The sequence below is a fragment of the Flectobacillus major DSM 103 genome (assembly GCF_000427405.1).
Taxonomy (GTDB): Bacteria; Bacteroidota; Bacteroidia; order Cytophagales; family Spirosomataceae; genus Flectobacillus; species Flectobacillus major.
Genome location: NZ_KE386491.1, coordinates 3587803 through 3645473 on the forward strand (window position 1 = coordinate 3587803; position 57671 = coordinate 3645473).

Consider the following 57671-nt stretch of genomic DNA (forward strand, 5'->3'; position numbering starts at 1 on the left):
AAGACTCGCTCCAATAAAGGGGCAAATCAGGTATATGTACTGCCAAATCCAGAAGCCAATGACTCAAGACACATAAGCCTAATGTCAGAGCTATTTTAAGATTTTTGTTAAAAACAAAGGCGATGCCCCCTACCAATACCGCCCAAAATACGGCCATCTGTAAACTATGCGAAATAGGATACTCCACAAAGTATAAAGGGTTGACAGCGGTGATACCTGAACGAATTTCTACTTTTTCTAAACCTAACTGTAATAGTGTAGGCCAGAGCAAATCTAAAAACTGTACCGATACAAAAAGCATTCCTAAGGATATACGAGGCCGAATGGCTTTTGTACCAAAGCCTACAGCAAAATGACCAAGAAACATAATTTTGAATAATTACTGAGTGATTGTGTGTGTTAACCTATCATTGATAGATTTAAGATAAGGGAGGTATTTTAGAAACGATAACCAAAATGTACTGTCGGAAAAAACAACCAATTACTATTGTCATAAGCAAGATTGGAAAACACCACCTCTTTGGTATTGATTACGTAGCCATAACTAAACCATGGTACAATATAAAGCCCTTTCTGAATACCGTCTTTGGGCTTGCTCAAGAAAAAGCGATAGCCCAACTGAGCCCCTACCGTTATATTATTACCATTGGCAGTAGCCAGACTTGCCTTGTGGGTTGCGTCGGTGGTTGCATAGCCAATATTAAAGCCCGTGTACAAACCTCGTGTTGTACCTTCTTGGAAATGATAATTGGCTTTTATTCCAAATCCTCTTTGTTGAATAGTAAACCCCTCGTTGCCCGAAAACCCTTCTGGTTCTTCGATACCAAAAATACCTACGTCGAAGCTAATCCGTGGCGAAGGCTGAAGAATACCATGAAAAGAATACCCCTTGAGCATATACGCAATAGGGTCTAATTCTAGGCTGTAATTGGTTTTAAAAACGGATATTTGTGCCGAAAGTTGATAGGCCACTAAACAGAACATAAAGCAAAGCTTTTTCATCTTACATTACTTTTTTGTGTGAATTGATACCCCAAAATTATGGCACTCAGTTCCCCCAATCGTTCGACTTAGGGCGTATTACGTATTACTTTCTAAAATCGAACTTCATTTTCTTATATTCTGACGGAGTCATTCCTGTAAATTTTTTAAAAGCAGTATTAAAAGATGATTTTGAATTGAAACCACAGTCCATAGCAATACCCAAAATAGACAAGTGATTATACACTTCGTTATTTAAACGACGTTTTATTTCCTCAATTCTATGCCTGTTGATCAAGTCAAAAAAAGTTTCTTGATATTGTCGGCTAATTACCTCTGAAACCTGATAGGCGGGTACACCCAATTCTAAGCTTAATTGGCTCAGTGAAAGCTCGCTTTGTAAATAGATTTGCTTTATTTCTAAAAGCTCTTTGAGCCTCCTTGCCAAGCCTTCATTGATTTCTACTTGTAGATTATAATTGCTTCTGCCTTTTTTGGCTAAACGTTCCAATTCTTGACTTGCATCGTGTGGGCGAATCACCAATTCCTCCATCAAAATTGGGCGATTCCAAGATGTATAAGCCAAGGCATAAATCAAAATGGCAAAAGCCAAGCCAATCAGGTTATTGACCACCACAAAGTTGAGAGGCCAAAAGTACATAGACACAAAAACAATGATGGCTAACATTAATACAAGCACAAAAAGCTTGAGAATAAAACTGGCTTTATCCAGATTAAGCTGGCTCAAGTCGGAATAGTTGTCCAATAGCTCCTGTTGAAAACATTTGGTTAAATTTAAGCTTACGAGGATATAAACAAAAATATGAACAGTTCTAACCGACAAAATAAAAATTACCAAAGCCGAAGGAGTACTATTGAGCAGTACTTTTTCGCCAAAAGCTATTTTCTCGTCGGCACTTTGTAAATAAAAAGGAATCAATGAACCAAGGTATAAAATAAAGGGAATATAATGCCACCAAACAGGCTCAGAACGACGTGTCAGTAAACAAATATAGCGATACAAAAATGGGCCGTACAACAATACCAACGGATCGCCAATACGAATCAGGTGAGGATACTCGCGGTAGTATCCCGACAACCCAAGTACTGGCCCCAAAAGACTAATAGCTATTACTGCTATTAACAAAGCCAAAGCTATGTTTTCAGACGAAAATTTCTTTTTATTAAATAATAAAATACTCAGGAATATTCCTTGAAAAGCGGCAGTAAAATTAATGATTGATAACAGCTTCATAAAAAAATATTAGCTTTATAGATAAAGTTTTCATCTATAAAGCTAATATTTTTTATGACTAAATTTGATATATCAAAATACAGAATCCTGCTTAGTAGGTATATCTCTACTGCTTTTCAGCTTGTTTTCGTATCAAACTGTTTTTGCGTCCATAAGTGTAATATATCACCATACCTATAGCCATCCAAACAATCAGACGAATCCATGTGTCGGCTGGTAAAAAAGCCATCATACCAAAGCAAGTCAGAATACCCATGATAGGCACAAAAGGAACCCACGGCGTTTTGAAGGCACGAGGAATATCAGGGTTGGTTTTTCTTAGTACCAGTACCCCTCCGCATACTACCACAAAAGCCAATAATGTACCAATACTCGTCATTTCGCCCACTACGTCGATAGGTACAAATGCAGCAAACAAGCTTACAAATACACAAAATAAAATATTAGATTTCCAGGGTGTACGAAATTTTGGGTGAATCTCTGAAAATATTTTAGGCAAAAGTCCATCTTTCGACATACTGAAAAACACCCTAGATTGCCCCATCAAGTCGACCAGAATAACCGAGGTATAACCTACTAAAATCGCCAAAATCACCAATTGAGCCAACCACGCATAAGGGGTTTGTTGAATAGCAATGGCTACTGGGGCAGCGTTGTTTTTGAAAGTAGTATAGTGCGAAAGCCCCGTCATAACATGAGCAAAAAGCACAAACAAAATCGTACAGACTACCAACGAGCCAATAATACCAATAGGCATATTGCGTTGTGGGTTTTTGGTTTCTTGGGCAGCCGTCGAAATAATATCAAAGCCCAAAAATACAAAGAATACAACCCCAGCCCCACGCAGAATACCCGACCAGCCAAATTCACCAAAAGTACCTGTATTTTCGGGAATATAAGGTTGGTAGTTTTGGGGCTGTACATAATTCCAGCCCAAGGCAATAAATACCAATACTACAGCTACTTTCAACGAAACTACAATCGCATTCCAGATGGCTGAGCCTTTTGTACCACGCATCAATATAAACGACATAAGCACAACCACCAAGGCCGCAGGTAAATTGAACAAGCCATGTACTTGTTGGCCATTGGCCAACGTAACAGTTTCAAAAGGAGAATGTACTAACTGAGTAGGAATATAAAGCTGATAATATGACAGGAATTTTACCAGATAATTAGACCAACTAATAGCAACAGTGGCAGCACCTACCGAAAACTCAAGCACCAAGTCCCAACCAATAATCCATGCTACTAATTCGCCAAGGGTGGCATACGAATAAGTATAAGCACTACCCGCCACAGGAATCATCGCTGCAAATTCGGCATAACATAAGCCTGCAAAAGCACAACCTACAGCCGCCACCACAAACGAAAGCGTTACGGCAGGGCCTGCATTATTGGCAGCAGCCAAGCCTGTTAAAGAAAATAAGCCCGCACCAATAATTACACCTAAGCCAAGCATAATTAATTGAAAAGCATTTAATGAGCGTTTTAATGTTTTTTCGCCAGACTCTTCAGACTCGCTAATGAGCTGTTCAATGGGTTTGATATATTTCACTATTTTTCAGTTTGTTAAATCGTATTGTACAAAGGTACAAGTGGAATATTTTATTTACTATACCTAAGTTATAGATTTTATATTTTTTATAACAAACACCTCTAGTTTTTACATATTTACCATATAATAAAAAAACACTAAACCTATTTGCAAAAGATTGGGAGATATTTGTTATCGCCTTTATATTTGGCCAATATAGTAAACAAAAAATGCCCACCACCTAACTCCCCTTAAATCAAACTATAGTTTTTATAGTAATCATTCGGCTCAATTCCCAAGTAGTCTAGTATTCAAACCTACCTATCTCTCATTTGCTGAGGGTGTTAAGGTCTATCAATTGCAATTAAAGTTTTAATTAATCTTTAAACGTAACACAACATGAAAAAAAAAACCTTCCTCATATTGCTAGGGCTTTTGGCTGGTCAATATGTAGTAGTAGCACAATCTACCAATCTTAAAAAGTTTGGTATTGGACTCAATCTTGGAACAACCCCCGGGCTAAGTGTAGCTTATCAAGCTCTCGACAAACTGGCCGTCAGAGCCTCCTATAGTTATTTGAAGTATGACTTGAACCAGAAGGAAAAAATATCTGACGAAAATATTCTGTTAGCAGGCAACATGGATATGAGTTCTATTGCATTATCGGTAGAGTATTACCCTTTTAGCAAAAGTACCTTTAAACTGATTGCTGGAGGTAGTCTAGTGCAGAAAGGTCAAGTAAAAGTATCGGCATCTCCTACAGAAAGCTATACTTTTGGCGAATCCGTTTTTACTCCTGAAGAAGTCGGTACTTTTCTATTCGATTTAAGCTATAACAATGGTTTTGCTCCTTTTGTAGGATTGGGCTTTGGTAGAGCTATTCCCACAAAACGAGTAGGTTTTGGTTTTGAATTAGGCACATACTATTTACCAAAACCCAAAGTAACTCTTACAGGTACAGAAAGATTAAGTAGTATGTCGGAACAAGAACCCAAAATACAAGCCAATATGGACGACTGGCGTTACTGGCCTATGCTTAATTTAAGGCTAGCCATTAGGCTTAATTAAAATACCTACCACTATTTTATCAAGATAGTTTCCAAGCTAAAATTCAACGTACAATGAACCATATTTACAACCTCAAACATACCTTCCGATTTCTGGCAATGCTCTTCTTGAGCATTGGGGTATTTCTCTCATGTCAAAAAATCAATCCATTTGAAGACCTTGAGCTTACTGTAAACACAGATATATATAAAGCTCCTCTTCTTATCAAGTTTGTTGATGCCAACTCAGAGGCTGTATCTAGCCCTCAGGATTTAAAAGTAACGATTTCTGGTTCAGGCAAAGACTATGTATTGACCGATGCCGGCAAAAAAGACTATATTGTTACCAATAATGCCTTGTCGTTGGTACTTAACAAAAACATATCTCCAAGCCCGACTTCACCTATCGAGTTTACGGTAAGTGTTTCGGGAAAAGGGTATGTTTCAACTAGCAAGACATTTGTCATTACCGATGCCGAAACACCCGCCTCTTTTGAAATTCCTGTAACTAATGTAGCAGCACCACCCGAAGGAGTAGCATCAACTATTGAGTCTGTAAATTTAGCAGTAGGCGAAAAAGTAGTTGTTTCTGCCACTGTTGATAAACCCGAAGTAGCAGAAGTAACCCTTCAGCCAGGAACACAAGTAAAAGATGCCTCGGGTACGGTTATCAATGCCAATAATGTTTCGGTACAAATTGTTCAGTATACCACCAAAACAGAGGCTTCGGTACAAAGCTTCCCTGGTGGTTTTGCTGCCGAAAATGTTCAGATGAGCAATGGAATACCTACCGATGGTGATTTTATAACAGGAGGTTTTGTAGCGATTGATATGGAAGCAGGAGGACAACAAGTAAAAAGTTTCTCAAAACCTATCGAAGTATCTGTTGGGCTTAGCCAAGACCTTACTAACCCAGACACAGGCAAGCCTATTAAGGAAGGAGATACCATTCCTACTTGGAGTTATGATAGCAACACTGGCCAGTGGAAAGAAGAGGGTATTGCTACCGTTAAAAAAGACAGCGATGGCAAGCTTGTAGCTACCTTTCAAGCCACCCACCTCTCTTACTGGAATTTAGACTGGTATTATTATGGTTCTTCATGTGCTAACAGTGGCGGTAATATTAGCTTTAATGTTAGCTCTAATGTAACAACATCCGTTAATAGCTATGAGTATTATGCCACCTTATACCTTGTAGACAGATATAATAGGAAGTACTATTATACCCAACTTTACAATTTTGATGTTACCAATGGAAACCTCAATAACGGATTATATCGTGCCGCTAGAGGTGATGGAAATCGCCTGCAATTATATGTTTACGAAAAAACATCTAATAAACTATTAGGAAACACAGCTGTATTTGATGTTTGTACAACTAATCGTGTACCGATTAGTTTAAACATTCCAAACCCTCCTGTATTTTTGGGTGTCGATATCGACTTTACTGCAAAATGTACCAATAAAAAACTAAACATTAAACCTTCTACATGGATAGACCTCTGGAATTCTAGCAATTATACGTATGATTATGCAACAAGTGGACGGGCTAGCTTAACCGTAAGAGAAGGACAAACCTATAATTTCTGGACTTACTACGACAGCAAAGTATACACAGGAATTGTAACTATCAATAAAACATCATCAGTAATTACATCTTCTACGGGTAAAGCTATTACGGGTACTACCTCTTATAACCCCGTAACGAATAGGGTAAAAATCATCGCTACTTACGAAACCAACGATTGTAAGTAATTGAGCATTTTATCTAAGAACTGGATAATAGAACAGCTACACCAAAGCCTTTGTATCGAGAAGCACAAAGGCTTTGGTGTGTATAACACTTACCTCAACTAACTTTTGATAATACGGCCATCTTCCATTTCGATAATCCTGTTGGTGTGGCTAGCAAAACTGGGGTCGTGGGTTACGATTAGTAGTGCTTGCTGATATTCTTGAGCCAATTGTTGGAAAATTTCAAATACAATCTCGGTATTCTTTTTATCAAGATTCCCCGTGGGTTCGTCGCCCATAATAATAAGAGGGTCGTTGATTAAGGCTCTTGCTATGGCAACCCGTTGTTTTTCTCCGCCCGAAAGTTGCGAAGCACTTTTTAGGGCTTGTTTTTCAATACCTAATTTTCGTAAATGTTCCATAGCTCGATGTTCTATTTCTGGTTTGCTATATTTTCCTAATTTCATACCGGGTAGCATAACATTTTGCAACACCGTAAATTCGTTGAGCAAATAATGAAACTGGAACACAAACCCAATTTTCTCATTTCTAACACGTGCCAAATCTTGTTCGGGCTTGCCTTTCATACTACTACCATCAATGAGGAGATCACCATCATAATCGGTATCCATAGTCGACAAAATATATAACAGCGTAGATTTGCCACAGCCCGATTTGCCCACGACAGACGTAAATTCACCTTTTTGAATAGAAAAGTTAATATCTCTCAAAATGGGAATTGTAATAGGGTCGTGAAAACTTTTGTTGATATTTCTGGCTTCTAAAATGATAGCGTTTTGCATGTTATTTTCCTCTAATAATATCTACAGGGTCTATTTTGCTGGCTTTACGAGCAGGAAAAAGCCCTGCGAAATAGGTAGTAATCAATGAAAAAGATATTCCTATTATATAAAATTTCAGGTCGTAATTAACAGGATAAGTCGTTACAGTAGGCAATGCCGCTGTATTGAATGGTATTTGGTCGATAATTGACGACAACAAAAAACCTGTTATCAAACCTGCGATTCCGCCAAAAAGACCAATACTGAGGGCAATCGAAATAAAGATTCTATTTACGTCTTTCCCTGAAAAACCCGTTGCTTTTAGAATAGCAATGGTATCCATTTTTTCATAAATCATCATATTAAGAATATTATAAATACCAAAGCCTGCTACAATCAAAAGGGTTATTCCTACGGCATACGAAATCAATGAGCGAATAGAGCTTCCTGTGTCGAATTGGGCATTGGCGGTTTGAATATCTTCGGCATCGGTGCCAAAAATATGGCCATATTCTTTGCTTAACGTAGGGGCAGTACTCATGTCTTTGAGCTTTATCTGAATATCGGTAATATAGTCGTTGGTTTGTCCCAACAGTTTTTGAGCCGTTTTTATCGAAGCATAGCTTTGTACCTTGTCTACTTCACCCATTCCCGACTGAAAAAAGCCTACTACCTTCAGGGGGAATCGGTCGCCTCGGGCAGTTGTTATTTGTACAACATCGCCGATATTGGCCAACATTTTATCGGCAGCTCCTTTTCCCAAAATAATACTATTAGGAATATTCTTCAGGTCGAGGTACGACCCTTGTATTACATAATCCTGAAAGAAAAACAATTTACTTTCTGCTTCTACATCTATACCATTGACAACTCCTGTAATATCGGTAGAACCTACATTATAAAATACCTGAGCCGTCATTTTGGGCGAAATCCCCAATACCCGATTATCTTTTTGGAGAGCCTTTATAACCAAAGCACTATTTCTAATTTGGGTGGTATTGCTCGATGGTTTGATAGAACGGATAAAATTATGATAAGCTTTATAAGCCTCGGCCAGATTGATAGGCTGATTGGCATTGGCTTTGATTTCGTTGAAAAGCCGTACATGAGGCGTTCGGTTTAGCACAAGGCTGTCGAGTAGGTCGTTGAGGCCATTCATAAAACCCAGTAGCGTAATAAACATCGTAATACTGAACATTACGCCAACAGCCGCTACGAGGGTTTGTCGCCAACGAGCCAACAACAACGATTTGGCGATACTTATAATGAGTTTTGCGTTCATTTGGTAGGTTTAATAATAATGTCTTGTACTTTTAGGCCTGCTGTTATTTCTACTTTTTGGTAGTCTTTCAGCCCTACCTGAACTTTTATTTTTTCATTTTTTTCATTCAAAATATAGGAGTCTTCTACCAAATAATTACGAGGAATTGTAAGGACATTCGTTTTGGTTCTGAGAATAATATTCGATTCTACTGTTAGGTTGGGATACAAAATAGCAGGTTTTTTTACAAAAGAAGCATTCACAGTAAAGGTTCGGGTTTTCTCGTTCATCAAAGGGTTGATTTCATCGACAACCGCCTCAAATACTTCAGTTTTGTAGCTGTCGAGCGTAACTAGCACTTTTTGTCCAGCTTTTACCTGAATAATATCATCTTCGTCGACTTGTAGTTCTAGGCCAAACTGGTCGGCATTGCCAATCAGAGCTATGGCTGTTTGTGGGTTTACCATTTCGCCTTTTTCTTTCTGTAGGCTATACAATCGTCCTGTGTATTCACTTCTGATAATATACTCAGCCTCTTGCGTTTGATTGATAGCAAGGTTTTTTTGAGACTGTGCAGCGGCAAACGCTATTTGTCGTTGCAATTCTCGATATTTAAGAATAGCCGATTGATAATTGGTTTTTGAATTGGCAAAAGTGAGTTCACGTTGTTCCAAATCTACTTTTGTACCTATCTGCTGCGACCACAAGTTGCGTTGGCGTACCAGCAACAGCGAATCATTTTGTAGTTTTTTAGAAGCCAAATCTATGTTTATTTTTAAATCATTCAGGCGGTCGGAGTTGGCTTTTATCGCATTATTTTCTACTAAAAGAACTGTATTTTCGGTAGTAAGTCGAGCAGTTTGGTTAAAAATTTTCATGATAGGCTGACCTTTTTTTACGAGGTCGCCTTCTTTTACATAAAGCTGATCAACAATACCCGTTACTTTTGAAAAAACTTGGTATTGATTTTTGCTTTTTACTACGCCCGAAGCGTACACCGACTCCGATATATTTTGTAAAACTGGAGATGTTTGCTCTTGCTTTTTTCGACATCCAGCCGTTAGCAACACTAGCAATACTAGCAAATAGGTAATTTTCATGCGTTTTATATTATTAAGAAATACCTCTGGAAACCAGCCTGTAATATGCAAATAAATATATCGAAATAAGGTTGATATATAACAAATGTCATATATTGATATTTATCAGCATTTTGATGCACATATAGCTATTTCGATAGTGCCTTACAAGCATCGAATGTTTTTTATGTAACTTGCAAAATCAATCAATCTGACTCTCTGAATGAAAATAAAGCACAACTTCATCAAAATTGCACTTTTGATTATGGCTTGTACGGCTAGCCTACAAGCTCAAACAGACCTTTTTCCGAACGCCAACCAAAAATGGGTGGATTCAGTATTCAAAACACTGAGTGTCGACCAAAAAATTGGTCAGTTGATGATGCCTCGGGGCAACTACAACGCCGTATATGATACAGCTCGTTTTTACCAAATTGTACGTGATTATCATGTAGGAGGGTTTGTGTTTTTTGCAGGAAACCCCAGCAAGCAAGCGGCCTTGGTCAATAAGCTTCAGGCTATGGCCAAAGTACCTATGCTAATTGGAATGGATTTGGAATGGGGACTTGCTATGCGTTTGGACAGTACCACACGCTTTCCTTATCAGATGGCTCTAGGAGCTATGCAAAACAACAACGACCTGATAGAAGAAATGGGGTATCAGGTAGGCCAGCAATGCCGCCGCTTGGGTATACATATCAATTATGCACCTGTTGTAGACATCAACAACAACCCCAACAACCCTGTTATTAACTTCCGTTCTTTTGGCGAAAACCGTGAAAAAGTTACACAAAAGGCTATTGCCTATATGAAAGGCTTACAACGTGGCGGTGTAATTACCTCGGCCAAGCATTTTCCAGGGCATGGCGACACCGGTACAGACTCGCACTATGATTTACCGCTCATTGCCCACAACCGCCAAAGGCTCGATAGCCTCGAACTGTATCCTTATCGTGAATTAATCAAAAATGGCTTGCAGGGTGTAATGATTGCCCACCTCAATATCCCGTCGTTAGATACTACCAAAAATTTGGCTTCTACGCTTTCAGCAAAGGTAGTAACAGACCTTTTGCGTAAAGACTTAAAGTTTAAGGGTTTGGTATTTACCGATGCTATGGATATGCAAGGTGCTGTAAAGTTTTTTCCAGAAGGTACAGCCAATGTAAAAGCTATTTTAGCAGGCAATGATATTCTCGAAACTTTTGTAGATGTACCCGCTGCTTTTAATGCTATTAAAAAGGCTTTATTGAGCGGACAAATCTCTCAGGCTGATATCGACGAACGAGTAAAAAGAATCCTTTTAGCAAAAGCGTGGGTAGGTTTAGACCGCTATAAGCCTATCGATTTGAAAAATTTGATAGAAGACCTCAACCCTAAAAACGCTGATTTGCTGAACCGCAAATTGGCTAATAATACAGTTACATTGCTTCGCAACAACAACAATATTATTCCACTAAAAGCTTTAGATACCCTCAAAATTGCCACGCTTGTGTTGGGTACACCTGCTTTTGGTGCAAAGCCAGTTACCGATTTCCAAAAAATGTTGTCGAATTATACGGCTATCGACCACTATAACCTAGACGAAAATTCGGCCGATAGCACTGTCCAGAAAGTTAGAGAAGCCCTAAAAGCCTATAACCTTGTGATATTAGGTGTAAACGGTCAAAATATTCGTCCTGCCAAAAACTATAGTATTTTGCCCAAAATTCAGGAATATGTTAAAGAATTTGCCAATTCTAACAAAACGATTGTAACGCTTTTCTCAAATCCTTATACTCTAGGAAAGTTTGAAAATTTAGATAAGTCGTTGGCTTTAATCCAAACATTCCAAGAAACACCTTATACACAAGAAGCCGCCGCTCAGGCTATATTTGGGGCAATTGGTATCAATGGTAAGCTACCCGTTACAGTCAATAGCACCTTCAAATACAATGATGGCCTTTCGACACAGCCTTTACAACGCTTTGAATATTCTGTACCCGAAGCTGTAGGAATAGACACTAAATACCTAACTACTCGCATCGACTCAATAGTAAATACTGCTATTGCCCAAAAAGCTACCCCCGGGGCAGTGGTATTGGTAGCCAAAAATGGTAAAGTGATTTTTCATAAAGCTTATGGAAAACATACCTACGAAGGCAGTCAGAATGTAAGTTTAACCGATTTGTACGACCTAGCTTCTGTTACCAAAATCAGTACTTCGGTAGCGGCTATGATGAAAATGCAAGATGAAGGGAAATTCTCGTTGACTACCACTATGGGACAATTGATTCCTGAGTGGAAAAACTCAAACAAGGCAGGCTTAGTTTACAAAGACATCTTGACACACCAAGCTCGTTTGAAAGCTTGGATTCCTTTCTGGCAAGATTGTATCGACTCTACCAAGATGCTCTTGGCTAGCAAAGTATATCAAGACAAACTAGAAAGGCATGAATATCCTGAGGGGTATAAAATTTCGTTTTGGGAAAAAATATTTAGCCGTAAAAAGGCTTTTGCTCGTTTGGAAAAAGCCTTACAATCTGACAAAAAACTGTGGGTAGAAGCTGTCAATATTGCTAATCAGCCAACTATCTGGAAGCATCATACATTTGCTTCTGAAAAATCTCATGATTATCCGATTCAGGTAGCCGAGCATCTTTGGATTCATAAAGATTATCATAATACCATTTATAAGGCCATCGAAGAGTCACCATTACGGGATAAAAAAGAATATGTTTATTCAGATTTATCCTATTATATGTATCCTCAGATTATTCCACGCCTAACGGGTAAAGACTGGGAAAGCTTCTTGAATGACACTTTCTATAAACCGCTAGGAGCTAGCTCTTTAACTTACAACGCAGCTTTGCATTATCCACTTAGTAAGGTTGTTCCAACAGAATACGACTCGCTTTTCCGCAAAAATTTGATTCATGGCCGAGTTCACGATGAGGGTGCTGCTATGCTCAATGGTATTTCGGGGCACGCTGGGCTTTTTGGTAATGCCAACGATTTGGCCAAATTAATGCAGATGTATTTGCAAAAAGGGTATTATGGTGGCAAACGCTATATCAATGAAGCTACCCTAAACCAATGGACAAGCTACCCTTTTGCCATAACCGAAAATAGCCGCCGAGGTATTGGTTTTGATAAGCCCGACCGCAAACGAGCGGGTATCAGTGCTGCCCCAAGTGCCCCTGCATCAAGTTTTGGCCACTCAGGCTTTACAGGAACTTATACTTGGGTCGACCCCGACAATCAGTTGGTATATGTATTCTTGGCCAACCGAGTATATCCTACACGCAACAACTCTAGGTTATCCGACCTAAACGTTCGTACCAATATCAACGAGGTTATTTACGATGCCATCAAACGAGGTATTAAGTAATAAGGTTTGTAATTAGAAAATGAGAGGATTTGAAGATTTTATAAACTTCATTTCGAGCTAATTGCTAAAGTGCCTTAGATATAAAAATTTTTATTTGTTGTATCTAAGGCACTTTTACCTTACTTACATTAATATTCTTTAATTATCAGTCAGTTTGTCACTGACACGATGAAGTCATCTTGACTTTTGTAGCACCATGAAAAGGTTGCTAATATTTGTTTTGCGAACCATACCAAGAAACTTTTTTATATACCACGTACTCGGCAAAGATATAATAGACTCAGCAAAAATTGGTCACTTAGCTGTAAAAAGACGAGGGTTTAAACCACAAAACCACCTTTGTGAGAGCATTAACTGCATTCTTTATAAATTAAAGACTGCCAACCGCATTGTGGGGTTCAATGGTATTTACTACCTACCAAAAGCTTATTCATTACTCATAAATAGTACATCAACTGCAATATTAGCATGAATAGAGAGTTTATTACATACAACGCTTTCAGGTTGGATAGGGTTTAACATTATCGCATTAATTGTGATAGCAATTAAGTAAATTAAAAGCCCAGATGACCCATAATTTATCAAAGCGTAAAAATCAGTTTTGTCCATATCTGTCTCGGACGAAGTCTAAAATTAGTGGATATAAACGAATTATCTGAAAAGCTCAAAGTCTGAAAATTCATTTCATTAGTTAAGTTTTGAAAGAATAAACTCAAATCAACATTTCCTTTTTTAAAATGATAATTTGCCACACAATCCATCAAAAAATAACGCTGAAGTTGATTTTGCTCATCGTCAATTTGATATTTATTGGCTTCAATACCAAAAGTTAGATTTGGGGAAGGAAGAAAGTCAATCTTAGTTTTGAAGTTTAATTGCTCAAAGGTATTTCTAGTATTCAGTGTTTCTGTTTTAACAGAATTCGATGAATGTATAGCGTTAACATCAAATTGTAGCCGAAGCCATTTCTTTGGATTTGAATTTATAATCAACGCTATAATATTGCTCTTATTTTCAATTTTTGCGGGCTGATTATTAGAAAATAGTCTTACAGAATTTCTTACTTCGTTACTATTACTAATGGTTAATTTAGTTTTTATGGTATGAAAATATTTACTGGTTTGTAAAAATCCATTGAAATTTTGGGTTGTATTATCGGATGCAATTCTAACCTGTTTGATATAAATTCCATCATTGGTTTGTTCTTTTAAAAGATTGCTCTGAACTTCTCCGAATCCAATAACGGCATTCATAAACCAGAAGTGAATCATATTTTTAAAATTCAACCTTAAACTTACAGAGTGTCGTTGGTTATCAGGAATTTGCCCTACGTTTCGTTCAATATTTCGATAATTTGTCAATAAAAAAGACTTATAAAAGTCATCTATTTCAGCGATGTTATACTTGAAATTATACTTAAAAGTGGTACTCCATTTCGCAGAAAAAATATAGGTCATAGAGAGATTTGGCTCAATAACAAAACGATTCTTCTCAAGATTTAACCAGTTTATAGAACTCACAGGCAAAGCAAAGTTAATTTTTAAGTTCTCCTTATTTACAGTATAGCCCATCTCACCAAATACTCGCCAGTAGGAAAGACTTTGATTATTTGAAAGTAGAGAAGAATCTCCAATGAGTTTCGCAGAAGAAAATCCCGATAAATTTGAAAATAGGCTTTGGTCCGAATATTCAGCTCCTATTTTAGTATTTAGTTTCAACTTTTTGTTAGCTAAAAAATTGGTATAAAAACTGAAAAAAGACTTTCTTAATCTTAAATCTTGCAAGGTATTTTGTTTCAAGGTTTGATTGTTTGAAAGGACATTCAAGTTCTGAGGAGAATTCAAATAATAACCCAATGCCTTAAATTCAATTATATTACCCGATGCGGATTTCTGCTGGATTTTCAATTCATCCGAAATCCATTGGGTATCGTATTGGTTTTGTTGATTTATGTTTTGCGTTTTTCCAAGGTTATCATTTTCTAGGATGCCTTCAGCATTTTGCCAACCCGCTTTTACAAACAATTTATTGCTGAAGTAATAGTTAGGCTGATTAGCTATGGTTGATAAAGTACCCTCTAACTGATTAATATTCTTTATATTATTTTGCTTTTCTGTAACCAAAAGTGTATCATTTCCCAAAAAGTATCGACTTTCAAGCCAGCCTTGATTTGCCTGTTTATCCTTCAAATACTCAATGTTTAAAACTATATCATATTTTTTTTTGAGCGTCCAAAGATTTTTGGATGTGAAAAGGCGACTCTGATTAAAGTTTAAATATTTTTGATTGACAGGTGGCTTACTAAATTCAATAATTGATAAAAGCGGATGCAAAACCTTTTGAAATAAATACTGTGGACTTACATCTATCAAGTCTTCAATCGTAAGAGATTGCGTTGATGAAAGTAAATCAGTTCCAACGTTATTGTTTTTAATAACACTAAAGGACTGGTTATTTTTTGTAATCTTGATTAGATTTAAGCTATTATCGTACAGAACATTTTCTTCATCAAAACCACCACCAAAATGTGCCGTTTTTATCCATTTTGCTTTTACAGATTCTTTAAAAATAACATTCATCCCCGCTTTGGGGGAATAAACTATATCTTTCAGCACACTTATAGGCTGATGATTTTCAAGAATTTCAACCCGTTCAATATCTTGCCAACGGAAATTGTCATTGGCAATTTTATACTTCCCTTCAAACAAGTCCTTGCCTTCAGTATAATATTTATTGATGGGTTCGCCATTGTATTTTATCGTTCCATTTTCGCTGAGTTCAATACCTGGGAGTTTTTTAAGAACATCACCTAAACTTCGGTCTGTATTATTTCCAAATTGTTTAATATCATAAGCAATAGTATCGTGACTGATGCGGACAGGAGGAGTTTTCACAATCACTTCTTTTAGTTCGATTGCTTGCGGAGTGAGGATAAAATCTTGAATTAAATTGTTTTTTTTAATGATTCTTTCTTGCGTAGCAAAGCCCATAGAAGCCACTACAAGCTTAATGGTGTCAGATAAAAAAGGCTTATCAAATCGAAATTGTCCCTTTGAGTCAGTAATGGCAAAGGACTGAATAATATCTTTTGGGGACTTGTACGCCCTAATACTTACCCCTTGAAGAGGATGCTGTTGAGAATCCATAACACGACCCGACAGCAACTGAGAAAACCCCGAAAAATGTAATAATGTTGATAAAAACGCTACAGTACTTATCTTCTTCATCCAACCTATTATTTCTCAGTAAGTTCCATTGGATTATATGAACGTTTGGGTAAACTTGTGGGGAGGGATTCAAACGTAAAGCCATTTCGACCATCACTTAAAAACGGTAATGGATCTTCATTAAATTGCTTTCTTAATTTTAAATATTCTTCTCTTGATACTTTTTGTATTTTACTATTAGAAGAAATTAAAATATCTCTATTTATTTTTTCGATTCCAATACACGAAAAACTATAGTGCCCCTTACTTTCTTCAACTTTTAATATTAGCCCGGGTAAACCTGTAAATTTCCAAGGTCCTTCACTAATATTAATTTCTGGGGTAAACCATGCTTCATAACTACGTCCCCTAAACTGGCAAATTGCCTTTTGACAAATGTAATTCAAAACTCGCAAAGTATCTTCTTTAATTTCCCAACTGATATTAGGTACAGGTTCTAGATAGGAGTAATTAAATATTCCTAAATTTTCAAAAGTAGTTAATTGCTTGGTGTCAGTATTTTTGAGAATAACCCTATCTTTTCCTCTTCTATTTTTGGGGATATTTAACTGGCTCAAATCAAACATCCCCGTTTTTTTTACTTGTTCCTCCAAGTTTTTTTTTGTTTCTGCAAGTGAAATACTATAAAACCTACTTTGCATTTTGCCTATTTCTAAGCCCATTACATCATAGTTTTTTTTCGATAAATCTGTGGTATCTGCAACAGACGTTTCATTATATCTAACCATTAAGTATGCTTTATCTACGATTGTTTGAGCAAAACAAGAAGTAGAAACATTAAAGCAAACAAATAGTGAAATTGAAAATGATAATTTCATGATTGTATTCATAAAAATTTGGAGCATTTTTAAAAAGATATAATAAATTCCTTATTGCATTTATTATATCTTTTCGGATTAGAAAATACTACCCCACAAAGATATGCGTCTGCGTTGAGTGTCTTAGTCAATATAAGGTAGATTTGTCAAACATCGAAGCTTATGATTCACAAGTAGCCGCCTCTGCCACGAGTATCTTATCAATTATTTCTTGCAAAGTGTCCCCACAAGCCCATCCTCTAGGACCACAAGAAAGAGTTACTGAAACACATGAAACTACTTTCGCAGATTGCTTACTTTGTCTGTGATGTACTGTTTTTGTATTTAATTTTTTAGACTTAATCGCCTTTACATTAGATTTTGCCATTGTCCCAAAAGACAATAAAACAGTACAAATAACACTTAGAATTAACTTTTTTTTAATATCTTTTGTTAAGTTTTAATTATGAAAAGATTAAGACCTATAAGCCCCATCAGGTCATCAAACTACGGTGGGGTTTACTTATTCAAAGGTATGAAGGTTTCTTCTGTAATATCAACTAGTACTGCTACTGAAATTACGTAAGTAAGAGTACTGAAATTTCAACTAATGTCAATATTTTAGTACTCTTACTAAATATTGTGCTATACCTATTAATGTATATTTAGAAGGTAATTGTAGTTTTTTACGAATAGAAAGCCTGTGAGATTCTACTGTCCTTGGGGAAATAAATAGCTTCATAGCAATTTCAGTTGTCATACTCCCTTCTGCAACTAATACTAAAACTCTCATTTCCGCTTCACTCAAAATTGAACTATTTTTTACCGCTGTTCTCAAAACTTCAGTTGGAAAATTTTCAAAGCTTTGGTTGTTCATACCCACTAAAATAAGAGCCTTTCGAGTGGCTTGTTCAAAACGTTCAGGTAACACTGGTTTTTGTAGATAATCTACAGCGCTAAATTGTATTGCTTCAATGATTCTTTCGACATAAGCAGAAATAAAAATAACCTGTGTTTGCTCATGAAAACGTAAACTCTCATATAAATCAATACCCGATAGCCTCGGCATATTAATGTCGGTAATCAATAAATCAGTAGGAGATTTAAGAAGATAAGCTAATGCTTCAAGTGGATTAATGAAAGTCGCTTTTAGCTCCAAATAAGGAATTTGATTTATGTAGTGGATAAGTATATCTAAGTTAGACTGTTCATCATCCACAAGAACACAGGTGAGAATTTTAGGTGTCATTTTCTTTAATTTTGTAGATTTTCAAACAAAAATAATAAAATTATACATTTCAAAAATACAATACTTTTTCTTAGAAACCCTGACAACTATTATTTGGTGCGTTTATTTAATGAAATTCATCACTGGTTCAAGTCTGTGACTTTGACCTATTCTTTCAAAAGTTTACAACTTTAGTATTCTTTAATGACCATCTAGTTCCTCACCAACACTATGTGATGATAGGGACAAAAAAACAAACTTTAGTGCCTACAACCTACTAACATAAATTTAACTTCTACAAAAACATGAAAAAGTACTTTTAGCTTTTCGCCTTCTTATCTTAATTTTTTGTCATCAGGAATTTTACCTTACAGAGGGTCTGGGGTTTTGATATTGATGAAAACTTTTTAAGTATTGCCTCCTATAGAGTACATGCACCATTTCGTGCGAGTTTACATAAAATTACGATTGTAAGGATATCAGGAAAATGAAGCCTTACTATCCATTACAAACTCTTATAATAAGTCCTCTTGCTATGATAGAAAAGAAGAGTGGGATAACTCTGAAACGTTAACTCCATTTATAGCCCTAAAAAAGGCAAAGTCGGAAAAAAAATTATCGCAGAAGACAGCTCAGCACCAATAGAACTCTACAATATTGTACTAATAGCTCAAGATGCACTTAAAGCTCTTAACAAGGGAGTTCCACTAGAGAAATTATATATCCGAGTAGAACTCTATCAATATAAAATTCCATTATTCTTGTAACTCTTTCTCAAAGTGTCATATATATAATAGAGTCATATTTGATTTTTCAGTTATATCTATGACGCTTTTGATATGAAAATACATCCTAACTACCAAGTATATATCAGTCGTCAGAATGTATTTTCCTCAACCTACAAACTTCCCAAAATATCCTTGATAGCGGCTCTTTCCTTGTAGTTTTCGTCAAAATGCACAAAGGTTATTTTGCCAGACTGGTCAATCACATACGTAGCAGGTACGGGCAATTGCCAATCGCCCTGTATTTTGGCCAAATCTAATCCATAGCCCTTATATTTCTGTTGATTGGGTGTTGTCATCGTGTACAATACATTCCAATCTTTCATAATTTGGCGGTCTTTGTCATAAATAATCGAAAAAGACGCTTTAGTTTTTTCTACAGCCTTCCCAATAGCCTCCTCTGGCTCAGGCGTAATGGCAATAACCCGAACCCCTTTTTTCTCAAATTCGGGCAAAGCCTCCTCTAGTTGGCTCATGTATTTGTTACAATAAGGACACCACGCCCCTCGATAAAACATCACTACTACTTTACCCTTGGCCAAAAGCTTGGGCAGGCTAATAGAATTGCCTTTGTGGTCGTTTCCAGAAAGAGCTGGAGCTTGCTGCCCAACCTTCAGAGCTTGTGGCTCACCTTGTGCTTTTACTAACAAACTACTGATAGTCAGGCACATCAAAAATAAAAACTTCATATAGATTTTCGGTTTAAATAAATTTGAAACAAAGATGAAATATTAAAAATTATGAAAATGTAATTTGGCTGACAAATGAAAAAATGTTTTTACAATCCATTTTTTAAGAGTATTTTTACTGAGTAAATACAAAAAAGCACAGGGTTTTATCATTATTTAATGATTAATTAATACAAAACCCTTGCATACACAATCACTCAATCACAATTTGCGAAATGGCAACAGCAACTTTCACGCTCGAAAGAGATACTGAAATTTTCAATTTGATTAACCAAGAAGCACACCGCCAAGAATTTGGTATTGAACTTATTGCTTCAGAAAACTTCACATCAAAACAAGTAATGGAAGCACAAGGCTCTGTGCTTACAAACAAATATGCAGAGGGTCTTCCGGGCAAACGTTACTATGGTGGCTGTGAAGTAGTTGACCAAATCGAAACTATCGCTATCGAACGTGCCAAAGCTCTTTTTGGTGCTTCATGGGCCAACGTGCAGCCACACTCTGGTGCACAAGCTAATGCAGCTGTATTTTTGTCTTTCTTGAACCCAGGCGACAAAATCCTTGGTTTCAACTTAGCACATGGTGGTCACCTTTCACACGGCTCACCAGTGAATTTTTCAGGTAAATATTTCCAACCATTTTTTTATGGTGTAGAGGAAGAAACAGGTTTGATTGATTGGGATAAAGTAGAAGCAACAGCATTGAAAGAGCGTCCAAGATTAATTATCTGTGGAGCCTCTGCTTATTCTCGTGATTGGGATTATGCTCGTTTGCGTACTATTGCCGACCAAGTTGGAGCGTTGTTATTGGCCGATATTTCTCACCCTTCTGCATTGATTGCAAAAGGCTTGTTGAACAACCCAATGCAGCATTGTCATATCGTAACTACTACAACCCACAAAACTTTGCGTGGCCCTCGTGGTGGTTTGATTATGATGGGACAAGATTTTGAAAACCCTTTTGGATTTACGACATTGAAAGGTGATTTGAAAATGATGTCAGCTTGTTTGGACGGTGCTGTATTCCCAGGAACACAAGGTGGCCCATTAGAGCACGTAATTGCAGCCAAAGCTGTAGCTTTTGGCGAGGCATTGACCGACGACTTCCAAGCTTATGCTGAACAAGTGAAGAAAAACGCCTTGGTAATGGCTCAAGCATTTGTTGACAAAGGATACAAAATTATTTCGGGTGGTACAGACAACCACTTGATGTTGATTGACCTTCGTCCAAAAGGATTGACTGGTAAATTGGCCGAAAATACATTGGTTAAAGCAGACATTACTATCAACAAAAACATGGTACCATTCGACGACAAATCGCCGTTTGTTACTTCGGGTATGCGTGTTGGTACTGCTGCAATGACTACACGTGGTATGAAAGAAGCAGAAATGTTACATATCGTTGAGCTTATCGATAGCGTATTGATGAACCACGATAACGAAACATTTATCTCTTCTGTAAAAACAGAAGTAAATAAGTGGGTAGAAAATTTCCCTCTTTACAGATAGTATCAAACTGTTGGTAAAAGGTAATAACACATAGCCATAAAAAACCCTGACAACTACAGACGCTGTCAGGGTTTTTTGCGTTTTTCATGTAACTTTGTAAGCAAGCAACAAGCAATAGGCTTTGAGCTGTCGGCTAAAAGTATTATACCTATTGTAGGTACAGCCCTTATAAATCTAATCATTAACTAAAGAATGGCACTAGACCAAGAATTTGACGAGGAATTAGAAGAAGGAATTGAAGGTACAGAAATGACCTTTATTGAACATTTAGAGGAACTTCGTTGGCATATAATCCGTTCGCTCGGCTCTATTTTAATATTTACGATTGCGGCATGGATATACCGTACAGAAATATTTGGTGGTATTATTATGGCTCCAGCCAAATCTGATTTCTGGACCAATCAAGTACTTTGCAAGATTGCCGATGCTACAGGAATGGAAGGATTGTGCTTCAGACAAGCCAATTTTATCTTACAAAGCCGTGAAGTTTCTGGACAATTTATGATGGCTCTGACCCAATCTATCATTGTTGGTCTGCTATTTGCTTTTCCGTATTTCTTCTGGGAAGTTTGGCGTTTTATCAAACCAGGCTTAAAAGACACCGAAAAGAAAGCGGCTCGTGGGGCTGTTTTCTGGGTATCGCTTTTGTTTTTTATGGGCGTTAGCTTTGGGTATTTTATTGTAGCTCCAATGGCTATCAACTTTTTGGCTAATTTCAAATTGGACGAAAGTATTCAAAACCAATTTGACATCAACGACTATATTTCGTTGTTATCAATGTTGACCTTGGCTTGTGGGCTTACTTTTCAATTACCTATGATTTCGTTTGTACTTTCACGCATTGGTATTTTAACACCGTCGTTCATGCGTGAATACCGCCGCCATGCCCTTATTGTTATCTTGATTGTGGCTGCTATTATTACGCCATCGCCCGATATTATTTCACAATTATTGGTAGCAACCCCTCTCTTTGGTTTGTACGAAATTAGTATTTGGGTGTCGTCGAGTGTCAATAAGCAACGTGAAAAAGAAATGATGGAATAACTTTTCTTCTTGTAAAGTTTTCAACGCAATCGTTCAACACGATTGCGTTTTTTTTTAACAAAGCTTTTACGCAACGTTTCCCACAATTATTCTGTCATAAAATAGAAACACAATCCACTATGTATCGTTAATCCTGTATCACAACAAATGACCCTCTTATGAAAAAAATAATAACGCTATGCTGTGTTCTACTTGGTAATGTAATTTTCGCACAAAATAAAGCTTTATACTCGGCCAATGAGCAACAGGCAATCCAAGTAATGTCAAAAGAAATTGCGAAAAAACAAAGCGATAATTATGACAAAGCCTTGGCTGTAGCTCAGAAGAAAAATTGGCAGATTTCTGGCGAATATAAAGACGGACGACGATTTCAATTAAAGGGTATTGACGATACAGGGCAACCACTCTATTTGATTACCCATAGCAATGCCAAGTCGAGTGCTGCCTCAAGAACCAACACCCTTTACAGTGGCGGTAGCCTTGGACTCAACCTCAATGGTGGTAGTTCTTTTATGACAGGTAAATTGGGTATATGGGACGGCGGACGTGTCTATGCTAGCCATGTCGAGCTAGTCAACCGTGTTAGCCAACAAGATAACCCTACATCTACCGACCAGCACGCCACACACGTTTCGGGAACGATGATTGCCTCTGGGATTTCGGCTCAAGCCAAGGGTATGGCCTTTGGGGCTAGCCTCAAAGCATGGGACTATAACAACGATAATACCGAAATGGCTAATGCTGCCACGGGTCTTCTGGTTTCAAACCACTCTTACGGTTATTTGGCAGGCTGGAATTATGATTCTTCTATTAGCAAATGGCGTTGGATGGGCAATACCAGTATCAATACTTTTGAAGATTATAAGTTTGGCTTTTACGATACAGAAACCCAAACTTGGGATAGAATTTCGTATAATGCTCCTTATTACCTTATCGTAAAGTCGGCGGGCAATAACCGTGGCGAAACAGGGCCTACCAGTACAAGCGAAGTATATTATATTGGAAATGGAAGCGATACCAGTACCGTAGCTCGTAGCAAAAACAACAGCTATGATATTATATCAACAACAGGTAATGCCAAAAATATATTGACTGTTGGGGCTGTTAATACACTTGATAGCCCTCCTACACAGGCTTCTGATATAAAAATTTCGAGCTTTAGTAGTTGGGGGCCTACCGACGACGGTCGTATCAAACCAGACATTGTTGGGGTTGGGGTTAATATTTTTTCTACCTCCAACACTTCTACCACAAGTTATACTACCCTTAGTGGTACGTCGATGTCTAGTCCACATGTAGCGGGTAGCTTATTTTTACTTCAAGAGCTTTATGCCCAACAAAATGATGGGCTATTTATGCGGTCGGCAACCCTAAAAGGGCTTGCTATTCATACAGCCGAAGATGCGGGCAATGCGGGGCCTGATTATATTTATGGCTGGGGATTACTCAATATGGAAAAGGCGGCTATCGCTATTCTGAATAAAGATTTTACCCATTCTATCACAGAACGAACTTTAGCTCAAGGAGGTAGTTTTGCACAAAAGGTGGTGGCCTCTGGCAAGGGTGCTCTTCGTGCTACTATTAGCTGGACAGACCCCGCTGCTACAGCTTCGTCGGTTACGGTGGCTAACTTTAATAATAGAACCCCAAAACTGGTAAATGACCTAGATATACGCATCTCAGACGATGAAACCAATACCTTCTTGCCATTTGTGTTGAACCCCGACAAACCAAGTGATGTAGCTACCAATGGTGATAATATCAGAGACAACATTGAACAAATTTTAATACCCAACCCTATTCCAGGAAAAACTTATACCATAACTATTTCACACAAAGGAACTCTTACCAATAGCTCACAAAACTACTCGTTGATTATTAGTGGCCTTGGCGGAAAATCTTACTGTGCAATTACGCCAAGCACTGCCGCAGATTATTTAGATACGCTGAACTTAGGTACAAATAGTGTTTCGACAGGACAAATTGTACAGCTCGACATCAAATTTAAAGATACGTCTAGCAAAAATATCAGAGCATTTGTTGACTGGAATCTTGATGGTGATTTTGACGATACCAACGAAAGTATTTTAAGCCTTCAAGGATATACTTCAAGCACATACTCGGGTAAGGTGACAATTCCACAAGGAATAGAAATCGGAAATACTACTATTCTGAGGGTAATTTGTAGCGATGCTAACAGTACAATAGCCTCAAGCTGTGGAACTATTGCCAAAGGTGAAGTAATGGAAATACCACTAAAGATTGTTCGTCCTATGTACGATTTAGCAGTTTCAGAACTTATATCGCCCGAATCAACCTTATTTTGTAGTAATACAGCCTACAATCAAGTAAGTGTGAGTATCAGAAACATTGGTTCAGAAAACATTAGTAATATTCCTATTACCGTAAAAGTAGCAAATAGTAGTGGTACTGTTGTGGCTACCTTAAATGGTACATATTCAGGAACATTAAGTTCGCTACAATCAGGTACGGCAGTACTCAGTGGTACATTTAATACTATAGCTGGCGAAACTTATACCTTTGCCACAGAAGCAACCCTAAGCACCGACCAAGATAATAGTAATAATGTAGCAACCTTTAGTAGAAAAGTAGCCAGTCCTGTAGCACCCTCTGCTCAGGCAGTGCTGTGCGAAGGAGCTAGCAGCTTAGTTATTAAGTCGTCTAGTTCGTCGTCGTTGTTATGGTACGATCAGCTTTTGGGAGGGAATCTGTTATTTACAGGTGGTAGTGGCAGTTTTACGACACCCACCAACACCCAAAAGGTATATGTAACCTCTGGCGATTTATCGGGTAGTATAGGAGCCAAAAGTAAATATACTTTTGGAGGAGGCACGTACTATGATTCATTTGGCCCAGAAATTATCATGACTACCCAGCTTCCTATTGTACTAAAAAGTGCCAGAGTTTACGTAGGAACTGCTGGTACTATCAAATTTAGTGTAACTCGTATGTCGGACGGTACACCTATTTCGTCGGTGACGGTCAATGTAAATGCTACTCGTACTACAGCCAATAGTACCCGTAGCAATAACCAATTGATCGATGATAAAACCGACCAAGGTATCGTAATACCATTAAATTTGAAGATTCCAGAAGCAGGGACATACCTTATTTCACAAGATTGTACCGATGGAGCATCTATTTTTAGAAGTAATAAAAATGCAGATACTACCAAAACAGGAGATTTAGTGGGCTATCCTTTTGTGATTAATAGTGCAGTAAGCATTACTGGTGCATTGTATGAAGGCAGTACTATCAAAACAGGCTATTATTATTTATACGACATTGATGTTAGCTCGTTAGAATGCCCAAGCCCACGTGCCGAAGTAGCTATACAAACCATTACAGCCCCTCAAGTAAGTATTACGCCAACCAATACTGTTAGCTTTTGCCCCGATGCCACCGCCACACTAACGGCTTCGAGCAATAGCAACTATGCTTATCAATGGCTAAGAAATGGCACAAAAATCACAGGGGCTACTCGAAATACCTATACCATTAGTACAGCAGGAAGTTATAGTGTTAATGTAGTCGACAATGGCTTGTGTAGTGTAACGTCTTCGGCAGTTGTTGCAACTGCCCTAAGCCCTATTGCACCTGTATTAAGCTGGAGTGGTAGCAACCTTACATTACAGTCTGGCAATAGCCCTACATGGTATGTCAATGGTAATGAACTGGCTATAGCCAAAGGTTTGGCTAATATTGTGCCTATTCAGTCAGGATATTATAATGCTAAGGTTCTCGATGCCAACGGCTGTACGGCTTATTCAAATGGTGTTACAATTACAATTACGGCTGTTGAAGAAGAACCACTTTCGGACGGTATCGCCAAGGTATTTCCTAACCCTACTAGTGGAAAAATTACGGTAAAATTTCCGAACAGTACAGGACTAAAATCGGTACAGGCTCAGTTAATTAACTTTTTTGGAATGGTACTCGAAACCAAAGATTTAGAGAAACAAAGTGATGCCTATACAACCTCATTCGATTTAGCGTCATTAGGTGCAGGCAGCTATTTTGTCCGCATTACGGCCGATAATCAGGTAAAAGTATTAAAGGTTTCATTGAACCAATAAATTTTTCAAAAAGCTTTTAAGGATTCGAGAATATACACTAGTATTTTCTGATTAGCTAGTCCAGCTTCTTTATACCAAAGGCGTTATACCATTGCATAACGCCTTTGATTTGATATATTACTTATCTCCTATTACTCCGCTCAAAGCCGAAACACCATTTTCGTTAAAGGCCTCAATCGCATAAAAGTATTTTTGTCCTAAATTTAAAGCCCTTATTTGTAAGGCATTGGGCTGGTCGGCATATACCTGATAAGTTTGATATAATTTATCTTTTTCAATACCCCATCGAATATTATATCCAACAGCATTAGAAACTTTGTTCCATTGAATATCTACATTACGCTCATCTTTCTGTCTTTTTGCCTGCAATCCAGTAGGCATTTCGGGTAATTTGCCTAAACCGTTACCAAAAACACGGATTTCGCCAATAGCCAGATTTACAGCTTTTACATACGTATGTTCATATTTTAGGTATCGTCCCTTATATGGTTTTGTAAGCTCTATATAGGCACAAGCCCTATCTCGTTTGGGTTCTTGGCTAAGGTCGTGCAGAAGCTCCCATTTCTTACCATCTTTTGACCCCCAAAGCTTGAATTGAGTATACACCGACGAGTCAGAATCAAAGACATTATTTTTATAATCAATATAATTTACCTGTACAGCCCTGATTTCGGACTCATGTTGTAAATCGATACTAACCCATTCGCCAGCCTTATTTTGTTTGGCCACCCAAAAAGTTTGACGACCTTCATCGGTCAAATTTTTAGCTATATGAATCGTATCTTGAACCGATGAAACCGTAACAGGTTTTTGGTAAGACAATAGCATCCAGCCCGTAAACAAAGCATCTCTATCTTGCCATTTTTGGGTTGGCAAATAATGTGGCCAATCGCCAAAACGAGTATTTGAAAACATCTGTCCATCGGAATCAAAGCCCGCAGGAAACATCGAGATACGGCGTTCCATTGGCCAGTTTACCGCCAGCCAAGGTGTGCCAGTATTCCAGTAATTGCCATAATTGTCTTGGAAAGTATTGCCATGCCCCGCCCCTGTCATATACCCACCTGGGCGATACGAAATAGGATTGTAAGGAGCATACGTAAATGGCCCAAGGGGGTCGTCGCCAATATATGTACCATTGCCATAAACATTGTATTCAGTGCCAGGCCCTGCATATTGCAAATAGTATTTCCCTTTGTGTTTGGTCATCCAAGCACCTTCAATAAAAGGCTTTACCCAATCGGCATGGTCGGGGCCAAACCGCTCCCAGCCATGTTGATATGGATCTAAAAAAACCAAAGGTTTATAATCTGTTTTATCCTTATAAGTCAGTTTTTTACTTTTGTCAAGCTCTGCTCCAAAAATCGGGTATACATTCGACGACCCCCAATACATATACCATTTATCGGTATCAGGGTCATGAAATAAAGCAGGATCCCAGGGGCCAATATCTTTGGGTAATTGTGGCAACCACCGATTCAAAAATTTCAATTTCCCTTTTTCTGGCTCGGTCGAATAAAAAATAGGACGTTGCTGAAAGGTTGATTGAAATAAATAAAGTGTATCTCGTACAGACACCGCCGCAGGAGCACACATATCCTCCATTGGCCATTTGTCGGGCACAATATAGTTCCAGCTAAACAAATCTTTTGAATGCCACCAACCTCCTGAAATGGTTACAAATAAAAAATACTCGCCTTTGTGGTTAATAATTACAGGGTCGGCACCTGAACGATACGAAATATGTTCGTTCATCTGCTCAAAATTGTACCTATAACCAATATCAATAGGGTTACAGTACGTACTTGGTACTTTCTGAGCAAAACTTGTCCACTGTAACAACAGCAAAACAGCACTTAGTTGAAAGAGTTTCTTCATGTTATTCATAGAATTGATATAGGTAAGTAAGAACACCGAATCATGAATTCTGCCTTATGAACATAAACAACTAGTTATTAAGCAATTGCTATATTTATACCATTACTTAATTTACCTCAGTAGCATATTTCTAATCAAGCATTTACATTACCTTGTGAGAATTGTTTTATTTTTCTGCATACTAAATTATCAGGTATTTTGGAGTAAACCATATTTAGTCCATATAAGTCCTCATAAAAATAGAGGTTTATTGAAAAAATACCTTTCAATAGTTCCTTTTCCGAATATTTGGGTCTTGACCTTTTATCGTTTAAATTGCCTTTAAATCTACTCTTTCTTGCTACAGCCAAACTCTACCTATCATTTAAACCCAAGTTTATTGTAATGAAACCATTTAGAATATTAGTATTGCCTATTTTTTTTATTGCCTGTCAAAAAAACACTACTACCCAAGAATCCAGCACCAAGGGCAATTTATCGCTGAGAGATACACTTTGTTATGAACAAAAATTAGAAAAAGATCTTACTACCTTACAAATGTTTATACAAGGCGATAGTATTCATGGGAAATATAGTATCCAGCCATTTGAAAAAGATGGAGCAATTGGTACTGTAAAAGGAATCAGGAAAGGCTCGACTATGACGCTACTGTATACGTATGTTATTGAGGGAGCAACCCAAATTGAAGAAACCCAATGGAAAATTGAAGGGGAGAACGTAATACGAAAATGGGGCGAAATAGAAGATAAAAACGGCATACTGGTACTGAAATATCCAGAAAAAGCAATTTTTAATGATACCCTTTCAAAAGTATCTTGTCAATAACAGCATAGGGCTTACCTTATTGGCAAGCCCTATGTTATCATTTCGATTATTTATCAACTTTCTTCTCAGAACGAGGTTTCTCTGGGCGAGGGCCACGGAGGTGTATTACCAAGCCATTAAGAAAGTTACGGAGAATTTGGTCACCGCAAGGCTTATAATTGGGGTGGTCTTCACTTCTAAAAAATGCCCCCAATTCAGCTTTCGAGATATTAAAATCTACTAATTTGAGTATGGCTACAATTTCGTCATCACGCAGCTGTAGGGCTACTCTCAACTTTTTAAAAATATCATTATTTGACATATCTGTTCCTTAATTTTTCGTTGTTACCAACTATTGCCTCCACGTTTGTCTTTCTTGGGGCCATTGCCTATTCCCTTAAAGTACCCTCCATTCTTTTTAGGTTTGGTATCCTTTACACTTGTTTTGTATTTAGGAACAGACTTATTCACAATAAGCTTACGGCCATCGAGTTCTGACTCGTTCAAAGCCTGAATAGCCGCCAAAGCCTCTTCGTCGTTAGGCATTTCAACAAAGCCAAAACCTTTATTTTGACGAGTGATTTTATCAATTACAATTTTGGCTGAGCTTACCTCTCCATAAGCTTCAAACAATTCTTTCAGGCCAGCGTCTTTTAGTTTGAAAGGAAGACTTCCTACATAAATATCCATTTGTTTTTCTATTTCGTGTTAGTTGTTCTTTAAAATAATCCTGTAAATTTTTTCGGAATCGGTGTTTCAAAATGCAGCGATTCTTTCGTTACAGGGTGTACAAATGTAAGTACCCAAGCGTGCAAGCCCAACCTCTTGATAGGGTTGACCTTTGAGCCATATTTGGCATCGCCAATTACAGGATGCCCAAGGTCTTGCATGTGTACTCTTACTTGGTTTTTGCGACCCGTTTCGAGGGTTACTTTCACCAATGAATAATTGTTGTTTGATTTCAGGGTTTGATAATGTGTAATAGCCTTTTGCCCGTTATTGGGGTTTTGCGACGAATACACAATAAAAGCCTTACTTTCTACCAAATATGATTCTACCGTACCGTCGGATTGAGGTAATTTGCCTTCAGTAACAGCCAAATAGATACGTTCTTTGGTAGCATGCCAAGACTCTTGAAGGAGTTTTTGGACTTTTTCACTTTTGGCATACATCATCAAGCCCGAGGTTTCACGGTCAAGCCGATGTACCACAAAAATACGATTGGAAGGGTTTGTTTTTTTGACATGATTGCTCAGAATAGAATAAGCTGTAAGCTCTTTTTCTTTATCTGTCGAAATCGACAACATCCCTTCGTCTTTGTTAATAACAATCAGGTGTTGGTCTTCAAAAATAATACTCAGCCCTTTATAAGGTTTTTCCTGATATGCTTTTAATGTTTTGATAGTTACTTCTTGTCCCGGAATTAAAGGATGATTAAACTGTGTGGTGGCTCGGCCATCTACCAGCACTTGTTTATCTCGCAAAATAGTCTTGATATTTACCCTACTTTTATGGGGCATCTTGGCAATCAAAAACACCATTAATTCGGTATTTTCGGTTACTTGAAATAACAAATCCGAAGATTTGGTTGATTTATTGGGGGCTTTGGCAGCCCAGTTATTTGGTTTCATGGATGTTACTTTTACGCTCGATATCGACAAGGGTCTTCAGATATAATTCTTCTACTTTTTGTCTTGCCCAAGGAGTTTTGCGTAAAAACGCCAAACTAGACTTGATACTTGGGTCAAAGTTAAAGCAACGAATATCAATAAGTTGCCCTAATTGATTCCATCCAAAATAGGCTACCAAATGATTTAGCATCATTTCGAGGGTTACGCCATGTAGTGGGTTATTTGCTTGCTGATTAGACATAATACAAAGGTAGAATAATCTACTGGAAAAACAGCATGATTGTTGATGTGTACTCTGCTAAAAAGACCAATAGATAAGAGCTACTGCCGAAAATGCCATGACCAAAAAGGTTATGACACCAAAGAAATTTGACCAAAAGGTATTCACAAATCGCCCCATAATAAGCTTATTATTGCTAATATGAATAATTATGGCTATCAATACTGGAGCTGTAACACCATATAATACGGCAGTATAAATAAGTGCTTTGATGGGGCTAATTCCCATAAAATGAACAAGCAAGCCTACCAGTAAAGATACTATCAAGGTTATATAAAAACCTCTGGCCTCATGAAATTTCTTGTCGAGCCCCTCTTCCCAGCCAAAGGTTTCGGCCATCATATAACTCAACGAACCTGCCAAAACTGGAACAGCCAACAAGCCCGTTCCTATAACGCCAATCGCAAATAACAAATACGCCATGTCGCCAGCCAGTGGCTGCAAGGCTCGGGCGGCTTCTTCTACGGTTTGAACTTGAAAGATACCTGCATGATAAAGTACTGTTCCTGTTGTTAGAATAATAAAATAAAAGACAACATTGGTCAACAACATTCCCCATTTTACATCGCTTTGCATTGAATGAATCACTCGCTTGTCGACTATCAAATGTTTTTGATTTACTTCTTCGACCTCCATAGATGCCTGCCAAAAAAACAAGTAAGGCGAAATAGTAGTCCCTAAAATACCTACTAAGGCCAAAAAATAGTCGGATGAATATTCAATTTTAGGAATTATGGTGTCTATTAGCACTTGTGTCCACTGAATATTTGACAAAAAGGGTATAATAATATACCCAAACAACACAATACAAAGCCATTTGAGAATAAGTGCAATACGGCGATACGATAAATAAACTATCCCAAAAATCAATAATGCTGTGAAGGCAATTGAAAAGACAAATGGTGAGATTTGTGGAACAATCAAATGCCCGACTGCTCCCATGCCTGCAATATCAGCACCTATATTGAGGATTATCGACGGAAAACTGACGATTAAAATGAGGTACAGGATTTTTTTAGAATAATACTTTTTAATTGTCCCCATCAACCCATAACCAGTAGCAAGGCCAATTCTAGCACACATTTCTTGAATAGATACCATTAGGGGGTAGGTAAAAATAGCTGTCCAAAGCAATTTTGAACCAAACTGAGCCCCTGCTTGCGAATAGGTAGCAATTCCCGAAGGGTCGTCGTCGCTTGCTCCTGTAATAAGGCCAGGACCAAGCACCTGCCAGAATTTTAGTAGTTTTTTTGAGATTTTATTCATTAATGAGATTTTTTTTGATTGAATGTACACTTGCAAGCTTAATGGGAATGACATTTGTTAGATAGTACATCAGTAAAGTTTACAAAAAAATAATGAACTAATCAGTAATCCTTTACGTAAATTTGTGTGATTTATTCAACATATTTGTTCAACCCATTATTTCCTAATTTTATTCATGACTACCCTAAGGCCTATTGCTTCCAAGTTTTGGTTTAATCTCAAAACTAATTTGTATCACTCTCTTTTTTACAGTGTTCCATTCGGCATGTTTCTAACGACATGTAACTTCCTTTTTGAATTTGTTAAAAAAAGTTTTTTTGATTGGTCATTTGTTTATTTACCCACACTTTTCTTAGTGATTTTGGGTTGTATTTTTGAGAAAAGGCGTAGCTAACAAACGCCTTTTATGACAAGAGGTCGCAAAATTTGCCCATTTTTTGGCGAAATTTTACGACCTCTTTTTTTATAACAATAAGGCTTATTATGGTAAGCTCAACAGAAATCCAATAGTAAAATTGGCATCCCAGTCAAACACAAACTTATCGCAACCCGTAGATTCAGCAATAGCTTTGTAAATATTTAAGCCTGCTTTTGATTTTGCATTTTCGAGCTTATAAGCTGAAGGTAAATCCAACACGGTATATCGCTCTTTATCTTTTCTAACAGCTTTTGCAAGTTCAAAAGGCACACCTCCTATAATAAAGCATGTTTTTCTGCTTTCGGCAGGAATCTGTTTGGCTTTAGCCTTAATTTCTTTGGCAACGGTTTCGTCGTCTACGCCATTTTGAAAGTACTTAGCACCATACGATTCCAACGAACGAATAGCCGAACCTTCATGCCAAGAGATTTTGGTATTGCCTGAGCCAATATCTACCACAAAAGATTTGTCGGCAAATTCTTTGGGCTGTACTACTTTTAGCCCTAATATACCTTCTTGTTCGGGTGTAACAGTGTTTACAAAGTAATTGAGGGTTTTTAGAGCCTTAATAATTTTTTGTGTTCCTTCAGCTTTTAATGCCCCTGAGCTTACAACAAAATGGATTTCTTTTCCACCAACACCATAATCAAGCATACCACCGATATATTTTTTCAAGCCTGCTCGTACATCTTCGTCGGTAGCCATATTTTCGGTAACAAGGCTATTTCCAAATTCTGCTTTTTCGAGTTTCCAGTTTTTATCTTTGTCGATTCTTACCACAAAAGAGTTGAATCCACTAGCTCCTAGTTCTACTACCCCCTTGAGCTTGCCCGCAATAGGCACTGGAGCAGTATAGTCGAATGAGCCCTTTGTGGTTGAGCTGGCCACATTGTCAGAGTTTTCGGCAGAAGCCGAGCTACTATTATCGGGAAGTGTTGACGAGGCGATTGGTGCTTCGGTCGAATCGGTAGTTTTGAGCTTTTCGAGGACTTCTTTTCCACCAAATTTTTTGAATCCAAAATAGAATGCTGCTAACACTAATCCTGTAATGAGCAATCTTCCTGCTACTGTTAAACGTTGCATGATGATAAGGTTTTGGTTTATAACAATAGAATTAAGAACTGAGCCACTGCTCAATATGTATCAATAATAGTCTATGACATTAAAGCTAACAAATACTTTGGGTTTCTCGGCTATAAATGCGTTTATTTGGTTAAATGAGTGGGTGAACATAAAAGCTAGTAATCTTGGCAGATACTGCATTCTTTTTCTTTTCTCGAACTAATTTACCATAATTTTAATAAGAAATGTACACAAGCACAAAGACTTAGCTAAAAATCCCTTGTTTTATTTTATTTTTTTTGTACAACAAATAAGCTATATTGTACAATAATTGAATACAAAATTAGGCCATAGACGGGGTGTCTACGACCTAATAGTATATAAATTGAGAAGCTTAATATATGGAGATTCTTTTTTATCAAATCGGTATTACCAACCTCGGTGGCCATGTCCTCGGCTTGGTGGTGGTACAATCACTACAGGAGGAGGTACAACAATAACTCTGCGACGGCGATAGCTATAATCACGGTCATCGTAGTGGTATCGTCCACGATTGCGAATATCGTAAGGGTTGCGTGGGTCTACTGGATAATACCTATCGGCCCAGCGTTGGCGATGCGAGCAATAGCTGTATGAATCACAATTACAACGATAGTCATAATCGTTATAGCGGCCATGTGAATGGTTATCATAAATTGGGCGTGGGTCATAGGGGTTACGAGCGTCATAAATTCTACTTCTTGAATCAAAAGGATTACGGTCGTCTAAAGGATAATACCCTGCATTATCGCCTCTTCGGTTATCGGCTCGGTCATCATAACGGCGGTTGTCATCTTGGCGGTTATAATCTGGTCGATTGTAATCATCTCTTCTGTCGGGGTATCCTTGAGCGGTAGCCTTTGGCACTGCCATCATAAGCATCAATCCTAATGCCGAGATAGCCAAAATAAAAAGGTTGCGTTTCATACTTGTTCGATTTGATAAGCTATTAAAGCACTTTTAATACTAAATAGATTGGTTGATTTGTATATAAAACGGCAAAGCCAAAAGGCTATTTTAGGGGTATGTGTTAATGATATGTTAAAGCTATCAAAGGTACAAATTAGCAGCGTTGCTATTTTTCTAAGGTAAATCTAATTTAGCAATAGCAACATTTGCACAATGATTGATGTTACAGCAAAGACCTCATTAATATAACAGACAAAAAATGACAACAGAAATTATTATTTCCCTGATTACGCTTATTGTTTTAGAAATTGTCTTGGGTATCGACAATATCATTTTTATTTCTATTCTTTCCGATAAACTCCCCGTCGATAAACGCAAAAAAGCCCGATTGGTTGGCTTAAGTTTGGCACTGGTAACTCGCCTGATTTTGTTGGCGGGTATTAGCTGGATTATGAAGCTCGACAAAACACTATTTGTAGTTTATGATATAGCTATTTCGGGAAAAGGGCTTATTCTTATTGCAGGAGGGCTATTTTTATTGTACAAAAGCAATAAAGAGATTTTTGAAAAAACTGAAGATAGTCACGACGAAAAGCCATTTGTGTACAAATCTTTTGGCAAAATTATAGGCCAAATATTGGTACTAGACCTAGTATTCTCGATTGATAGCATTATTACAGCCGTTGGGCTTGTCGACGAGCTTTGGGTAATGTATGTGGCTGTTATTGTATCTATTTCGATAATGCTTATGGTAGCAGGCACAATAAGTAGTTTTATTACTCGACATCCTTCGCTCAAAATTTTGGCTTTGTGTTTTTTGATGATGATAGGTATTACCCTTATTGCCGAAGGTTTGGCATTTCATATTCCTAAACAGTACATTTATTTCTCGATGGCGTTCTCCTTTTTTGTCAATATTATTCAAATTAGAAAAACAGAAAAATAAGCTATCAAAAAAAGTCGCCTATCGTAAAGGTTATCTACAATAGGCGACTTATGTTTTTAATAGGCTAAAGGTTTTCCCTATACTTAATTATAAAATTCTGAATGATTTTAAAGAGGCTAAACTTGTAAAAAGGCTTGCTTTCATTCATAACAACGAAATCAGCAAGCACCATCCTACACTTCTACTAATAATTAGTTGATTGAGATTTCACGAGATACTTCAACCGATTTTGGCGTTTCCAGATTGATATTCTTAATCACTTTTTCTGTACCGTCGGTAATCTCAAATATATATTTGCCGTCTTTCAGAGCATCAAGGTCAAATTTGCCATGATATGAATCAGTGCCTTTAGCTACAGTTTCTGTTGACAATATCTCCCCTTTTTCAGTTTTTACCAGAATCGTCACTTTTTTACCAACTACCTTTTCGATTAGCACGTTCATTTTATTGGTATTCTTGCTTTGATACATACCTACCTCAAAGCTCTTGGTTTTGGTGGGTGTATTGGTATCGTTATTGGCCAAGGTTGCAAAAGACACAACCGATAAAAGGGCAAAAGTTTTAACGAAAGTTTTCATGATATTATTAATTTTTTAAATACTTGATAACAGAAGATTAAATACGATTTTTTGATTACTATTTGTTCACGGTGATTTTACGTGTTACGTCGGTATTGGCAGGCGAATGTAAATTTACTTTTTTGATGATTTTTTCAGTACCATCTGTAATTTCAAAAGTATATACACCATCTTGCAATTCGCTCATATCAAATTTGCCGCAATATGAAGGCACTTTTTTGGCTACGGTTTCTTGGTGTAATACTCTACCGTCTTCGTCTTTCAATACAATTGAAATTCGTTTGTCAGTTACTTTCTCAAGCATCAAGTTCATCTTGAGCGAGTTTTTACTTTGGAACATTCCTATTTCAAAAGTTTTCGTTTTGTTAGGAGCGTTGGTGTCGTTGTTGGCAAAAGTTACAAAAGACACAACTGATAAAAAGGCAATAGCGAAAGTTTTAGCGAAAGTTTTCATGATATTATTAATTTTTTAAATGCTTGATAACAGAAGATTAAATACGATTTTTTGATTATTATTTGTTCACGGTGATTTTACGAGTTACGTCGATATTGGCAGGTGAATGTAAGTTTACTTGTTTGATGATTTTTTCAGTGCCATCTGTAATTTCAAAAGTATATACACCGTCTTGCAATTCGCTCATATCAAATTTGCCACAATATGAAGGCACTTTTTTAGCTACGGTTTCTTGGTGTAATACTTTGCCGTTTTCATCTTTTAGTACAATTGAAATTCGTTTGTCAGTTACTTTCTCAAGCATCAAGTTCATCTTGAGCGAGTTTTTGCTTTGGAACATTCCTATTTCAAAAGTTTTCGTTTTGTTAGGGCTGTTGGTATCGTTGTTGAATGCATTAGCTACTAATGACATTACTGTTAAAGTTGAAATTGCGAATAATCTTACGAGCGTTTTCATGATATGTATTTGTTGTTTAGAAAGTTCTTTTAAAATGCTTGATTACTTTTTGTATTTGTTTAATGTATTGAAATTTCTGTGCCAATAGGTTATATCATTGATTTTCAGCTGTTTAATATTTTTAGGTATAATAATTATTGTTCGGTAATGATACATACAATGTTCGGTTTAGTATCAATTGACTTCTTTTCTGCTTGATTTCTGTATCAAAGTTATATGTTTTGGATAGTACCTTGCAATACAAAATACCGTAATCGGTCGCTTACTTCTTTAAATGGTAATTATCCAGTATAACTTGTGAATTGTTTGGTTTAAGCGACTGCTAATTAAGATGAGTGGTTATTGGTAAGTACTGATTCTTTCGAGGTACAACCATAAGATGCAAGCTTGATAGCGAATGTTGCACGAAGGTTATGCTTTTTTTTATTAATTTTTCATGTAATTATATAAAGAAGCAATTATTTGGGTTGAAAGGCAGCACATAATAGACTTATAAAGACAAAAAAACTCAGGTGCGTATAGCACCTGAGTAAAATAATGGCCGTGAAATAATTTAAACGTATTGTAGATTTGGCACATAAATCTCCCTCAAAATCAGGATTAAATGATTTTAAAGATTATTATTGAATTGCCAAACAATTTCAGCCTAATAACCTAACCCCTCACCAAACCTAAAAAGGGCATATCCCTTGGATTTGAGATAACCCGGCACATCCGATTGGTTTTCTAAAACTGCCTTTGTCGATATAGGCGTTGTAAAAGGCATTTTGCCAGTAGGGTTAAATCGTCCTGTAATTACATCAAGTAATGCTTCAGGGCTTGTGCCGAATGTAGCCAAAACCGTTTTTAATTGTGCATTGCCATCAATTTCATCAATTACCCAAGGACTCGAATAATTAATGGCTACAATCGTTGGCTTTGATTGTATCAGATCATTGATATGTGCTATGTCTATTTTATTTTTGGACAGGGTCAGTTCTATTGGGCCACCTGTTGAGCTAAATAGACTCCCAGCATTGGGCTTTAGCCAAACTACAATAACATCTGATTCTTCTTTGGTAGCAACAAACTCTACAGGCCAAGTACCCTTAGGAGGATTAATAACAGCAATAGGATTTGAGCCATTATTATAATAGCTTTCAAAATACACCTTTGTTTTTGGGGCAAGCGGAAGCAATTTATTTTGATTACGAAGCAACACAATTGACTTCCGAAGAGCTAAATCTGCCTTTTTCTGAAATTTAGCATTTCCGACTGTTTCTACCGCTTTGGCTACATCTACATAAGGGTTTTCAAAAAGGCCTAATGCAAACTTTTCACGCAATAAGCGAGTCACAGATTCATTGATACGGGCTTCGCTCACCAATCCTTTTTTGACCGTTTCGAGTAATAAGGTGGGGTCGGCACTTCCCGAAAATATGTCGACACCACATTGAATAGCCTTTTGGTAGCGTTCGAGTATCGTGAGATTTTCTACCCCCCAAGGCATCATGTCGATAGGGCCAGTATCAGAGTTAATAATACCATTGAATCCCATTTTTTTGCGTAACAAATCATCAATAATACCTTTGTTATAAGCAAAAGCAACCTCTTGGTACTGTGTTCCGATAGGTTTTGCATAATAGGGCATTATAGCCGATGTTCCTGCGTCGATAGCCGCTTTGAAGGGTTTTAAGTGATATTCAAACATTTTTCCAGGATAATGTTGGTCTTTGCCCCAATCAAAATGAGGGTCTTGTCCTTCTACTTGTGGGCCTCCTCCTGGAAAATGCTTGATAGTAAGAGCAACAGATTTGTTACTCAAGTGCTTACCCTGAAAACCCAGCACAATCTCGCGTGTCATATTGGCTACCCAATCGGCATTTTCGCCAAAAGTACCTTCTATACGTTGCCAGCGGGGTTCTGTAGCCAAATCGGCCATATACATATAGCCCTTTCGTAAACCTACGGCAGTCCATTCTTGGGCGGCTATTTCAGCAAACTCACGGGTTAGTTTCAAGTCGTTCATAGCCGATAACCCCAGTTCGCCAGGCCATTTTGAAAATGCCGTTGTGCCAACACTCAGCCCAATCGAGGCATCGACAGTAATATGGTTACGTGGATTGGAAGTAATAATCGATGGTATTCCCAGACGGGTACTTTCAGACAAAGCCTGTAGGTTGTTGGACCACTCTGCCAGTATTTTGGCACTGGTATTGGCTCGTAAAATAAAATGCCTCAAATGAAAATCTCGAATAGCCTTTGTTGTACCTGCCGCTGTTACCATCGGATTGGGCAGGGGTTTTCGGGTAAACATATTCATGGTTTGAACGAGGTCTTCTTCATTGAAGCCACTGGTAATTTCGGTCTTGGGTACATTGGCCTGAAAAGATGCGTCACCCGCCAAACGAGTTGTACTAATAATCATAAAACCTATTTTCTCTTCAAGGGTCATCTGAGCAATAAGGTTTTTGATACGTACCTCGGCAGGCAGTCGCCAGTCTTCGTAGGGGTCTAATTTCTTGTTTTTATTGAGGTCCTTAAATACCAATCCTTTCACCTTGAGTAGCTCTACACTGCGGTGTCCGAGTTGGGGCTGGGCAATTTTCTGAGCCAATAAATGCCCTGATGTTACCAAAGAAACCCATAACATGAGTAAAATACTTTTGGGGTTGTACAACCGTTTTGGAAAATAATTCATAGTTAAGAAGGTATAAGTTGAAAAAGATTGTTTTTCCATAAAACCTATTTATGGAGATACTCGTTGACCATTATAAATTGAAGGAAGTGAGGTTTGAGAGGGAAACTTTCATCGAAATAAGCTAGGTGTACTTACAACTCTATAAAGCATCAAGCATAGGTTTTCTACTCTAACCTACTGAAGTACAAGTATATTTATAGTTTCGGGGAAAATATGGCTTCAATTATCCTATTTTATTGGCCATCCTAGCCTGATACCATTCTTACGGGTAGAGTTCCATTCTTCCAATCTTTATTGGTGTAATCTCCCAATCACCCTAATATTGTATCAGTTATCACGGTATTATTGCCAAAAAATGAGTAAATTTCAATCAATCCTAAAACACTTGTAAAGCCATGTCAACAGAAGAAAAAAGTCTAGGACGAAAAATACTGAGTTTTTTTATTCAGGAAGAAAGCTCTGGCGCTCCTACCAAGCCTGTCGAAAATGTACCTGTGAGTAGGGTTGAAAATACCCCTATTGCTGAACGAAAAGCCGATACTACAGTAGGAACAGACAAAAAGTTTGTCGACCACTTTGTTCAACTCATCGAAAAATCAAACCTCAAAGGCCCCGACTACTTTGAGTTTATGCAAACCATGAAAAGCTTGGCAGGTTTGGGCTTGTCTGAAGAAAAGCAATTTCAGGCTGCTTGGGCAAGTTTCCGTACTATGGGTGGTGTTTCGGACATCACAATTCTGACATCGACAGCCAACGAATATATTGGTATATTGGAGCAAGACAAAACAGCATTTTTGAAAAATGCCGATGCTGCCATTGCCGAAAGGGTGGGCAGCTTGCAGGCTAATCTCAAGCAAATGCAAGACGACAATAAAGCCATGACAGAGCAAATATTGGCTCTTCAAAAGAAAATAGAAGTCAACAACGAGGCTATCAAAAAAGTATCGGTAGAAATAGAAGAGCAAAGCGAGAAAATCACCAACAACAAAGCTAGTTATTTAGTAACCTTTGATTTTTTTGTAGAGCAAATCAAGGGTGATATTTACAAAATACAACAACATTTGCTTGGAAAGGCTTAAGGTCGAGTAGTAACGTATTATCACAAAGTCGTTTTTAGAACAGCATATGATATGTTTTTGCAATACCCTTTTATCATTATTCAAGAATTTAACCAAAACCCACATAAAATGGCAGATTTATCACAAATTGGCGGTGGTGAGCAATCACAAAAATCGTTCTGGAGCAAGCCAGAAGGTATCACGTCTCTCCTTTTTCTAGGAGCAGTAGGTGCATTAGGTTTGTACTACTTCAATCAAATTGTTGTATTTCTTATTAAAGTAACTGAAAACACCTTGTATTTGGCGGGGCTATTGGCGGTGTTAGGGCTATTTGTATTTTTGATTACTAGCAAAGATGTACGTACAGCCGCTTTCTTTTTGTTCAAAACATTTATGCGAAAAATCGCAGGTTTGGTTATTCAGCTCGACCCTATCGCTATCATGAAAATCTATGTTCAAGATTTGAAGGAAAAACGTCAAAAAATGTCGGGACAAATAGATATTCTTGCTGGACAATTAACCAAGCTCAACAAGAAAATAACTGAAAATAATGAACTTATCAAACAAAAATTTGCCGAAGCCAACAAGGCAAATACCATGATTGATAAACCCGGCATGAAAGAAGCCGCTTCTTTGGCAACAATCGAAGGGGCAGGCTTACAAGAAATGAATGAAAAGCTTTTGCCTTTACAAAAAAATATGAAAACGGTATTGGGCTTTATGGAAAAGGTACAATCTTCGGCCGATTATATTATCAAAGAAACCGAGATAAAAGTGAAGCTCAAAGAAGCCGAATACGAAATCGTAAAAAGTAGCTCGAATGCCCTCAAAACAGCCGTGAGTATCTTTAAGGGTAACCCCGACAAGAAGTTTTATTTTGACGAATCAATGGAATATATCCAAGATGATATGAGCAAAAAACTAGGCGAAATGAAACGAGCTATGGATTTGTCGATGGACTTTATCAATGGTGTCGATATTCAAAACGGTATCTTGACCGACAAAGGTCAAGCCATGTTGGAAGCCTACAACAAAGGAGAGTTTAGATTGATAAGCTTAGATTCGCCTTCTGGCGGCTCAAATAGCCCCAAAGAAATCAACCCTCCTAAAGATTCGGGCTATCGTAGTTTATTAGAATAATATCATAAACGCCTTATCTGATTGTCGGATAAGGCGTTTGTTTTTTTGTAGTATTTGTTTTATTATCAGGCTTTTATTGGCAGGTCATTTATCTTGAAAAGACTATAGGTAACACCTACCATTCACGTAATAATTCAAGAACATAGTTTGAGTTTATGATTATATAGCCTAATTTTGTTATCCTTAATGCCCTTAGGGGCTTGAGATATGCTAAATTAACAATTTTCATGACGAATAATCACTTATCCAAATCACTCTCTACACTGTCAGATACTAGCCCAAGTGTGCCTAAAAAACAACTTTATTTCCCAAATTTGAATGGTGTCCGTTTTATTGCGGCCTTTAGCGTACTGTTTCATCATATTGAGCAGGCCAAAAATGTATTTGGTATCGATAATATTTATACCAATCACATTATCAAGCAAATGGGAAAACAAGGAGTAGGCTTGTTTTTTGTATTGAGTGGTTTTTTGATAACATATTTACTTTTGCATGAAAAAGGCAAAAACCAAGGTATCAATATCAAGAACTTCTATATCAGACGAGTTCTTCGTATTTGGCCTATTTATTTTATTATTGTTATTGCTGCCACGCTGATATTTCCGAATATCCCTATCATGTACGAGTTTAGTGGAAATACCAAGTACAATGATCCTTATTTTTACCCTCGTTTATCGTTATTACTGATTGTATTACCCAACCTCAGTTTTGTGTTTTACGAATTGCCTTATATGTGTTCGCAAACTTGGTCGATTGGTGTCGAAGAACAGTTTTATTACCTTTGGCCGTGGCTAATTCGTGCCAATACATGGAAAAAACGGTTGGGCATTATTGCTATTTTTATTGCCGGAACAGCTGCGATATTTGCTTTTTATTTTCATTTTTTCACAGATTACACTACTGCTGATTTGCCTAAATTGCTCAACTTTTTTATGAGTCAATTTCGTATATTAATGATGGTAATGGGTGGGCTAGGTGCGTACTTAGTATTTACCAAACATGCTATCCTAAAGGTATTATTCCTAAAAAAAGTACAATATATTGTTTATGCCATCTTGCTAACTATTATCATATTAGGGATTCAATTTAAGGGACTAAACCTAGAGGTTTATAGTATTTTCTTTTGTTATTTCATTGTAAACGTAGCGGCTAATCCCGACACTATTATCAACCTAGAGTATTCGGTGATTTCGTATCTTGGCAAAATATCGTATGGGATTTATATTTATCATATTGCTGTCAATATATTTGTCATTAATTTATTAAAGCCTTATCAAAATATTTGGACAAATTTACACTATAATATCGTCATGTATACGTTTACAGTAGGTCTAACTATCTTGATTGCTAGCCTATCTTATCATTTCCTTGAACAAAAATTATTAGCCTTCAAAGAACGATTTAGTCATTGATTCTGAGCTAACCAGAAGTGATAAAAAAGTACTACTCAGTTTTTAACTTTGATATATTCATTATGCCAGTACTGTATGTTTTTTTAGTGAAGTTATTCTTAACAGTCATGGCCTGTATTGCTGAGTATGTTCTTTGGAAAAGATATGATATTTGGCAAAAGGTTTTTGAAACACATAAACCATTAATAATTAGCACCATAGTGTTTATAACAAGAATTATTCCCTTCATTGTGGTGTTTGTGCTTGTTAAAGAATTACCTCGGGGCGATATTCCTTTCTTTTATTATAAAGCCAGTCACGCACTTCAGTTAGATATGGTTTATAAAGACTTCTGGTCTTTTCATGCCCCATTATTCTCTTACTTTTTGGCATTACCTTTATTGATAGTGCATCATCCTAGCTCTATTGTAGCGTTGATGTTGGTTGGCGAAGTATTTTGTGCTATTTATACTTATCAATATTATCAAAAAATAGATCCTTCGGCTTTTCGCAAGCTAGTACATTATTTGATAATGCCCGCCCCCATGATTATCTGTTTGTTTGGGGGTCAAGAAGATATTTGGCTTTGGGGTTTTGCCCTTTGGGGACTAAATGTGTTGATTAAAACCCAAAACGAGTGGAAATTTGGTTTGGTAATTGCTTTGGCATTGCTTTCACTCAAAGTAACTTTTGCATTCTTCCTTTTCCCGCTTTTCTTTTTACTCAAAAACAAAACGAAATTTATTGGAGCTTTGTGTGCTGTTGGTATTCCTAGCCTCATGATCTTATATAACTTGGTAGGCTGGGATTTTTTGATGCTCATCAAGCATACCGAAGACCCCTACTCGCCCAATTTATTCTCGGTTTTACGCCCATTGTTTGGTCATAGCGTAGACATCACCAAAATGAACTGGATTGGGTTAGCTTTGTTTTTGTCTTTGGCTACGTGGATTGGCTACCAAGCCCGTAACAAAGACCTTCAACAAGCATTTCCTCTTTTGTTTGTTATTACCTTTGGCCTTATGCAGCTTTTTTTGCCTAGTGCTATGGCCTATTATATGTTTATTTACTTTATTGTACTGGTATTTGACCAATGGCAAACCCAAGACATTCGTTATTTGGTATTGCTATTGGGGTTCAATTTACTGTTGGTAGTGCAGCCATTTGTTTATGTGTATTTAAAAAACCCTGTATTTGCCAGCTTTACCGCATTAAGTTCGCCCATGTTGCTATTAGAATACTTACTAGAACTGGCCTTTGTTGTATTATTAACCTATACAATTTGGAAAACCTATCACAAATTGCAGAAAATATAGGTGTATTCGGCAGCTTTTCCAGAAAACAGCCATGAGATAAATACCTCAAAATCATATCTCTAACATTAATACTGGGCATTGGCTTTTCTTTTCTGTAACTTTGCAGAAAAGAAATAAAGGTTTTGTCTTCCAAAACCAACTGGTTTTTTGACAAAGCATGATGCAGAGAATATGACATTTGAGGATTTTCAATTAAATCGACAACTACTCAACGCCATCACCGATTTAGGTTATGACGTTCCTTCGCCCATACAAGAACAAGCCATTCCATTAGTAATGGGTGGCCACGATGTGCTAGGTATTGCCCAAACAGGTACAGGAAAAACAGCAGCATATTTATTGCCTATTTTGATGAAAGTCAAATATGCCCAAGGAAAAGATATGCGTGTGCTGATTTTGGCACCTACTCGTGAGCTTGTTATGCAAATAGACACCGCTATTACCGAACTGGCCAAATATACCGATATTCGTCACGTTGCCATTTATGGTGGTTTGGGGCCTAAAACCCAAATCGAAACAATCAAAGCTGGCATAGATATTTTGGTAGCTACGCCAGGGCGTTTTATGGATATTTATCTCAAAGGCGAAATTGGTGTAAAAGAACTGAAAACGCTAGTTTTGGACGAAGCCGATAAAATGATGGATATGGGTTTTATGCCCCAAATTCGTAAAATTTTAGAGGTTATTCCTTCCAAAAAACGCCAAAACCTACTATTCTCGGCAACATTTCCTCCACGTGTAGAAGAGCTTTCTCATGAATTCTTAGAATTTCCTAAAAAAGTAGAGGTAAGCCCTCAGGCTACTACAGCCGAAATGGTCAACCAGATATTGTATGAAATGCCAAACTTCAAAACAAAAATCAACCTAATCGGAATGTTGATGAAGGATATTGAGCGTTTCAAACGAGTAATTATTTTTTGTAGAAGTAAAGAAGTAGCCGATAACATTTTTAAATTTTTAGCTCGCAAAATCGTTCCCGAAAACAAGATAAAGGTAATTCATGCCAACAAGGGGCAAAATACCCGTATCAATTCTATGGAGGCTTTTCGAGAAGGCAATGTACAAGTACTTGTAGCTACCGATGTGGCCGCTCGTGGTATCGACATTCAAATGGTGAGCCATGTAGTAAATTTTGATGTACCTATCATTTATGAAGATTATGTACACCGAATCGGCCGCACAGGACGTGCCAACCACACGGGCGAAGCCATTACTTTTATGACCGAAGCCGAAGAATATCATATCAAAAAAATCGAAAAGATTATCAAGATGGAAATTCCTCGCCAGCCACTACCCGATGAATTGGTGATTGAAGAAACACCTTTTATCGAAAAACAGGAAATGCTGCGTGAAATAGATGCTCAGAAGAAAAAAGAAGACCCTAATTTTAAAGGAGCATTTCATGAGAAAAAAGACCGCCGTGTGAAATCGAAGGAAAAGCAAGAAAAACAGAAAAAACAAATGATTTCGAGCGGTAGAGCCCCCAAAAATACCTCATACCGTGGCAAGAGCAATGGCGGTTCTAGCAGAAGAAATACCAACAAAAAGTAATAATAATATTGAACTAGCGTTAAAATAAGGAAAAGCAACTAGCGGTTTTTCCTTATTTTTTGTAAATTGGGGTAAAATCTCTTAAAAAAACTAACCCTTGTTTTTTATAAGGCATAAAAATAAAAGCGTTAAAAAAAACATTTTCAAGTTATTGGAGTGTGTTTACCACCACTTATGAGACAGTTATTATATTTCTTCATTATTACTTCGGGTTTTAGCACGATAGCCCAGACCGACGCTGTTCCACTAGCGAGTAATAGGCCACTTTCTAAAAAGGAAACGGCCCATCTCGATAGTCAGGATGTTCGATATCTCCCGTTATTTGGTAGTAAAAAAATATTACAGGAGCAACTCGTTAAAAACGCAGATTTTATCTCGCAGTGCGAAACAAACTTTACGACAAAAGCAGATGCTAGTAAATTTTTTGCTGAACGGGGTTGGGAATACCTTGGTGAGGGTCTTTTAGACACAGCTACTTATCGTTTTAATTTAGCGTATTTATTAGATACCGAAAATATGGATGTTTTTTGGGGTCTAGGTTCTATTAGTTACCAAAAAAATAACTTTGAACAATCAGCGGCTTTGCTCAGAAAAGGTTTACAATTGTCGCCCGACAATGTGGCTTTGATGGTAGATGTGGCTACGGTACAGATTGCTTGCTTTAAAGAAAAAAGAGATTGTAACGATATAGACGACGCATTGAGTTTGTTGGAAAAGTCTGTAAAAATGGATTCAACCAATGCCAATGCTTGGCTGAAATATTCTATTGCAGAGTTTCAGTTAGAGCATTTCGACAAAGCCTGGGAATACCTCCACAGATGCCGAGCCTTAGATCTGAGCTTTGTAGACTTAAATTTTGTACAAGAGCTAATCGCCAAAAAAGAAGACCCTATGGGAATGTTTAAGTAGGCTCACGGCCAAAACTCCCTAAAAAATATTCAGAAGTCTGTTCATTCAATTGGGCAGACTTTTTTGTTGGCTATTAATTCACCAAAGTATCATTGTGAGTATAGTTTAATATGATTATTTTGCGATATAATTTGAATATATCAATCAACTAAACCCAACTATGCAATACATCGGCTCGATTGACCAAGGTACAACAAGTACACGTTTTATTATTTTTGACAAACAGGGTAACATGGTTTCGGTAGGGCAAAAAGAACACGCCCAGATTTATCCACAAGCTGGCTGGGTAGAACACGATGCCGACGAAATCTGGCAAAATACCCAAGAGGTAATAGGCTTGGCACTTGGCAAAGCCAATCTTTCTTCGATTGATTTGGCGGCCGTTGGCATTACCAATCAACGAGAAACCACTGTTATCTGGAACAGGCATACAGGTGTACCTTATTATAATGCCTTGGTTTGGCAAGATACTCGTGTGGGAAATATGGTACTCGACCTTCAGAAAGAAGGGGGTGCCGACCGCTTCCGTGAAAAAACGGGTTTGCCATTGGCTACCTATTTTAGTGGCTTAAAAATAAAATGGCTTCTCGAAAATGTAGAGGGGGTTCGTGAGGATGCCGAAAAGGGAGATGCTATTTTTGGCAATATGGATACTTTTGTGATTTGGCATTTGACGGGTGGAGCAGACGGCGGTATTCATGTAACCGACGTAACCAACGCTAGCCGAACCCAACTGATGAACTTACACACCTTGACTTGGGACACCGAAATACTGGAGGTGCTTGATATTCCGATACAGATGTTACCGCAAATTCGCTCTAGTAGCGAAGTGTATGGCGAAGCCAGAGGTGTACTTACGGGTGTTCCTGTAGCTGGCGACCTAGGCGACCAGCAGGCAGCCTTAGTTGGTCAAACGTGTTTTGCCGCAGGCGAGGCCAAAAATACGTATGGTACAGGCTGTTTTATGTTATTGAATACAGGTACAAAACCTACACCTTCTTCGCATGGCTTGCTCACAACGGTTGCTTATCAGTTTGGCAACGAGCCTGTGCATTATGCCTTAGAGGGCTCTGTAGCTATTACGGGGGCGTTGGTTCAGTGGCTTCGTGATAACCTAGGATTGATTGAAAAAAGCTCGGATATAGAAACACTAGCCAATTCGGTAGAAGACAATGGTGGCTGTTATTTTGTACCTGCATTTTCGGGCCTATATGCTCCTTACTGGAAATCCGATGCCCGTGGTGTAATTGTTGGGCTAACCCGTTATGTCAACAAAGGACACATAGCCCGTTCGGCTTTAGAAGCAACGGCCTTCCAGACACTGGAGGTATTGGAGGCGATGGAAAAAGATGCCAATATAGAAATATCATCGCTACGGGTAGATGGTGGAATGGTCGTAAACGAAACCTTGATGCAGTTTCAGTCAGATATGGTAGATGTGCCAGTGGTTTGTCCTGCTATGATAGAAACTACAGCTCTTGGGGCTGCTTATGCAGCAGGTTTGGCTGTAGGCTATTGGAAAGACTTGGACGACCTCAAACAAAATTGGGGTATTGCCAATACTTGGCAACCAAATATTGCTCCAGAACAACGAGAAAAATTATACCATTTTTGGAAAAAAGCAGTTCAACGAAGCTTCGATTGGGAAGAATAAACCTACCATAACAGCAACACGACAGGCAATTCTATTACCTGTCGTGTTGAATGAATTATAGCTACCAGATACTTTCTACAAAATATCCTATTTATTCAGGTTTGAGCAGTTGTGTACCCGTTTTTACTTGTTCAACATCTGCTTTTCTATTCAATTCTCTTCTAAATGTACCTTTGACAAACATTTTTGCTTGGTCTTGATAATGCTTACTCATAAAATAACCCGATTGTCCAGTGGGGTTGACACTAATAGCTTCGTAAGGTTTTGAAAAATCCAATATCCGACGAAGAGCCGGCCCATAGCTAACTTTATATAACCCCGTAGAGTCCAATGGAAAATCAAGATTATTGATTACCTCTTTACCAGCATTGACAGGAAAAGGCCCTACATTAAAGATTTTGTTCATAGGTTTTTGCCGACCTACAGGATGCAAATGCTCAATAGTGTGTACTTTTTTCCATTGCCAATCGCTGATATTATTGCCAAATTGCTTCGACAGGTCTTGATAAGCCAACAATAAAGCACTTTTTAGAATACTCCTTCGGGTTTCGATGGCTTTGGTGTTTGTATTATCCCACCATTTTGATTGGTCATTTACGATAAAGTTGGGCAATGATCGCTTCAATGTTTGTGAATTCAGAAAAGCCTTAAAGCCCTCCTCTCCTAGCTCATCTTTGAAAGTGGCTTCATAAAAGCGATATAAAAACCGATAATAAATAGTAGGTTCGATAGCCTCCAAAGTATGTGAGCCATCCCAAGAAAGCAATTCTTTATGGCCGCTTTCATTAACAATATCGGCAATACTTTTCAGAACCCTAGGAGCAATTACATTTTTAGTATCAGTTATCATTTTTTGTACGTCGTGGGTTGTCCAATCATTTTTAGGTGTATCCAACAATTCTCGAATACGAGTAGCCCGGTCGGGGGCAACATAGTAGCCAGCCACCAAACCCGTACCCATATCTTCGGGCTGATTATTGGCCGAATATACAAATCCACTCGACGGATTTACGGCATGAGGGTTTTGTGAAAAATCTAGCCATCCTTCTATTTCATCTTTGCCACTAGCTCCGTCCAAAATGGTAAAAGGTCTTACATGAGCAGGTCGTTTGGGCAATTTGGCTGAAGCCCACCAAGCAATATTTCCTTTAATATCGCCATACATAATATTGAGGCCCGGGAAATGAATCATTGAAGCGGCCGCCGATGCGTCGGTAACATCTTTGGCATGAGCCAAATCATAAAACACTTTAAGTGATTGGTCGGGAAATTGTGTTAAAACCCACCATAAAGCAATTGGCGATTTTTCTTGGGCAAATTTTTTATCAAACTCATTAATCAAAACCCCATGACGAGAAGAGCGATACGTTACTGCTACGTCGGGTTTTCCTTTTACTTTGATGGTTTCTTTTCGCAAACTCAAATCCTCCCAGTGGTCTTTAAACCACACCTGATTAGTATTTTGAGGATTCACTTTTTCTCGATAAAAATCTACGTCATCATTCTCAAACATCGTAAGCCCCCAACCAGCATATTGGTTATGCCCCAAAACAGCCATAGGAATCCCTGCGATAAAGTTGCCATAAAAATTTTGATTAGGATATACCAAATTGGCTTCAAAAAATACTGATGGCTGCGAATAGGCAATATGGGTATCGTTGCTAAAAATCACCCCTTTACTTTTAGTTTTTTTACCTGAAATCACCCACGAATTTGACCCATGAAAAGTCGGAAATGGGGCATTCTTCTGTATTTCAAGCACTTTATTGCCCAATGCCATCAATACTTGTTCGGTAGACTGAACGGCCTTTTTTTCATAAGAAATAGTAGGGTTAGTCGTAACAATAGCTTTATTAACAGGAATTTTCTCGGCATTTTTGGCCCAGCCTGTCACTAAATCTTTGAGATACTCTTCGCCAAGGCTTTGCTGAACAAAAGTCAACAGAGGATCGGCACGAAAGGCATCGGCAAATGAAAAACCCATATACCCCTGAATAATATGGCAGTCGATATTGGTAAACGGGGTTTTGGGAATACCCAATAATTGGAACTCAACGGGGGTATCACCTTTTTCAATAAAGGCGTTAAGCCCCTTTATGTAGGCATTGGCAGCATTGATATAAGGAGCATTTTGGGGATATTCGCTCACGGTTTTTTCAGCATATTTTCTCAGAGCCAAGCTTCTAAAAAACTTATCACTTTCTAAAGTCATATCGCCAAAGACCTCAGACAAACGCCCGTCAGCAAGCCGACGGAGGGCTTCCATCTGAAACAAACGCTCCTGAGCGTGTACATAACCAAGAGCAAAATAGGCATCCTCTTCAGAATCGGCATAAATATGAGGAATACCATAATTGTCCCAAACCACCTCTACTTGACCTTTTAGGCCTGCAAGCACCTGTTCGGCATTATGATTGGCAACCTTTGATTTTAGCCAAATAAATACCCCAAGACCCAGTAATGTTATGATAATTAATAAGCCTAATAAAATTCTTTTTACAATTCGCATAGTTAAGAGTTGGTTGATAAGGTACGGATTAGATTATCATCAAATTTAATCTTTTCCCTGTAATATCAGATAGCATATTTTCGACAAAAATTTATCTTTATCCTATTAATTGTATTTATATTTACCCTTTATTAAAGAACAGTATAGAACAGTTTTCTTTTAGAGCAAATTATTATTCAAACTATTTCACTATCTAATTATCTCCCGTTTATATGAAAAAAACATTTGGGACATTTATGGCAGTATTTTGTCTGGCTATGACAAGTATTTTTGCACAGATGTCAAACCCTTTACAAGGGAAAAAAGTATTGGTTTTTTCTAAAACCGCTGGCTTTCGTCATAGCTCTATTCCTTTTGGCTTGAAGGCTATTCAGGATTTAGGGCAGAAATATCATTTTCAGGTAGACTCAACCGAAAATTCGACCAAATTCACTGAAGCAAACCTTAAACAGTATGCTGTTGTTGTTTTTATGAGTACAACAGGCGATGTCCTAAACCCTACACAACAAATTGCTTTTGAACGCTATATCCAAGCAGGTGGTGGCTATATGGGTGTACACGCTGCTTCCGATACTGAGTACGACTGGCCTTGGTATGGCAAATTGGTAGGTGGGTATTTTAATGGACACCCAGGCAAGAATGTATCGAACGTACAAATGGGTAAATTTATCACCAAAGATAAAAACCATATTTCTACCAACTTTATGCCTGATACTTTTGAGCGTAAAGACGAGTTTTATAGCTTTAAGGATTTCAACAACGATGTAAAAGTATTGTTGACCGTTGACGAAAACTCTTATAAGGAAGGTACTATGGGCGATTTTCACCCAATGTCATGGTATCATGAATACGACGGTGGACGTGCTTTTTATACCAACTGGGGGCACACTCACGAAACCTTTTCCGATGAGCTTCCACTGAATCATATTTGGGGCGGTTTGCAGTGGGCAGGCTCAGGGCCAGCACTCGACTATTCAAAAGCAAAAAGTGAATACGCCCCTGAAGACAACCGTTTTACAAAAGTAGTTTTGGACAAAAATCTGGACGAACCTACCGAATTGGCCGTATTAGACAACGGTAAAGTACTATTTACAGAAAGGAAAGGCTTATTGAAAGTATACAACCCTACTACTAACAAAACTAAAGTGGTAGGTGATTTGCAAGTTTATAAGAAGTTTGAGTATGGTTTGATGGGTATCAATATCGACCCAAAATTCAATACCAACAAATGGATTTATTTGTTTTATAGCCCTTCTTACGAAGTGGCAGGTGCCGATACCGCCAACCGCCTTTCTCGCTTTGTATACGACGACGTAAAGGATACTTTGGTGTATAGCTCAGAAAAAGTATTGATTCGTGTACCTGTAAAACGTACGGATTGCTGTCATACGGGTGGTTCTATCGAATGGGATAGCAAAGGTAATTTATTCCTTTCTACTGGCGACGACACCAACCCTTTTGCTTCTGATGGATTTGCTCCTATCGACAACCGCAAAGGTCGTCAAGGATGGGACGCTCGTGCTACTTCATCAAATACCAACGACCTAAGAGGAAAAATCCTTAGAATTAAACCTACCGACGACGGAAGTTATACGATTCCAGAAGGCAACTTGTTTCCTGTAGGAACAGAAAAAGCTCGTCCCGAAATTTATGTAATGGGTAACCGTAACCCTTATCGTATTTCGGTTGACAAACGCACAGGTTATTTGTATTGGGGAGAAGTAGGCCCAGATGCAGGTGAAAATTCGGAAAAATATGGCCCACGTGGACACGACGAGGTTAACCAAGCCCGTCAAGCAGGTTATTTTGGATGGCCTTTGTTTGTCGCTAACAACCGTCCTTACAGACAACGTAATTTTGAAGATAATTCGGTACAAGACCTATTTGACCCAGCACATCCTGTCAACAACTCGCCTCACAATACAGGTTTGACCAATTTGCCTCCTGCACAAAAAGCATTTATTTATTATCCTTATGCCGAATCGCCCGAATTTGGGCCAATTGTAGGTAAAGGTGGCCGTAATGCTATGGGTGGCCCTGTTTTCTATTATGATGATTACAAAAATTCTAACGTAAAATTTCCGAAATATTTTGACGGAAAATTCTTTGCGTACGATTGGGCTCGTGATTACATCAATATTGTAACTATGAAACCAAATGGCGATTTTGTATCGATGGAAAGATTCCTGCCAAATACTACTTTTAGCCACCCTATGGATATGCAGTTTGCCAAAGATGGCTCTTTGTATCTACTAGAATATGGCCAAAACTGGTTTGCTCAAAACCAAGATGCTCGCCTTTCTCGTATCGAATTCAATGCTGGCAACCGCAAACCATTTGTGGCTGTAAAAGCCGACAAAATAGCAGGTGCTGTACCATTGAAAGTAAACTTCTCGTCGGCGGGAACAAAAGATTATGATGGCGATTCATTCAAATACGAATGGACATTTGCCAAAGGTGCCGCCAAAAGCACTTTGGCTAACCCTAGCTTTACTTTTACAAAAGCTGGTATTTATAACGTTACGCTGAAGGTAAAAGATATTGCGGGTAATGTATCGGAAGCTTCTGTAGAAATTAAAGTAGGAAACGATATTCCGAAAGTAGCTTTAAATATCAAAGGCAATAAGTCTTTCTTCTGGAACGACGAGAAAATTGCTTATGAAGTAAAAGTAAACGACAAAGAAGATGGCTCGTTGGACAACAAAAAAATCAAAGAAGAAGACGTACATGTCAATATCGACTATTTGGAGGGCTTTGACAAAACTGTAATAGCACAAGGTCATCAACAAAACATGAGTGTTTTGGCGGGCAAGCGTTTAATCGAATTATCAGACTGTAAGGCTTGCCACTCTGTCGATAAAAAATCTATTGGCCCTGCATACAAAGAAGTAGCAAAAAAATACAAAGGCGTAGGCCGTATCGAAAGCAAACTTTCTGACAAAATCATCAAAGGTGGTGGCGGTGTTTGGGGCGAGCAAGCGATGGCTGCTCACCCACAAGTAAGTAAAGCCGATGCTACCGAAATGGTAAAATATATTTTGTCGCTGGCCGATGAAAGCAAAGCCAGCAAACCTGTAAAAGGCGAATACCTTACCAAAGATACAGGCAAAGCAGGTACATATATTTTCTCGGCAAGCTACACCGACCGTGGTGCTGGCAATATTGGCTCTCAGAATGGTACAAAAACACTATCATTGAGAAGTGCCAAGTTTAAGGCTCATACCTACGATTCGCAAAAAGAAACCATGAAAGTAAAAATAGATGGTATCGGCGAAATCGTAGCAGCCCTAGCCGACAAAGGTTATATTGCTTTTGAAAATATTGATTTTACAGGTATTTCAGGATTTGACTTAGCAGCATTTGCCTCAGACGAGCGTACTGTTGGAGGAAAAGTTGAATTACACTTAGACTCTCCTACTGGCCCAGCAATCAGTTCGGCCGATGTTGTAAAAGGCAGTACCAATCCCATAACACTATCAACACAAGGCATTACAGGTACACATCAGTTATACTTTGTATTTGTAAATCCAGAAGCAAAAGGCAAAGCTTTATTTGCCGTTTCAGATATTACAGCTATTAAAAGCAAATAGCGATTAATGTTTTGAAAAGTAAAAAAACCTCTCCAGATTGTTTAAATTTGGAGAGGTTTTCTTTTTAATCCATATTTTCAGACCTTTTTCGGTATGTTCAATATTCTTTCTCAGCCTTACCCTCATGCACAATCAGCCCGCAAAAATATTACCTTGGCCATTGGTACTGGTCTATTTGTAGCCCTTTTTCTCACCTACTTTCAGCCATTTGGTTCTAACAACTGGCAAGACCCCAATAAGCTTTGGTTGCTGAGTGGCTTTGGGTTAGTTACTACCACACTCATGTTACTCAACTCATTCCTTGTTCCCAAAGCTCTGCCCAATGCTTTTGTTGAGCAATCATGGACAATGCTCAAGGAAATCACATTTGTTGCTTATCATATTCTCAGCATAGCCATTGGTAATGTACTTTATGCTCAGCTAACGGGCCTGATGGATCCCCAAATCAGAGGGGCATTTTCAATGATTATTTATACATTTACACTAGGTATTATTCCTACCATTGTAATAATCTTAATCAACTACATTTATCATCTCAAGCTATATGCTATAGAAAAGCACAATATTCCTAGCAATACCATAAAGCTATCAGACCACAATTTATTAATCACACTTACCTCCGAAAACGAAAAAGACCATATTTCTTTTTTAGAACAAGACCTATGCTATATCGAATCAAGCGATAATTATTGTACCGTTTATTTTTTGAAAGAAAATAAGCTTTATAAAGAAATTTTAAGAAGTAGCTTGAGTAGACTAGAGAGTATTTTACCACAAAATACCAACTATGTACGTTGTCATCGTTCGTTTGTTGTGAATTTAGGAAAAATAGAAGCAGTATCGGGCAATGCCCAAGGCTATAAGTTTCATCTCTATAACCAAAGCCTTACCGTACCAGTATCCCGCAAATATGCTTCCATTGTAGAGCCGTTTAAGTAATAGAGACAAGGCACAAAGAACCGAATTTGGTAGTACTTTGTGCCCATAACAACCAGCCTAAACAACAGGCTTGGTATAAGTATAATCTAAAGGATTGGCATATTTAAACTGATAGCCAGTTTTGTCAATCAGTTTTTGGACATCTACAATTTTGAAAGGAACTGGTGCCATTGGCTCGGTGAATGTCGGCTTGTCGTATCCCAAATCTTCACAATTCTTCAAATAAATATCTTTTCGAATAGGGTGAATCGGTGAAACAGCATTGAAGGTTTCGTTCCAGAAGCCATGTTCTATGATCCAAGCAACAACTCCTACGGCATCATCTTGATGAATATAATTGACAGGTACATCGGCTGTACTAATGGTTCTGCCAGCAAAGTATTTGGCAGGTATACGCTCGCTACCCATCAGCCCACCGTATCGCAAAATAGTTAAACCTTGGGCTGTTAATTCTTTTTTCAGAATAAGCTCAGTTTTTACCATCGTATTTTGCTCGATAGTCGAGCTTTCTTCGGTTACAGTGTCGTTGTCGTCGAGGTAAACCGACGTTGACGATATATATATAACAGCTTTTAAGGGCGATTGCTTAATGACTGGGATAATATGCTCTATCTGTTCAACATGGTGGTTGACACCCAACTTTCCTGCTTTTGGCGGAATAGCGATTACCAATACGTCGGCATCACAAAAGTTGGCTAAAAGCTGAGCATCGGCACTTGGACTAAGCTGAATAACAGCAGGTATAATACCTGCCTCTAGCAAACGTTGCGTTTTGGCTTCGGAAGTTACCGACCCTTTTACCTCAAAACCTTTTGTTAGTAAAAATTGCCCCAAAGGGAATCCCAACCAGCCACAGCCTAAAATACTTACTTTCATATTTTTGTTTATTATAGTCTACAATACAATATCGTTATTCAGGAGCAGTGTATTTACTTTTCATAAACGACTACTGATAAAACTTTTTCCTAATAATATATTCCTCTACAGCCTCGGGTACCATGTATTTAATAGAATGTTCATTTTTCAGACATTCCCGAATAAAGGTAGCCGAAATATCTAACGAAGGGGCATTCACTAATTTTACATTGGGATGATTCACTAAATCAGTTGGGGCAGAATGAGGTCTTGGATATACATAAAGGCCAAAATATTCAAGGATTTTATCTGCATTTTTCCAATTAGGAAACTGAGCCAGATTATCGCCTCCGATAATCAATTTAAAGGAATGTTGTGGGTATTTTTCTTGCAAACGAATCAGCGTATCGATTGTATAAGAAGGTTTTGGCATCGAAAATTCAATATCTGAAGCCCTAAAAAGGTTATTATCGAGAATAGCCTTTTCTACCATATCGAGCCTATCAAATTCATGCAGAAGCGATTTATTCTTTTTAAAGGGATTTTGAGGCGAAACCACAAACCAGATTTGTTCTAAATCGGTGGTGGTAGCCATTACATTTGCCACTATCAAATGCCCTGTATGGATAGGATTAAACGAGCCAAAGAATAAGCCAATATTCATGCGAAGAAATGCGGGATTAGGAGTAAAAGTATTTGAGCGACTCTTATCACCCAAATACTTTTCAGAGAAGAAACTATTTGGTAAAATCGTCAAACAACTTTTGAGCTTTGGCAACGGCCTCGTCCAAATTGTCGTTTAATAGTACTATATCAAATTGGTCTTGAAAAGACATTTCAAAATTCATTTTAAAAACTCTTTTCGAGATAGAATCCTCCGAATCGGTACCTCGCTCACGAAGTCTTTTTTCCAACTCCTCTACACTTGGTACTTTTACAA

The 57671-nt window shown here is 37.9% G+C and carries 44 protein-coding genes (2 of these 44 only partly in view); 17 read left to right on the forward strand and 27 right to left on the reverse strand.

Annotated features, from left to right (window positions below):
- The 4 genes from FLEMA_RS0133895 to FLEMA_RS0133910 all read right to left on the reverse strand — a co-directional run.
- Window positions 1–367 carry the 5' portion of a hypothetical protein gene (locus FLEMA_RS0133895; protein WP_026996474.1) on the reverse strand. 293 nt of this gene lie to the left of the window's left edge, so the window shows 367 of its 660 coding nt (coding positions 1–367); the start codon lies at window positions 365–367; its stop codon lies off the left edge, out of view.
- Window positions 368–438: 71 nt separating this feature from the next.
- Window positions 439–1002 carry a hypothetical protein gene (locus tag FLEMA_RS0133900; protein ID WP_026996475.1) on the reverse strand — a complete coding sequence of 188 codons (564 nt, stop codon included), beginning with the start codon at window positions 1000–1002 and terminating at the stop codon, window positions 439–441.
- 85 nt (window positions 1003–1087) lie between these two features.
- A complete protein-coding gene (locus FLEMA_RS0133905; protein ID WP_026996476.1) occupies window positions 1088–2236 on the reverse strand; it encodes a helix-turn-helix domain-containing protein in 1149 nt (382 codons plus the stop codon).
- Window positions 2237–2342: 106 nt separating this feature from the next.
- Entirely contained in the window at window positions 2343–3794 is a 1452-nt protein-coding gene (locus tag FLEMA_RS0133910) for an amino acid permease (RefSeq protein ID WP_229359478.1), read from the reverse strand.
- 378 nt (window positions 3795–4172) lie between these two features.
- On the opposite strand from FLEMA_RS0133910, the gene FLEMA_RS76205 reads away from it, so the two are divergent.
- Window positions 4173–4841: a hypothetical protein gene (locus FLEMA_RS76205; protein ID WP_052354154.1), complete on the forward strand. Its 669-nt coding sequence runs from the start codon at window positions 4173–4175 to the stop codon at window positions 4839–4841.
- Between the two features lie 53 nt (window positions 4842–4894).
- Entirely contained in the window at window positions 4895–6574 is a 1680-nt protein-coding gene (locus tag FLEMA_RS71170; protein ID WP_044172355.1) for an astroprincin family protein, read from the forward strand.
- Window positions 6575–6672: 98 nt separating this feature from the next.
- Here the strand turns inward: FLEMA_RS71170 and FLEMA_RS0133975 are convergent, their stop codons facing one another.
- Genes FLEMA_RS0133975 through FLEMA_RS0133985 form a run of 3 tightly spaced genes read right to left on the reverse strand, consistent with a single transcriptional unit; the run spans window position 6673 to window position 9696 of the window.
- Complete coding sequence (locus tag FLEMA_RS0133975) at window positions 6673–7356, reverse strand: ABC transporter ATP-binding protein (protein WP_026996481.1); 684 nt, start codon at window positions 7354–7356, stop codon at window positions 6673–6675.
- A 1-nt stretch (window position 7357) separates the two neighbouring features.
- A complete protein-coding gene (locus FLEMA_RS0133980; RefSeq protein WP_026996482.1) occupies window positions 7358–8617 on the reverse strand; it encodes an ABC transporter permease in 1260 nt (419 codons plus the stop codon).
- Window positions 8614–9696: an efflux RND transporter periplasmic adaptor subunit gene (locus FLEMA_RS0133985; RefSeq protein ID WP_026996483.1), complete on the reverse strand. Its 1083-nt coding sequence runs from the start codon at window positions 9694–9696 to the stop codon at window positions 8614–8616. Before FLEMA_RS0133985 ends, FLEMA_RS0133980 begins: the two co-directional genes overlap by 4 nt.
- A 202-nt stretch (window positions 9697–9898) precedes the next feature.
- On the opposite strand from FLEMA_RS0133985, the gene FLEMA_RS71175 reads away from it, so the two are divergent.
- Window positions 9899–13042, forward strand: a complete 3144-nt coding sequence (locus tag FLEMA_RS71175; protein WP_052354155.1) for a serine hydrolase domain-containing protein — start codon at window positions 9899–9901, stop codon at window positions 13040–13042.
- A gap of 581 nt (window positions 13043–13623) precedes the next feature.
- On the opposite strand, the gene FLEMA_RS0134095 is transcribed toward FLEMA_RS71175, so the two are convergent.
- The 4 genes from FLEMA_RS0134095 to FLEMA_RS71195 form a co-directional block, all read right to left on the reverse strand.
- The gene (locus FLEMA_RS0134095) at window positions 13624–16269 is read right to left on the reverse strand and encodes a carboxypeptidase-like regulatory domain-containing protein (RefSeq protein WP_081681345.1); all 2646 of its coding nucleotides are present in this window, start codon (window positions 16267–16269) and stop codon (window positions 13624–13626) included.
- 8 nt (window positions 16270–16277) lie between these two features.
- Window positions 16278–17087 carry a GLPGLI family protein gene (locus FLEMA_RS76210; protein WP_159102704.1) on the reverse strand — a complete coding sequence of 270 codons (810 nt, stop codon included), beginning with the start codon at window positions 17085–17087 and terminating at the stop codon, window positions 16278–16280.
- A 592-nt stretch (window positions 17088–17679) separates the two neighbouring features.
- Window positions 17680–18315, reverse strand: coding sequence for a response regulator transcription factor (locus FLEMA_RS76215; protein WP_052354157.1), 636 nt, complete (start codon window positions 18313–18315; stop codon window positions 17680–17682).
- 877 nt (window positions 18316–19192) lie between these two features.
- The gene (locus tag FLEMA_RS71195; protein WP_044172367.1) at window positions 19193–19768 is read right to left on the reverse strand and encodes a peroxiredoxin-like family protein; all 576 of its coding nucleotides are present in this window, start codon (window positions 19766–19768) and stop codon (window positions 19193–19195) included.
- A 215-nt stretch (window positions 19769–19983) separates the two neighbouring features.
- Between FLEMA_RS71195 and glyA the strand changes: the two genes are divergently transcribed.
- The 3 genes from glyA (at window position 19984) to FLEMA_RS71210 (ending at window position 26417) form a co-directional block, all read left to right on the forward strand.
- Window positions 19984–21276: a serine hydroxymethyltransferase gene (glyA, locus tag FLEMA_RS71200; protein WP_044172369.1), complete on the forward strand. Its 1293-nt coding sequence runs from the start codon at window positions 19984–19986 to the stop codon at window positions 21274–21276.
- A 192-nt stretch (window positions 21277–21468) separates the two neighbouring features.
- Entirely contained in the window at window positions 21469–22320 is an 852-nt protein-coding gene (tatC, locus tag FLEMA_RS71205; RefSeq protein ID WP_044172372.1) for a twin-arginine translocase subunit TatC, read from the forward strand.
- Window positions 22321–22478: 158 nt separating this feature from the next.
- Complete coding sequence (locus FLEMA_RS71210) at window positions 22479–26417, forward strand: S8 family serine peptidase (RefSeq protein ID WP_044172375.1); 3939 nt, start codon at window positions 22479–22481, stop codon at window positions 26415–26417.
- Window positions 26418–26534: 117 nt separating this feature from the next.
- Here the strand turns inward: FLEMA_RS71210 and FLEMA_RS0134330 are convergent, their stop codons facing one another.
- Window positions 26535–28295, reverse strand: coding sequence for a discoidin domain-containing protein (locus FLEMA_RS0134330; protein ID WP_144080126.1), 1761 nt, complete (start codon window positions 28293–28295; stop codon window positions 26535–26537).
- Between the two features lie 384 nt (window positions 28296–28679).
- On the opposite strand from FLEMA_RS0134330, the gene FLEMA_RS71215 reads away from it, so the two are divergent.
- Window positions 28680–29120 (forward strand): hypothetical protein, encoded by a 441-nt coding sequence (locus FLEMA_RS71215; RefSeq protein WP_144080127.1) that lies wholly within the window; start codon window positions 28680–28682, stop codon window positions 29118–29120.
- Window positions 29121–29166: 46 nt separating this feature from the next.
- On the opposite strand, the gene FLEMA_RS71220 is transcribed toward FLEMA_RS71215, so the two are convergent.
- The 7 genes from FLEMA_RS71220 to FLEMA_RS0134420 all read right to left on the reverse strand — a co-directional run bounded on the left by FLEMA_RS71220 (window position 29167) and on the right by FLEMA_RS0134420 (window position 34722).
- A complete protein-coding gene (locus tag FLEMA_RS71220) occupies window positions 29167–29421 on the reverse strand; it encodes a DUF1456 family protein (RefSeq protein ID WP_044172381.1) in 255 nt (84 codons plus the stop codon).
- A 23-nt stretch (window positions 29422–29444) separates the two neighbouring features.
- Window positions 29445–29789, reverse strand: coding sequence for an RNA-binding regulator (gene rbp / locus FLEMA_RS0134360; RefSeq protein ID WP_026997875.1), 345 nt, complete (start codon window positions 29787–29789; stop codon window positions 29445–29447).
- A gap of 29 nt (window positions 29790–29818) precedes the next feature.
- Complete coding sequence (locus tag FLEMA_RS0134370) at window positions 29819–30730, reverse strand: RluA family pseudouridine synthase (RefSeq protein ID WP_026997876.1); 912 nt, start codon at window positions 30728–30730, stop codon at window positions 29819–29821.
- Window positions 30717–30971, reverse strand: coding sequence for a VF530 family protein (locus tag FLEMA_RS0134375; protein ID WP_026996496.1), 255 nt, complete (start codon window positions 30969–30971; stop codon window positions 30717–30719). Before FLEMA_RS0134375 ends, FLEMA_RS0134370 begins: the two co-directional genes overlap by 14 nt.
- 57 nt (window positions 30972–31028) lie before the next feature.
- Window positions 31029–32276, reverse strand: a complete 1248-nt coding sequence (locus FLEMA_RS0134380) for an Nramp family divalent metal transporter (protein WP_026997877.1) — start codon at window positions 32274–32276, stop codon at window positions 31029–31031.
- A gap of 481 nt (window positions 32277–32757) precedes the next feature.
- Window positions 32758–33777, reverse strand: a complete 1020-nt coding sequence (locus FLEMA_RS0134400; protein WP_026997878.1) for an acetate and sugar kinases/Hsc70/actin family protein — start codon at window positions 33775–33777, stop codon at window positions 32758–32760.
- Window positions 33778–34185: 408 nt separating this feature from the next.
- Window positions 34186–34722, reverse strand: coding sequence for a hypothetical protein (locus FLEMA_RS0134420; protein WP_026996497.1), 537 nt, complete (start codon window positions 34720–34722; stop codon window positions 34186–34188).
- 241 nt (window positions 34723–34963) lie between these two features.
- On the opposite strand from FLEMA_RS0134420, the gene FLEMA_RS71225 reads away from it, so the two are divergent.
- Window positions 34964–35650, forward strand: coding sequence for a TerC family protein (locus FLEMA_RS71225; protein ID WP_044172386.1), 687 nt, complete (start codon window positions 34964–34966; stop codon window positions 35648–35650).
- A 191-nt stretch (window positions 35651–35841) separates the two neighbouring features.
- Here FLEMA_RS71225 and FLEMA_RS71230 read toward each other — a convergent pair whose 3' ends face one another.
- The 4 genes from FLEMA_RS71230 to FLEMA_RS0134500 all read right to left on the reverse strand — a co-directional run bounded on the left by FLEMA_RS71230 (window position 35842) and on the right by FLEMA_RS0134500 (window position 39771).
- On the reverse strand, window positions 35842–36228 hold the full coding sequence (locus tag FLEMA_RS71230; RefSeq protein ID WP_044172389.1) for a hypothetical protein: 387 nt from the start codon (window positions 36226–36228) through the stop codon (window positions 35842–35844).
- 58 nt (window positions 36229–36286) lie between these two features.
- Window positions 36287–36682 carry a T9SS type A sorting domain-containing protein gene (locus FLEMA_RS71235; protein WP_044172392.1) on the reverse strand — a complete coding sequence of 132 codons (396 nt, stop codon included), beginning with the start codon at window positions 36680–36682 and terminating at the stop codon, window positions 36287–36289.
- 58 nt (window positions 36683–36740) lie between these two features.
- Complete coding sequence (locus tag FLEMA_RS0134475) at window positions 36741–37139, reverse strand: T9SS type A sorting domain-containing protein (RefSeq protein WP_026996502.1); 399 nt, start codon at window positions 37137–37139, stop codon at window positions 36741–36743.
- Between the two features lie 646 nt (window positions 37140–37785).
- Window positions 37786–39771 carry a glycoside hydrolase family 3 protein gene (locus FLEMA_RS0134500; RefSeq protein WP_229359557.1) on the reverse strand — a complete coding sequence of 662 codons (1986 nt, stop codon included), beginning with the start codon at window positions 39769–39771 and terminating at the stop codon, window positions 37786–37788.
- A gap of 443 nt (window positions 39772–40214) precedes the next feature.
- Between FLEMA_RS0134500 and FLEMA_RS71240 the strand changes: the two genes are divergently transcribed.
- From FLEMA_RS71240 to glpK, 7 genes are all read left to right on the forward strand, one after another.
- On the forward strand, window positions 40215–40898 hold the full coding sequence (locus tag FLEMA_RS71240) for a hypothetical protein (RefSeq protein WP_044172397.1): 684 nt from the start codon (window positions 40215–40217) through the stop codon (window positions 40896–40898).
- A 108-nt stretch (window positions 40899–41006) separates the two neighbouring features.
- Window positions 41007–42017: a hypothetical protein gene (locus FLEMA_RS71245; RefSeq protein ID WP_044174912.1), complete on the forward strand. Its 1011-nt coding sequence runs from the start codon at window positions 41007–41009 to the stop codon at window positions 42015–42017.
- A gap of 227 nt (window positions 42018–42244) precedes the next feature.
- Window positions 42245–43429, forward strand: a complete 1185-nt coding sequence (locus FLEMA_RS71250; RefSeq protein WP_052354158.1) for an acyltransferase family protein — start codon at window positions 42245–42247, stop codon at window positions 43427–43429.
- Window positions 43430–43629: 200 nt separating this feature from the next.
- Window positions 43630–44724: a hypothetical protein gene (locus tag FLEMA_RS71255; RefSeq protein ID WP_144080128.1), complete on the forward strand. Its 1095-nt coding sequence runs from the start codon at window positions 43630–43632 to the stop codon at window positions 44722–44724.
- 171 nt (window positions 44725–44895) lie between these two features.
- Window positions 44896–46275, forward strand: coding sequence for a DEAD/DEAH box helicase (locus FLEMA_RS71260; protein WP_044172403.1), 1380 nt, complete (start codon window positions 44896–44898; stop codon window positions 46273–46275).
- A gap of 174 nt (window positions 46276–46449) precedes the next feature.
- Window positions 46450–47184, forward strand: coding sequence for a tetratricopeptide repeat protein (locus FLEMA_RS71265; protein WP_052354159.1), 735 nt, complete (start codon window positions 46450–46452; stop codon window positions 47182–47184).
- A gap of 160 nt (window positions 47185–47344) precedes the next feature.
- Window positions 47345–48838, forward strand: a complete 1494-nt coding sequence (gene glpK, locus FLEMA_RS71270; protein WP_044172405.1) for a glycerol kinase GlpK — start codon at window positions 47345–47347, stop codon at window positions 48836–48838.
- Window positions 48839–48929: 91 nt separating this feature from the next.
- Here the strand turns inward: glpK and FLEMA_RS0134725 are convergent, their stop codons facing one another.
- Complete coding sequence (locus tag FLEMA_RS0134725; RefSeq protein ID WP_026997879.1) at window positions 48930–51347, reverse strand: penicillin acylase family protein; 2418 nt, start codon at window positions 51345–51347, stop codon at window positions 48930–48932.
- A gap of 212 nt (window positions 51348–51559) precedes the next feature.
- Here FLEMA_RS0134725 and FLEMA_RS71275 point away from each other — a divergent pair, with 212 nt between their 5' ends.
- Window positions 51560–54937 (forward strand): ThuA domain-containing protein, encoded by a 3378-nt coding sequence (locus tag FLEMA_RS71275; protein ID WP_052354160.1) that lies wholly within the window; start codon window positions 51560–51562, stop codon window positions 54935–54937.
- 93 nt (window positions 54938–55030) lie between these two features.
- Window positions 55031–55876: a LytR/AlgR family response regulator transcription factor gene (locus tag FLEMA_RS71280; RefSeq protein WP_044172408.1), complete on the forward strand. Its 846-nt coding sequence runs from the start codon at window positions 55031–55033 to the stop codon at window positions 55874–55876.
- Between the two features lie 57 nt (window positions 55877–55933).
- On the opposite strand, the gene FLEMA_RS0134850 is transcribed toward FLEMA_RS71280, so the two are convergent.
- The 3 genes from FLEMA_RS0134850 to gmk form a co-directional block, all read right to left on the reverse strand.
- Window positions 55934–56752, reverse strand: coding sequence for a Rossmann-fold NAD(P)-binding domain-containing protein (locus tag FLEMA_RS0134850; protein WP_026997880.1), 819 nt, complete (start codon window positions 56750–56752; stop codon window positions 55934–55936).
- A 70-nt stretch (window positions 56753–56822) separates the two neighbouring features.
- Window positions 56823–57395, reverse strand: coding sequence for a nicotinate (nicotinamide) nucleotide adenylyltransferase (gene nadD / locus FLEMA_RS0134860; protein ID WP_026996514.1), 573 nt, complete (start codon window positions 57393–57395; stop codon window positions 56823–56825).
- 73 nt (window positions 57396–57468) lie between these two features.
- Window positions 57469–57671, reverse strand: partial view of a guanylate kinase gene (gene gmk, locus FLEMA_RS0134870; RefSeq protein ID WP_044172411.1) — the final stretch only. Its footprint extends 367 nt past the window's final position; only the last 203 of its 570 coding nucleotides appear in the window; its start codon lies off the right edge, out of view; its stop codon occupies window positions 57469–57471.

Coding starts and splice junctions, on each gene's coding strand:
- FLEMA_RS0134095 (WP_081681345.1), bottom strand. CDS start 16,269: ATGAAGAAGATAAGTACTGTAGCGTTTTTATCAACATTATTACATTTT.
- FLEMA_RS71265 (WP_052354159.1), top strand. CDS start 46,450: ATGAGACAGTTATTATATTTCTTCATTATTACTTCGGGTTTTAGCACG.
- FLEMA_RS71230 (WP_044172389.1), bottom strand. CDS start 36,228: ATGAAAACTTTCGTTAAAACTTTTGCCCTTTTATCGGTTGTGTCTTTT.
- FLEMA_RS71215 (WP_144080127.1), top strand. CDS start 28,680: ATGAAACCATTTAGAATATTAGTATTGCCTATTTTTTTTATTGCCTGT.
- FLEMA_RS0133975 (WP_026996481.1), bottom strand. CDS start 7,356: ATGCAAAACGCTATCATTTTAGAAGCCAGAAATATCAACAAAAGTTTT.
- tatC (WP_044172372.1), top strand. CDS start 21,469: ATGGCACTAGACCAAGAATTTGACGAGGAATTAGAAGAAGGAATTGAA.
- FLEMA_RS71260 (WP_044172403.1), top strand. CDS start 44,896: ATGACATTTGAGGATTTTCAATTAAATCGACAACTACTCAACGCCATC.
- FLEMA_RS71245 (WP_044174912.1), top strand. CDS start 41,007: ATGGCAGATTTATCACAAATTGGCGGTGGTGAGCAATCACAAAAATCG.
- nadD (WP_026996514.1), bottom strand. CDS start 57,395: ATGAATATTGGCTTATTCTTTGGCTCGTTTAATCCTATCCATACAGGG.
- FLEMA_RS71175 (WP_052354155.1), top strand. CDS start 9,899: ATGAAAATAAAGCACAACTTCATCAAAATTGCACTTTTGATTATGGCT.
- FLEMA_RS0134420 (WP_026996497.1), bottom strand. CDS start 34,722: ATGAAACGCAACCTTTTTATTTTGGCTATCTCGGCATTAGGATTGATG.
- FLEMA_RS71240 (WP_044172397.1), top strand. CDS start 40,215: ATGTCAACAGAAGAAAAAAGTCTAGGACGAAAAATACTGAGTTTTTTT.
- rbp (WP_026997875.1), bottom strand. CDS start 29,789: ATGGATATTTATGTAGGAAGTCTTCCTTTCAAACTAAAAGACGCTGGC.
- FLEMA_RS71225 (WP_044172386.1), top strand. CDS start 34,964: ATGACAACAGAAATTATTATTTCCCTGATTACGCTTATTGTTTTAGAA.
- glyA (WP_044172369.1), top strand. CDS start 19,984: ATGGCAACAGCAACTTTCACGCTCGAAAGAGATACTGAAATTTTCAAT.
- FLEMA_RS76205 (WP_052354154.1), top strand. CDS start 4,173: ATGAAAAAAAAAACCTTCCTCATATTGCTAGGGCTTTTGGCTGGTCAA.
- FLEMA_RS0133905 (WP_026996476.1), bottom strand. CDS start 2,236: ATGAAGCTGTTATCAATCATTAATTTTACTGCCGCTTTTCAAGGAATA.
- FLEMA_RS71220 (WP_044172381.1), bottom strand. CDS start 29,421: ATGTCAAATAATGATATTTTTAAAAAGTTGAGAGTAGCCCTACAGCTG.
- FLEMA_RS0134375 (WP_026996496.1), bottom strand. CDS start 30,971: ATGTCTAATCAGCAAGCAAATAACCCACTACATGGCGTAACCCTCGAA.
- FLEMA_RS0134475 (WP_026996502.1), bottom strand. CDS start 37,139: ATGAAAACGCTCGTAAGATTATTCGCAATTTCAACTTTAACAGTAATG.
- FLEMA_RS71235 (WP_044172392.1), bottom strand. CDS start 36,682: ATGAAAACTTTCGCTAAAACTTTCGCTATTGCCTTTTTATCAGTTGTG.
- glpK (WP_044172405.1), top strand. CDS start 47,345: ATGCAATACATCGGCTCGATTGACCAAGGTACAACAAGTACACGTTTT.
- FLEMA_RS71250 (WP_052354158.1), top strand. CDS start 42,245: ATGACGAATAATCACTTATCCAAATCACTCTCTACACTGTCAGATACT.
- FLEMA_RS71210 (WP_044172375.1), top strand. CDS start 22,479: ATGAAAAAAATAATAACGCTATGCTGTGTTCTACTTGGTAATGTAATT.
- FLEMA_RS0134850 (WP_026997880.1), bottom strand. CDS start 56,752: ATGAAAGTAAGTATTTTAGGCTGTGGCTGGTTGGGATTCCCTTTGGGG.
- FLEMA_RS71280 (WP_044172408.1), top strand. CDS start 55,031: ATGTTCAATATTCTTTCTCAGCCTTACCCTCATGCACAATCAGCCCGC.
- FLEMA_RS0134370 (WP_026997876.1), bottom strand. CDS start 30,730: ATGAAACCAAATAACTGGGCTGCCAAAGCCCCCAATAAATCAACCAAA.
- FLEMA_RS76210 (WP_159102704.1), bottom strand. CDS start 17,087: ATGAAATTATCATTTTCAATTTCACTATTTGTTTGCTTTAATGTTTCT.
- FLEMA_RS0134725 (WP_026997879.1), bottom strand. CDS start 51,347: ATGCGAATTGTAAAAAGAATTTTATTAGGCTTATTAATTATCATAACA.
- FLEMA_RS0134380 (WP_026997877.1), bottom strand. CDS start 32,276: ATGAATAAAATCTCAAAAAAACTACTAAAATTCTGGCAGGTGCTTGGT.
- FLEMA_RS0134330 (WP_144080126.1), bottom strand. CDS start 28,295: ATGAAGAAACTCTTTCAACTAAGTGCTGTTTTGCTGTTGTTACAGTGG.
- FLEMA_RS0133985 (WP_026996483.1), bottom strand. CDS start 9,696: ATGAAAATTACCTATTTGCTAGTATTGCTAGTGTTGCTAACGGCTGGA.
- FLEMA_RS0134400 (WP_026997878.1), bottom strand. CDS start 33,777: ATGCAACGTTTAACAGTAGCAGGAAGATTGCTCATTACAGGATTAGTG.
- FLEMA_RS0133980 (WP_026996482.1), bottom strand. CDS start 8,617: ATGAACGCAAAACTCATTATAAGTATCGCCAAATCGTTGTTGTTGGCT.
- FLEMA_RS71195 (WP_044172367.1), bottom strand. CDS start 19,768: ATGAAGTTTTTATTTTTGATGTGCCTGACTATCAGTAGTTTGTTAGTA.
- FLEMA_RS71275 (WP_052354160.1), top strand. CDS start 51,560: ATGAAAAAAACATTTGGGACATTTATGGCAGTATTTTGTCTGGCTATG.
- FLEMA_RS0134500 (WP_229359557.1), bottom strand. CDS start 39,771: ATGTTATGGGTTTCTTTGGTAACATCAGGGCATTTATTGGCTCAGAAA.
- FLEMA_RS76215 (WP_052354157.1), bottom strand. CDS start 18,315: ATGACACCTAAAATTCTCACCTGTGTTCTTGTGGATGATGAACAGTCT.
- FLEMA_RS71170 (WP_044172355.1), top strand. CDS start 4,895: ATGAACCATATTTACAACCTCAAACATACCTTCCGATTTCTGGCAATG.
- FLEMA_RS0133900 (WP_026996475.1), bottom strand. CDS start 1,002: ATGAAAAAGCTTTGCTTTATGTTCTGTTTAGTGGCCTATCAACTTTCG.